We start from the raw sequence: 55,569 nt of genomic DNA on the forward strand, positions 1-55,569 counted from the left end.
GCACATCCTTCACCTCGGTCAGCGCCATGACCCTCCGCTGGCCCGGTGCCGACAGGACGGAAAAGCCGATCGTCGCCCCTTCGGGAATTGCGAAAACCGGTATCGAATAGCTGTCCGGATTATGCGGGAGCCTGAATTCCTCCTCAAAGCCGAGCACGTCGCGGTAAAAGGTCAGCGACCGGTCGATATCCGCCACGACGAAATTCGCGCGCTGGAAGCGCACATGCGGTTTCTGGCTCATTCCCATCCCTCCGGTTCACCCCTCACACTGCAGCACTGCACCCCGACATTGGCGCCGAAGTAGAGGTTGGCGAGCGCGCGGGGCATGGCGCCGAACCCGTCCTCGATATCCTGCACCGGCTTCAGCCTTCCATCGACTATCCAGCCAGCCATCTCCTCCATAACTTCGTCCCAGCGCGCGAGGTGATTGTAGACGAAGAAGCCACGCATGGTGCTGTCCGTGGCGCGCAGGCGGGTGTAATTCGGCAGCCGGAAGGGTTCGTCGCGCGTATATTCGCTGATCGATCCGCACAGCACGATACGTGCGTGCATTCGCAGCCGGTCGAGGCAGGCCTCGAGCGTTTCGCCGCCGACGTTGTCGAAATAGAGATCGATCCCTTCGGGGCGCAATTCGTCGAGCCGGTCCGCGATATCTTCGCTCTTGTAGTCGATCGCCGCCGAACAGCCTTGTTGGCGGATGAAGGCGCATTTCTCCGCGCCGCCCGCCGTGCCCACGACATCGCAACCCGCCACGTTGGCGGCCATCTGGCTTACCATCGATCCGACCCCGCCTGCGGCCCCCGAAAGCACCATCCGGTCGCCTTCGCGGGGGTTTCCACATGCGAACAGGCCCGCATGTGCGGACAGACCGGTCATGCCGAGCACTCCCGCGCCCAGCGCAGCCGGCAGGCCGTTCCTCGGCATGCGGAAGAACTTCTCCTGCCGCATCATCCGGCTGACTTTCCAGGTCTGCCAGCCGATCTGACCCTGGACCACCTCGCCTTCCTGCCAATCGGGATGCCTGCTCTTGACGATCTGGGCCACGCCCCGCCCATGGATGAGATCGCCCGGCTTCAGGATCGCATCGCCCGTATTCGCCGTCCCCTGCATGTAGAACCGCATGACCGGGGCGAGACCGAGGTAATGCGTACGCAGAAGCACCTCGCCTTCCGCCGGTTCGGGTATCGGTTCACGGTGCCAGGCGAAATCTCCCGGGCGAACATTCCCGACGGGGCGCGAAGCGATCCGCCATTGATAGTTCGCGTCTTCGTCGATTTCCCTCTCGGCGAGCGGCGCAAATTCCGCAATTGCGCCTTCACCGTGCATCAGTCGCGGACCCGGACAGTCTGGTTCACCTCGAAGAAATACCCGTCGAGATCCCAGAAGCTCGCGCCGACCATGTCTTTGATCTTGCCGTCGGCTCCCGTCACGGACCAGTCCTGGGGTTCACCATGAATGCGCGATCCGGCCTTTCGTGCCCGCTCGACAGTCGCGCGCGCATCTTCGGCAGCGACAACGAAAATCGGCGCTCCGAAAGCGATCTCGGTAGGTAGCTGTGCAGGAGCATCCTCGCGAACGGGATCGACCCATTGCAGGAGGCCGATCATACCGATCGTGTCATGCTCGGCCTGCATGATGACCAGCCGCGTCTTGTCGCCCTTCTTTCCGGCGGCAAGCTGGGTCCCGGACAGTGTGAAGGGCACATCCATCCAACGGGTCATCCCCAGGACGGTCTCATACCATTGCGCCGCCTTGTCCGCATCGCGGACCATCAGTGTCGTGCGCTTGACGATATCAACCACGCAGCGCCTCGGCGATGCCGGGTGCCTCGATCACCAGTACCTGGCAGTCGGCAATGCCTTCGCGCAGCTTCTTCGCTTCGGCATACTCCGCGCTGTTCCAGAACGCATGGACCGCGTCCTTGTCCGGCCATTCCGAAATGACCATCGATGCGCCATCGCCGAACTCGCCCTCGAGCAGCTCGGCTCCCGGCGCGCGAATGAGGTAGCGCCCACCATATCTGGCGACCAGCTCGGCGGCCTTGGCTCCGTAACCGGTGATGAAGGCATCCCGGTCGGCAATTTTCGCCGTTACGATCATATAGGCAGGCATAGGTCTCTCCAGTCGGTGCGCAGCGATCACCAGCGCGACTTCTCGCGCAGGAAGCGACCTGCATCGATCGTGTTGGTGGGCTGGTATCCATCCAGCAGGTTCGGCCCGTATGGGCTCCGATATCTTTCGAACACGGGCATTACGAGCTCGCTGTGCACCGTCGGCTGGCGATGCCGCGCGCGAAATTCGGCGATGGCAATGCGCCCGTATACCAGGGTTTCGAAATCGGTCTCGGATTGCTCGATAAATTCGCCGTCAGGACCGACGATGCCGGCGTGGCCCGGGTTGGAATCGGCGAGGTAATAGCGGTTTTCGGGCGATGCGCTGTTGTTTGCGATCGTGGAATAGACCCGGTTGTACATGGAGACGGCGCGGATATCGAGTTCGTTGTAATTGCCCGTCGCGGTCCGCAGCATGATCTCCGCGCCCTTCATCGCGGCCGCCCGGAACAGCTCGGGCTCCAGTTGGGAGGAACTGGTGTAGAGATTGCCTAGCGGTGTGCGGATCACCGGGATGACGTGATCCTGGCCATAGCGCTCGATATACTCGTCGAGCACGTCATAGATCGTGGTGGTAAAAAGCTCGCGGCCGCCAGGGAAGAACCCCTTGAGATTGCGCGCCTTCCAGTCCTTAGCCACGATCTCGCCCCGATCGTTCATGACGGTGGTTATCGAGAGCAGCCGCGTCGGCCAGTCAGGGTCCCGGACATAGGATCCGAAAACCAGCCAGGTGCCGTATTCGCGCGCCTTGGAGGCCAGCATCTCGGTCTCGGGACCGGGTATCTCGATGGCAACCTTGCGGGCATCCTCCAGATCCCATGTGTGACTATAGCCAGTGATGGGAAACTCGTGGAACAGGATCATGTCCTTCGCCCCCGAGAAACCGTTCGCCGTGTCGATCACGTCGAGCATATGCTGCACATTGGCCTTGCGCGAGGCGGCGATCGAGCCAAGCTCGACGGGAACAACACGTGTCTGCGCCACCGCTATCGAAATGGTATCCTTCTTCAGCGGGACGGTCGAATAGCTGCCGTCGCTGCGCATCTCCAGCGTATCGCCCGCTGCTGCTGCGGCAGGAGACGCGAATGCGGTCCAGTCGAACGCACCGGCGGCCGCAACGCCTAGTCCAGCGCCCAGCAATCCGCGGCGGTTGATCGCAGCTGCCATCAGAAGGGCTTTACCGCACCGAGGAAGCAGACCCCGGCAATGGTGATCCAGTAGATATAGGCAGAAATTCGGGCCTGACCGATTTCGCGTGCGAGTGCCGCCTCCTGCTCTGCGTCAGGCCCCAAGGCGAGAACCCGGAACCGCTCGGTCCAGCGGCGCATGACCAGCCGGAGGAACAGGCCGATGCAAAGGGCAAACGCATAGAGCGCGATCTTGGCCGGATACCAGTCGTTCCCCTCGCCCGAAGTGATCGGCCCACTGCCGCTGAACGCCATGAAGGCGATTACAAAAAGAGCGGCAATCAACGGATAGCGGAGCAACTCCTCGATCCGGGTAATGCGGATGCCGATGTCGGTCTCGCGCTTGAGGAAGGCAGCCCAGGTCATCGCCAGCCAGGCGGCGAAGAACAGCCACATCCACCAGATGCCCGCCCCATCGAGCATGGGGACGAAGCCGTAAAGCTTGCCCATGTGCAGGCCGAGCGGCAACAGCAGCACGATCCCGGTGCGCGCCAGGATATCGATCCGGTATGCAGTTTCCATATGCCGCTTGCGCTCTTCTAGCGAGAGCGTGTGATTGGTGACGTTGTAGCTGGTCTGGAAGACGCCCCATTCGCCGCCCAGCCAGTACACCATCGCGAGAATGTGGATCCATCGCAGGATCGACAGCTCGTGCGTTGCAAGAAATTCCATGTCCCCTCCCCTTGCGCGTGCGCGCTACTCCTCCGAGAGCTTCTTGACCCAATCCATCACGGGCGGCTCGTCGGCCTCCATCGCTTCGACCTGCTGTTGGAAACCCCGCATGATCCGCGCGACATAGGCGCGTGTCGCGAGCCCGCGTTCCTCACCCGCCTCCCGGTCGGGCTCATAGCTTTCGATGTCGGCGCGGCTGAGCGTTCCCTTCGCGTCGAGCAGCCGCTCCACCGTATCCTGTCGCTCGCGCAGGGCCGATACCTCTGCTGCGAGCGCGAAGACGACCGAATACAGTCGATCGAGTGCCGGGTCGTCGAAATATTCGGGCCGCTTGCCCTTGGCCTTGCGTCCCGAAAGAGCGACCCAGTCAAACTCCTCGCTCATGCCGCTTCCGCCTCACATGCGGGCTTCCATGCGCCGTACGCGTTCCAAATTGCGGCGCGACCGAAATCCTCTTCCTCGCCATCGGCAGCCGGTGGAAAGATTTCGGGATCGACAACTGCACGCACCCCGGCGACGAACTGGCTGTCTGCCGGGAAGCCCGCATCGGCCATGACCTGCTTCAGGTCCTGACCGTGCATCGCCGACCAGAATGGCTCGTTGTTGTTGAACGCATCCCAGTCGCGCATGAATTGCTCGAACAGCGGCATTTCCTCGGAATATTGCGGCTGCTCGATTTGAAAGATCAGCCCGCCAGGCGCGAGCACCCGGTGCGCCTCCGCAAGCACGCGAGGCATGGATTTGGCGGACAGTTCGTGCAGGAACATCGTCGTCTGCACCCAGTCGAAATAGCCGTCCTCAAAGCGCGACAGGTCCTCGCCGCTAGCCTGGACGAACCTGATGTTCTTCACGCCAAGCGCGGCGGCGCGCGCCGCTCCGTAGCGCAGGCTGGCGGCAGCCGTGTCGATCGCGATCACTTCGGCATCGGGATAGGCCTGAGCGATCGGAACGGCATTGTGTCCGACCGTCGCGCCGATATCGAGGATACGCCTGGGCGACCAATCGGGCCGCTGCTTCTTCGCCCATTCCACGACTGCCTGCCCACCGCCATCATTGAGCCCGCCCAGCGCGCCTCCGGTCGTGGCGAACAGGCCGACATCGTAATTGGCACCGACGGTGACATCTCCTGTGCGTTCTTCACCGTGGTAGCCGCCCGGCTGACAGTGGATATCCACGGCCGTCTGGTAATAGGGCTGCTCGATCGAAGGATCGAGCTCGAGCATTCCCGAATGCTCATTGTACTGGCGTGCCATCGCATCGAGTTCGTCGAGCTGCCGGAGCACGACCTGCCGGCCAAAGTGCTGGCGCATTTCCATCGAGTTGCGCTTGAGGGCAGACCACATTCGGTGCCAGCTGTCCTCGTTCATCGCGTCGCGGATCTCATACCTGTGCTCCGGATCGCGGCCATGCTCGGCACGGAACTTCGGCAACACCCGCTTTTCGTAAGCGAGCTTGTTTCCCGACCCTATCGAGCCGGACAGATAGCGGTTGAAAGCAGTGAGGAAATTGAATCGCGCTGCTTCGTCATGATTGGTGCGCGGCATCATCTCGTGCCGCGTAAGCGCTGTGTATGGCGGGGGTAGATCGGCAGCCATATCAAGACCCTCCTAAATTTGTCCGGACAAATTTGACTGAAGCTTTTCATTGTGTCAACGCTGCAACGCCAACTCGGTGAATTTTCTGGAGGGCAAAGCGTGTCAACAATCGATTCGCGCAAGATCGGCATCGTGGCCAGCTGCACCGCATTCCTCATCCTTAGTGGCTGCGGCTCGCAGGAAGAAACATCGGTCGCAGATAGCACGGTTGCGACAGTGCCTACTGCGGAGGCTTCGTTGGACCCGCAAGCTGCGGTGGCGCAATGCAGGACATGCCACACGTTCGGCGAAGGCGAACCGCACAGGGTCGGGCCCAACCTATGGGACGTTCACGGCAAGACCGCGGCAAGCCAGCCGGGCTACCAGTATTCGAGCGCTCTTGCTGGCTCCGAACTGGTGTGGAACGACTTTACGCTCCACGCATATCTCGAAAGCCCGCGCAAGACTGTTCCCGGTGGGAAGATGTCGTTTGCAGGACTGCGCGACGAAACGAAGCGCCAGGCGATCATCGATTACATGAAAAGCACGGCAAGCGCGCCTGAGAAATCTGCGCCATCAGACTGAATTGCGATTGGTAGCGGAGGAGGGAAATATAGAGAGCATATAACGTGCTGATTTACCTAATAAACTTTTTGAGTCGTCTTGCAAATACCCCCATCAATACCCCCAAAATCGGACAGATGAGATAAAGCGCCTTTGGCAAACGACGACTTGTTATTCGTAGTGACTGGTAAAACGAGCGTCGGCCGTTTTTGGGCCGATCAGAAGGCGAAACGCCAGGTCACGATCCATGCGCCTGATCGGACATCGAGGGCATGTCATGGTCGGGCATGGATGGCATATAGTGGCCCGCATGAGGATCGGGTGTGTTGCTAGGCTGGGCATTCACCGGCGGGGGAGTGGCCGCAGGGGACGACGCTACTACCGGAGTGCTCGCCGGTCGGTCTGGTTGCCTACCGGCAGTCGCAGCTTCACCCGAGCGGTTCGTGTTGGCCTCTCCAGCGGGAAAGGCAGCGTTGTCTCTTTCGCCTTCGCCAGCACCTGTACTCTCGGTCGGCGGGGCCGTATACAGTGGCAAGGCTTCAGCTTCTGATGAAGTGTCCTGCGTCTGATCACAGGCAGCGAGCCCTAGCCCCAATGCCGCCGCAGCAAGGGGGGCAACAAACGCGTTCCGATTTGATCTGCGCATCATTCTATCCTTCAAAGCCAGGAGATACCAAGATGATTGGCACCGTGCGCAAGCTCGCCGCCCAGAAATCCCTGCACCAGCACTAGAGCGGCCATGGCAAAGATTGCGGCGCGAAACGCGGTCCGGCTCGCGGAAGCACGGCTCGCCAGATAGGCCATCGCCAGACCGAGAACCGCGATCAGCATTCCGTTCCAGCGATGAACCTGCATCGCAGTATCTCCGCCGAACCAGAGACCGGTATGGATCCAACCGAATATGGCCGCCACGACCGCCCCGGCGGCACCGCCATAAACAAGTACGCGCACTGCCGACTCTAGGCCTGTGCCCTTCCGTGCGATGACGAATAGCTCGGTGAGAGCGGCCATAAAGAACAAGGCGATCGGAAAGTGTACGGTGGCGGGATGCAGCGACTTGAGCACACCGACCACGCCCTTGTCGCCTTCGTCTGCATCTTGTCCCTTCGCCCCGTCATGATCAGCAGCCGTGTCGCCGTGCCCCTGCGCAGCCTGGATATCTTTTGACGCCGCATCGGAGACGACAGCACTGGCCGCTTCGCCATGTTCCTCGTCGCCATGGGCCTGGGCCGGACTTATCCAGAGCAGACTGGCGGCCACAATAGCCATGAATTGTATTCGTTTCATTCTCTACGGGCTCCGGTCTTGGCGATGGTCGTGCAACCTATTGTGTCTGTAATGCTCTGCGAACCTTCATCTCTTGCGGTGATAGAGCGCGGCGATCGTCGACGCGTGAGGGTTCAAATTTTACTCACGAGATGGTCGGACCTCCTGCCTTGCACCGCGCCCTGGTAAGAGTGTGGCCAGGCTCAGGCACAAAGCGAGAGCCCGGCCACCGCCTCCTAATCGTCTTGCGCCATGTTCTCGTGAGCCGCCATCTGCTCCATCATGTCATGCATCATCATCATGTGCTGGTGACAGGCCGCCATCATATCGGCGTTGTCCCCCTGCATCATGCCCGCCATGTGTTCCTGCATTTTTGCACGATGTTCGGCCATAAGCCTTTGGCGTTCGGCAGGATCGCTCGCCGCGTGGGCCTGCTGCATCAGCGCGCGCATTTCAGCCATCTTCTCGCGGTGGGCCGTCATGGCCGCCGAATCCTGCATCATATGGCCAGCGTGTGACTGCTGCTGCGCCGCCGCTTGATCCCCGTGGTCATGCTGTTGCCGGGCCATTGCCGGGGTGGTTGCCAGGCCGGTGGCGAGCGCGAAAGCTAGAACTGTCAGTTTCATGGTCGATTTCCTTTCGTCGGTCTTGCGGTGGATGCTGTGTGCAGTCATCCTCTTTACGCAGCCGCCATCTCTTCCCCTCAAACAATCCGCAGCAGCGGTGGGGCTGGTGGGCCGAAGCACGGCCGGTTGCAGCGGTGCGGTTTTTCGGCCACCTTTTTGAGAGAAGCCGATAACGACGAATGGGGAGTATCATGGTGCCAGCAGAGCCGTCGGAGAAGCAGTCGTGAGCACGGTCAATGAGAACGGCAGCTGGGATATCCCGGAGCCCGATCATGCCGATCTGGTGCAAATGCGCATTCGCCTCATTACTCTCGAGAACATAGTTCTTGGCCTTTTGTCCGGGGCGAGCGATGAACAGATCGAACAGATTAGGAAACGTGCGGACATGATCGAACCGCGCCCCGATGCGAGCCGGCACCCGCTTACCGAACTGGCAGCAGGTGACATGCGGAAATTTCTCAAACGCGCTGCTCGCATGGCCGAGTCGGAGGGCCGCGAAAATCATGACTGATCCGGGCTTTGGGGCAGCGAAGGCGCTATGCAGGAAGTGGAAATCCGGCCGCTTGCTATTTGCTGGCGCAGATTTTTCGGGCGTACCTGCAACATGACCAGAACCCATTGGCTGATCCTTATTTGCGGGAGCCTGATCGCGTTCGTCTGGGAGATTTTCCAGATGCCATTCTTCGAACCGGGTGATCTCGAACCCTTCGAGCGGACCATTCGCTGCGGCATTGCAAGCCTGGGCGATGGCGTGATCCTGCTGACAGCTTATAGCCTTGCAGGATTACGTGGCGGGCACGCGTGGCTCTGGCAAGCCGCCAAAATGCCCTATGCGATCTATTTCGGCTTCGGGCTTGTCGTCGCGATCGCCGTCGAAATGATCGCCACATCGCTTCCGGCAAACAGTTTCCTGAGCTGGCGCTACAGCGAGTTGATGCCGCAAGAGCCAGTGACGGGACTGGCGCTGATCCCGATCGCGATGTGGACGATCGTGCCCGCGCTAACGATCCTTCTGGTCCGCTTTGCCCGAGCCGAACCTGATTAAACTGGGAGCGGCTTCAGGGGGCATTCGGCACATGTTTCGCCCGCCGCCTGATCCTGGGAAACCGGTTGGCAAGCAGGACAAAGCCCGAAACCGCGATGATTGTCCCGCCGATCCCGAACAGTAGCAGCCACCAGCTGTTGATGCGGTCGCGCTGCGTCCAGTCCATGATATGCAGCCCCCAGATAAAATCGAACAGACGCCAGGTGTCGCTGCGGGCAGCGAGCACCGAGCCGCTCGATGCATCGATGTAGACGCGGGTATTGTCCTCATCGCCATAGGTAATCTGCCACGCGGGGAACGGACCCCGGAATTCGGTCCCGACAGCACCTTCGATGAGGCGCGTGGTCGCTATGGTGGTTGGTGGCCCCGTCCAAGCATGGCGAGCGATGGCCTGTGCGCTCGCGCTCGAAAGAGGCGAAAGGAGAGCGCCGCTGTTCGGGTCGCGGAGCGTGACGCTTCCATCGTCCCGACGGATCTCGGTTACTGTCCTGCCGCCGACCGCGCGCGTCGCAAGGGAAACCACCCCCTCCCTGCTATCGAGCCACTCGGGCATGGCAGCATTAGCGGGCAGAACCTCCGGTGCGCGCGAAACGACATGTTCGGACCGGACCTCTTCGATGTCGAGGAACGACATCAGCGCCCCGGTGGCCATCCATAGAAGCACCTGGACGCCGACAAAGACTGCCAGCCATTTGTGAAGCTTGCTGCCCAGCACATGCAGACGCAGCTTGAAAGAGCGTGTCGCCAATCGGTGTTCCCCCGATCAAATCAGTTGTTACGCGGCGCTCGTGACGACGAATGGTACTGAACGATCTTCCAGCCATCCGCATCATGGGCAAGCACCGAGGTCGCAACGCCTTCGCGGTCGATCACGCGGCCGTCGGCCAGTTCGATCCGATAGGTGTACGATTCGCGGCCATACGCCATATGTCCCATCCGGGTGACTGCGAGCGTCGGTTCGCCGAAGGTGAAGCTGGTTATTGCATCGAGTTCCGGTCCCAGGTGATGCTCCATGTAATACGTGAAGCTGCCTTCCGCCTTGCCGTTTTCGTAAACGAAGGATTCCTCGGCAAACAGCGCGGCCATGGCCTCTGCATCGCGCGACGTCAGGGCATCCCGATATGATGTCAGAACCGCCTCGGCTTCCGCAACGTCATCATTCATCGCATCCATATGCTCGGCGTGGTTCATGCCCTGCTCCGTATGGTCCATCTGCGTCGAAGCCGTAGGGTCCGAGTGCGCGGAATGATCCATGGATTGTGCCAGGGCGGGAGTGCCGCCTGCAGCCAAGGCCAGGGCGACCGCGCTTAGAGATAGTCTTATCCTCATTGTATATTTCCTTCTCTTAAAACCAGAATCGCATGCCCACGACGTAATTCGTCACGCTAGGGTCTTCCCCTGCGGCGCGTGCAAAATCGGCACTCTGACCGATCCGCCACTCCTGGGAGACGCCGACATAGGGCGCGAATTCGCGTGCGAACTCGTAGCGAAGACGCAGACCTGCCTCGATCCGGTCGAGGCCAGCGCCAATGCCGAGTTCGGGAATATCCTGAGCCGAAAGAGCGATTTCGGCTCGCGGCTGGAGGATCAGCCGCTGCGTGATGCGCTGATCAAGCTCGCCCTCGAAGCGCGCGGTTACATCACCCTTGTTCGATACGAACGCTGCAACGTCGACCTCGAACTGGTAGGGAGCAATGCCCTGTATGCCAATGACAGCATGGGTGCGCTCGGGTCCTGTTAAATCCTGGCGCACACCTGTCTGTAGGTCGAAAAAGGGAGCGATCGCCCGGCTCCAGAGTGCCTGGACTTCGGCTCCCTCGACAGGCTCACCGAAGCTGCCTTCGCCCTCGGATTTGAACCAGAACTTGTCGATATCACCACCATAATAGCCCTGGATGTCCCAAAGATATCCATCCACTCCCTCGCGGGCGCGGTATTCGAGCCGGTCGCCCTGAAACCAGAAGCGCATCCCGCCGTCGGTCTCGCGGACAAGTTCGCGCCGCGCTTCGTTCATGGCTTCCTCGCCCCAGATCGCGACCGCCGCGCGCGCGGGACCGCTCCCGGCTTCGGGAGGAGGCGGCAGCAGCGGGATATCGTCGTTCGAGCCCATCTGCATCGCCGAATGGTCCATGCCCTGCATATCCTGCGATCCCGTCTGCCCATGGTTCATCTGGCTGTGATCCATCTGCCCATGGTCCATCGACGAGTTGCTGGCTTCCGCCTGACCCATGTCGCCTTGGTTCATCTGCGAATGATCCATCGCGCCTTCGGCAGGCGTGCCATGCGGCATCGAGCCATGATCCATTCCTTCATGACTCCCGGGTGTAGTCTCCGGACGGGCAGCGTCCATCGGCATTGCCATGCCCGAATGACCATCCTGAGCGGTCGTCGAACCATGAGACATAGTCGAATGGTCCATCGTCGAATGATCCATGGCAACTTCAGGCTGGGCCACTGGTTCGCAAGCTCCTTCGGCTACCGGGTGCCCCATCGCGCGATGGCGCTGGGCTTCTTCTTCGCACTTTGTCTTGGCGTCAGCCTGCGCCTCGGCGCTCTGCTGCGGCTCCGCCGGCGAATGACCGGCATGCTGCGCCGCAGCGGGGGAGGCGAGAACTGAGCCGACTGCGATCGATGCGAGCAGGCTGGTAATACGAATCTTCATGCTTCGCTCCCATCGGGATTGGCGACAGTGACGATCTGAAACATCCCGGCATGCATGTGGTAGAGAAGGTGGCAGTGGAAGGCCCAGTCGCCCGGCTCGTCCGCCGTCAGGTCGAACTGCGCGCTGCCGCCCGGCTGCACGTTAACCGTGTGCTTGAGCGGCTGACGATCGGCAGGTGCGCCGTTAACCAGTTCGAAGAAGTGCCCATGCAAGTGGATCGGGTGCGCCATCATCGTGTTGTTTATCAATTTGACACGCACGCGTTCGTTATAGGCAAAGCGGATCGGCTCGTCGGAGACGGCGGAGAACTTCTTGCCGTCGAACGACCACATATAGCGTTCCATGTTCCCGGTGAGATGGATTTCCATCCGCCGCGAGGGAGTCCGCCCCTCCTGATGAGGTGTCAGCGAGCGGAGCTTGCGATAGTCGAGGGTGCGGTGGGGGACATCGGCAAGGCCGATGCCGGGGTCGCCCATACGGTCGACCGGGTTCATCGAGACCATGTCGAGACCGGGCCCGACCTTCACGTCGGGAGGCAGGAGCGATGTATCGCGCATCTGCATACCTCCCGCCATGCCAGCCATTCCGGCCATCTCCGCCGAACCGCCATCCATACCGGACATCCCATCCGCGCCAGCCGCTCCGCTCGATCCGTGGTCCATTCCGGCCATACCGCCGGCGCCATGATCCATGCCGGTCATACCGGCATCGTTGCTGCCAGCCCCGTGGTCCATACCGCTCATGCCCATATCAGCCATGGTCAGAAGCGGGGGATCGCGCAGCGGCGGAATGGCCGCGCGCGCGCCAGGCGCGCTCGCAAGCGTTGCGATCCCCATTCCGGACCTATCCACCGACTCGGCCACCAATGTGTACGCCTGCTGCTCACCCGGCGTCACGACGACGTCGTAGGTCTCCGCGACGCCGATCTGGAACTCGTCCACTTCGACCGGCTCGACGTTCTGCCCGTCGGCTTGAACGACGGTCATCGGCAGGCCTGGAATGCGGATATTGAAGAAGGTCATGGCCCCGGCATTGATGAAGCGCAGCCGCACGCGCTCGCCCGGACGGAAGAGATATTCCAGATTGTCGAGCGGGCCATGACCGTTCAGCAGGTAAGTGTAGGCTGGGGCCGACACATCGCTAAGGTCGGTCGGCATCATACGCATTCTCGCCCACATCCGGCGATCCTCGCCCGAAAGCGGATAGTCGTCGGTCCAGGTATTCATGTTGTAGTTGAAGTAGCCTTCGCCCTTCTTGAGCTTGTCGAAAATCGTGTGGGGCGACATTTCGCTGAATTCGCTGAGCACCACGATATATTCGCGGTCCGCCTGGACCGGATCGGGTCCAGCCGGATCCACCACAATGGCGCCGTAATGCCCGGCCTGTTCCTGCAGGCCGCTATGCGAGTGCCACCAGTAGGTGCCCGACTGGCGCACCGGGAATTCAGCGGTGAAGGTCTCTCCGGGCTTGACGCCGGGGAAGCTTACACCTGGCACCCCGTCGAGTTCGAATGGCACGAGCAGCCCGTGCCAGTGGATCGAGGTGTCTTCCTCGAGCTGGTTATGGACGTTCAATCGGACGGTCGTGCCTTCCTTCAAACGCAACAACGGGCCGGGGATCGTGCCGTTGACGGCGATGGCGCCGCCGCGTCTGTTGCCGGTTGCAAAGGCAGACCGCGCGACAGTGAGGTCGATATTCGGCCCGGATACTTCATCCAGCCCTTTGCGGGCGTTTCCTGCAAGGATGTCCGCGCCGCGCGCCCAGGCCGGCATGGCACCGGAGAGACCAAGCAGGCCCAGCCCGCTAGCACTTGTTCCAAGGAATCTTCGGCGATTGAGGGCAGGCATAGGGGGCTCCTGAAAATGCGTATACCGTCACATACGCGGTCAGCTGCCCTACCCCTCAAACTTTTCGAACCGCTCCTTCAGCCGGTTGCGCGCACGATAGATGCGCGTCTCGACGGCTTTCTCGGTGGTGCCGAGCAGCTCGGCAGCCTCGGCCTGGCTGTACCCCTCGACAGTGACCAGCACGAGCGCCTCTTGTAGGCGCACCGGCAAGCGCCCGATTTCGGCCTGGACCAGCCGCAGCTGTTCGCGGGCTCCGGCAACATTTTCGGGATTAGGGGCATCGTCGGCAACGGCGTCGGCTTCCCGGCCGCTCGGCAAGCCAAGGAAGCCCGCAACTTTCCTCCGGCGAAGCTTGTCGCGGCACTTGTTGAGAACGATTGTCGTCAAATAGGGACCGATGGGCTTGCTCGGGTCGAGGCGATGCCGTGTCAGCCAGACCGAAGCGAGACCGTCCTGGACGACATCTTCGGCCAGCGATGGTGAACCCAGCATACGCGTGGCAAACGCGATCAACCGGGCGATCTCGCTCTCGACGAGAGCTGTGAACGCTGGCTTGTCACCCGCTATCGCCCGCCCGATCAGCGCTTCGTTCGAAGTGTCATCCACCGCTGCCAAGGCTGGTCAGTCACGCGGATCGCGCGTGAGGGCCGCGGACACTTTCCGGTCGAACTGGAGCTGCTGATCGGGATCGAGAATTTCCCGCATATCGAAGACGTGCCGCACGGTCGCTTTCTGCAATTCGCCCATGCGCGCATGCACCTCGTCGATCGCGGCACTGACTTCGGGCCCGTATTCGTGCTCGGTTTCCATTGCCTGGGCGAGCTGTGCGTTGGCTGCGCGCGCAGAGGCTTCGAGCCTTGCCTGTTCTACCGCGAAACGCGCTTCGAGCGCATCGAGCCGCTCCTCCTGGTCAGCCGTGAGCGAGAGTTCATCGTGCACGAACTGGTGCAGGCTGTCCTCGGCATCGTCGTTGGACCAGCGATCGGCGGCAAGCGCTCCGAGGCATCCGGCGAGCGCCGCCAGCAGAACCGCGAGGACAAGGTGAAACTTCTTCAACGCCTATGATCCCACATGAAGCAAAGCAGCGGGTGACAGGGATTCTCCGCCAACGAGGCTCTCGCCAACAATTTCTGTAGGAGCGCCATATTCGGAAGGCCATCCGCTGGTCCCTGCGCCAGCTGCCAGCCCGACGACAAACAGACCGGCGAACAAGGCCATTCTGCGTCGCTGATCGACAATTTCGCCAAGCTGTCCCGCGCGCTGCCAGACGCCGTTCATGAAGTCGGGCGGCACGTCGCCAGCCTTCTGCGAGGCCATGGTGCCGAGCATCGCATCGAGTGTCTGATTTTCACGCATCCCTTGCTCCTGTCGGTTGCACGGTTCCTATACGCGACACTTCGCGCAAACCCTCAAGTTTCTTTTTTGAGGGCTGCGGGTTGGCGACGCGTAAGAGGAGATATCTGTAGCAACAGCGGCAAGTACCAGCGTCGAATGGGAGCCATGGCATGAAAGATGCGGCAGTTCCGCCAAAAGAGCGCGAGTTCACTCCGCCCTTGGGCAAAAACTGGCTCACGCCGCTCTATGATCGCGCGATCGCAATCTTTACGCGCGAGAGCCGGTGGCGCCGCGCAATCGTCGAAGAGGCCGCATTGGTGCCCGGCGACAAGGTCATTGATGTCGGGTGCGGCACCGGGACCTTGCTCAAGGCGCTGATGGCCAGTTGTCCCGAAGCCGGCTTCATCGGCGTTGAGCCAGACCCCGCAGCGCTGGTTATCGCGCAGCGCAAATTCGGGGCCGGAGTCGATCTGGTCCGTTGGCACAACGGCTTTCTCGACAGTCTCGAGCTTTCCGGCGGCTGGCAACCAGATAAGATCGTCAGCAGCCTCGTCCTTCACCAGGTGCCCGTATCGCAAAAGCGCGCGATCCTCGAGCAGATCGAGAACCTGCTGGCCCCCGGGGGCATGGCGCTGATTGCCGACTATATGCGGCAAGATGCTCCACTCATGCGCGCGCTGTTCCGTTCGAGCGTTCAGCTTCTCGACGGCGTGAAGGACACCCAGCCGAGCGCCGACGGAGCCGTCGAGAAATTGCTCGCCGAGATTTTCGCGGACACCGAATTGCTCGATCGTATCCATACCGCGACCGGAACCATTTCTCTCTGGCGCGGCATCAAGAAAGGCAATGTTCAATGAACCTCATGAAAGACTCGAGACCGCTGCGCCGTTCGCTGGCGGCCTCGCTCCTCCTCGCCCTTGCAGCCTGCTCGAATGCAGCCCAGGCCGCGACCTACACCATGTACCGCGACGCAGGATGCGGCTGCTGTCTCAACTGGGCCGGTCACGTCGAACATGGGCTCGAAGCAGAGGTCGCCTCGGTCGACACCGACGACATGGCTGCGCTCAAGACAGCCAGGGGTGTGCCGCAGGATCTGTGGTCGTGTCACACGATGGAAGTCGATGGCTATATCATCGAAGGCCACGTGCCCGCCGGTGCGGTCGCGAAGCTATTGCGCGAACGGCCTGAGGGCGTTGCCGGTCTGGCCGTGCCCGGAATGCCGCTTGGCTCGCCCGGAATGGAAGTCGGGGACCAGGTGCAGCCTTATGACGTCATCGCCTTCGGTCCAGGCGGGCGGAGCGTGTTCGCATCCTACCCGTGACTATGGACGAGCCAGTTTCGTGCCAACTCTAAAGGAGGACCATCATGTCAGACTATTCGGTCAAAACTTCAATACTGATATGGGGCTGGACGCTCAGTCTCTTCCTGCTTTTCAGCTACCTAATCTGCATCGGTTTCGGCCTGCTCGCGCCCGAACAGGCGCACATGCACGATGCGTGGGCGCCGCTGCTTCCCGGTTTCGAATGGCTGACCCTCTCGGGCTTTTTGGCAGGCGCTCTCGGCAGCTTTCTGTACGGTTGGTACATCGCGGTCATTGGGGTGCCACTGCTGCGATTTTTCCGTAACCGGTTCAGGACGTAGTAAATCGGCGGCGATGGACGCGTGCCTTGATACTCGCCGAGCATTTTCAGCTGCGCAAGCAGTCCGCTTTGGGCCGCAATTTGCTCGAGCGCCCCGAGCAAAACGCAACCCTCCGGATTTGTCCTGAAATATTTTTGAGGGATGAGCCCCGGCTGAACGTACTGTCCGGCATGATCTTTCTTGAACGGGAGACCATCGACAGGGGAAAGTCTTGCAAGACCATGAGCACGAGAATCAAAGCGAGACAGCTGGCTCGATAACCCTGCTGGGCGGCGTGGCGATGGGAACCGGCGTCATGATCGGTGCCGGCATATTCGCGCTGACCGGGCAGATCGCCGAGCTTGCCGGTCCGCTCTTCCCCTTATCCTTCATCGCTGGCGCGCTGGTAACCTCGCTGGCGGCCTACAGCTATATCAAGATGTCGAACAAATGGCCGTCTTCGGGCGGCATCGCGATGATCTTGCAAAAAGCATACGGACCCGGCGTGATCGCCGCCTCTGCCTCGCTCCTGATGGCGCTCTCGATGGTCATCAATGAAAGCCTCGTGGCCCGCACCTTCGCGACTTATGCGCTGCGCCCGTTCGGCCTCGAAAGCAGCGGGTGGCTCGTTTCTCTCGCAGCGCTTGCCCTCATCATCTTCGCCTATCTCGTCAATGCAGCGGGCAACAAGTCGGTAAGCGGCTTCTCGCTCATCATGTCCGCCATCAAGATCGGCGGCATCGCGCTGTTCGCAGTCGCGGCGATCTGGGCCAGCGGTTTTTCATCAGGCGCGTTTTCGCAGCCCGTTTCGCTGACGAATGCAGAAGCCATGCTCGCCTCTGTTGCTTTCTCGATCCTCGCCTTCAAGGGCTTCACCACGATTACCAATAGCGGCGGCGAAATCATCGACCCGCACAAGAATGTCGGTCGGACCATCATGATCTCGATCGCGGTCTGCATCGTGATCTATCTGCTCGTCGCATTGGCGGTGGGTTCGAGCCTGAGCATATCCGAGATCGTCGAGGCGCGCGATTATTCGCTCGCGGCAGCGGCGCGTCCGGCGCTGGGTGAGCTGGGCTTCTATTTCACCGTCGCGATCGCGATCGCCGCCACGACTTCGGGCGTGATCGCGAGCGTATTTGCTGTGTCGCGCATGCTTGCGATGCTGACCGACATGAAGATGATCCCGCACAGCCATTTCGGCATGAGCGGCGGAATTCGCAGCCACATGCTGGTCTATACGGTGGTCATTGCCGGGACGCTTGCCGTCCTGTTCGATCTGTCGCGGATCGCCTCGCTGGGCGCCTTCTTCTACCTCGTCATGGATATGCTGGTGCATTGGGGCGTCCTGCGTCACCTGCGCAAGGAAGTCGGCGCGCGCGCAACAATACTTCTTACAGCACTCGCGGCAGATGGCGTGGTCCTTGCAGCCTTTGCCGCGGCCAAATTGCGCAGCGATCCTGCCGTTGTCGCCTATGCGGCGATCGGCATCGTCGCAGTCTTCATGGGAGAATGGATTTACCTTTCGGACAATTCCGAAGCGCCCGCTTCTCACAAAGATGATCGGTCAGAAGAGAAGAGTTGATGGCAACTTTTCGCTGGGCCTTGAGGCTCTTGCAGCGGGGTTTTTCGAAACCGTTCACCGAAAACCGGCGTTGAGCACGAGACACGTCAGGCAAAACAGATGGAGCGATTCATGACGACCCGAACAGCGGCGGTCTACCGCATGGTAATGGAGGACCATGTCTGTCCCTATGGCATCAAGACGGTCGATCTTCTCAAGCGGCAAGGTTTCGAGGTCGACGATCATCACCTGACCAGCAGGGAGGAAACCGACGCATTCAAGGACAAGCACAACGTCGAGACCACCCCGCAGACCTTTATCGAAGACAAGCGCATTGGCGGCTATGACGATGTCCGCGAGTTCTTCGGCAAGAGCCGTTCGCAGCCAGAGGAAGGCGAGACCAGCTATCAGCCGGTCTTTGCGATTTTCGCGGTCGCGCTTCTGCTCGCGCTCGGACTGAGCTGGGCTTTTTTTGATAACCTCTTCACTGTCCGGGCCGCCGAATGGTTCGTGAGCCTATCGATGACCCTGCTCGCCGTTCAGAAGCTTCAGGACGTGCGCAGTTTCTCGACGATGTTCCTCAACTACGACCTACTCGCACGGCGCTGGGTGCCCTATGGCTTCGTCTACCCGTTCGGCGAAGCCGCTGCCGGCATTCTCATGACCGCGGGCGCGCTGACTTGGCTTTCTGCTCCGTTGGCATTGTTCATCGGCACCGTCGGCGCTGTCAGCGTCTTCAAAGCGGTCTACATCGACAAGCGTGAGCTCAAATGCGCCTGCGTGGGCGGCAGCAGCAATGTGCCGCTCGGCTTCGTCTCGCTGACCGAAAATCTGTTCATGATCGGAATGGGTCTGTGGATGGGCGCGAAGCTTCTCGCATGATCACCGCGCTCCTTCTCGCCGTCCTTCTGTTCCTCTCGGCTGTCGCTTCGCACCTTGCCATTCTGGGTGTCGGTCACCGGCTTCTCGACCGGCGCCGCGATACGCTGGCAAAGCTTGCCGTTTCGCTGCTCGTGCTCGCGTCGCATTTTCTGGTCGCGATCCTTTTTGCAGCAGGTTTCTGGCTGGGCGCGCAATGGGGCCTGGGAGGTTTCGACAAGGCGCCTTCCATGGACTGGATGGACTACTTCTATTTCTCGCTCATCAACGTGACCACACTGGGCCTGGGCGACATTTATCCGACCGAGCACCTGAGAGTTCTGGCCGGCGTCGAGGCCCTCACCGGCTTCGCTCTCATCAGCTGCTCGGCGCAGCTATTCTGGACCATGATGCAAAAAGGAGAAAAAGCATGACTGAAAAGACGACCCACTCGGACAAGGGAGGGGGCGGCAGCTACTGGCGATTCATGGCCATGGTGTCGACCTCGACCGTGATCATGTTCTTCCTGATGTATGCCAACACCTTTACCGTCGATGATCTTTTCTGGAGCGAAACGCGCTTCTGGATGATGTTTGTCATGGGCGCGATGATGATGGTTGTCATGCTGCTCTTCATGTGGGGCATGTACAAGGACCGGACCAAGAACTTCATTATTCTGGGCGTCGGCGCCTTCGTGTTCGCCCTCGCGCTGTGGCTGGTGCGCAGCCAGACCACCGTCGACGATACCGAATATATGGCAGCGATGATCCCGCACCACTCGATCGCGATCATGACCAGCGAACGCGCGAGCCTGAAGGATCCTCGCGTGCGCGAACTCGCTCAGGCCATCATCGTCGCCCAGCGCCGCGAAATCGCCGAGATGAAATATCTCATCGACGATATCGAACAGAACGGTCCTCGGACCGAAGAACGCCTGCCCGAGGAGATGCAGCCATGAACAAGATAGCTTTCACGGCGCTCATCGCGCTACCGCTTGCCGCCTGCAATTCGAACACCGCTCCGGGCAACGACCGCGAAGCCCAGCTCGACCCGCCTGCCACTGCCGCGCCGATCGAGGATGCGGCCAGTGCACTGGCAAATGTTGACCCGGGCCTCATGCTTCCCGGGACCATGAATGACGCGGACCTTGCTGCTCTGGGCGCAGGACAGGCCTGCCAGTTCCGCCTGACCGAAGTGGCCTTTCCCTCATTTGTCTATGACGGTGACGGGAGCGGAGCGATCAAGATCAATGGCAAATTGATCCCCGTCGCTTCTGATGGTCCCGGTAGCTATTCGAATGGCGAGCTTCGGATCAAAACCCGTATGTTGGATGGTGAAGGCGATGCGGGCTTGCAAATGCAGGAGATGATCGTCGCAGCGCCAAGAGCCAAGGATGAATTCGGCTTTTGGGGCTATACCACCTGTCCGGCTGAAGGAGCCTGAAACTGGCAGGGCGCACGGGCGGGCCACCGGCTACCCCATGCGCCCGCGCCTCCTCCGTTCGTCGCCCCCGCCAGTTTTAACAGGAACAAGCAGATGACTGATACGAGGCCCATCGCTGTCTTCGGGGCGGGCGGGAAGACCGGCACCGAGCTATTGAGGCGTGCCCTTGCCTCGGACATACCGATCCGCGCCTTCGAACACACAGTGCCTGGATCAGACGAGCGGGTGGGCGACTTCGAATATATCGAATGCGATGTGCTGTCGGACGATTTCGCGGGCGATCTCGATGGCTGCCGCGCGGTTATCTCGACGCTCGGTGTCGCTTTCGGTCCGGGCAATGCGATGGATCCACCGCCGCTCTATACCGATGGCACGCGCAACCTGCTCGAGGCGATGGCACAGACGAAGATCGACCGCATTGCCGTGATCTCCGCTGCCTTCGTCGAACATCAGTCGAGCGTCCCGGCGTGGTTTGAACTCACCGCCAAGCCTGCATTGTTCAATATACTCGAGCAGATGCGCGCCATGGAAGCGATGCTCAGCGACGCCCAAGGCATCAAATGGACGGCCGCACGACCGGGCTGGCTGCTGGATGAGCCTTACACCGGCGATGCCGTCATTACGGACGAACGCTTGGCAGAAGGCTGTTTCCGCTGCCGTCATGCTGATCTCGCGGCGAGCCTGCTCGATTTCGTGTGCGAAGATACCTGGATCAACGCAAAGCCTGCCATCGGCAGGCCCGAAGCCGAACATTTCGAAAGTCCCGCCGCCATCAAGGCCGAACTCGGGATCGATTGAGCGCCGTATAATTTTGCGATTTGTGACAGGCCCGCACGTTGCAAGTTGTGAGCAACAGACAAGGAAATCGTATGTTTCTGGAGAAAATCAAAACCCCTGGCCTCTCGCACCTTTCCTATATCATCGGCTCGGGCGGACAGGCAGCGGTCATCGATCCGCGCCGGGACTGCGAGATCTATGTCGGAAAGGCGCGGGCCGAAGGACTGGAGATAACGCACATCTTCGAAACCCATCGCAATGAGGATCTGATCAGCGGCTCGCCGATCTTGGCCGATTTGACAGGAGCCAAGGTCTATCACGGGCCCAACGCGGCAGGCGAGATCGTTTTTGCCAATACCGCACGCGAGGGCGATTGTTTCGAGCTGGGTCAATTGCGGATCGAGGTGCTGGAAACACCTGGACACACCGACGATCATCTCGCTTTCATCATCCATGACGGCGAATATTCCGAGGGACCGGTCGGCGTCTTTACCGGCGATGCCCTGTTTGTCGGCGATGTCGGGCGCACCGATTTCTATCCCGAGCGCAAGGAAGAGGTCGCAGGCCTTCTGTTCGACTCACTGCAGAAACTTTGCGGCCTCGGCGATCAGGCGATTATCTACCCGGCGCATGGTGCGGGCTCGGTCTGCGGGTCGGGAATGGCGGATCGGGAATTCTCGACAATCGGCCACGAGCGACGCAACAACCCTCGCCTGCGCATCTCCGACCGCGACGAGTTCATCAAGGCGAAGGTGGCAGAACACCACCACCAACCTCCCTATTTCCGGCTGATGGAACGGCTTAACCTCGAAGGGGCCGATGCCGCGCCGCGGGTCATACGACCAAGGCGCTTAGGGCTGGGAGAGCTTGACGAGATCGAAGCCGATCACTTGGTCGATGTGCGCGAGCCGCTCGCCTACGCTGCCGGCCATCTGCCGGGTGCCATGTGCCTTCCGGTGGGAATGATACCGGCCTTTGCCGGATGGTTTCTCAGTGAAGGCGACAGGATCGCCCTCATCGCTTCCGAGGAAGACCAGCTAGCCCAGGCCATGGCCCATCTGGTGCGTATCGGTCTCGATAATGTTGTCGGCGGCTATGTCGGCGTGGTTCCAGCTGCCGCACAGGGCAAAGCGATGCGCAGCATTCCCATGATCGGCACAAAAGAAATCGCGCGCAGGCTCGATCAAGACAGCGGCGAGTGGACCTTGCTCGACGTGCGCGACGCGGACGAACGGCAAGTAGCAAGGATCGACGGGTCAGCACATATCTATGTCGGTGAGCTCAACACGCGGTGGGAAGATCTCGACCGCGACCGCCATTACACGCTGATGTGCGCGAGCGGTATGCGGGCGAGCGTTGCTGCGGGCTGGCTGGCAAGCCAGGGCTTCAAGCGCCTCGACATCTATCTCGGCTCCATGGGCGCTTGGAAAAAACGCGTATAGCTGAAGTTTGGCCTCTCAGACTTCGAGGCGCAGACCCCGCAGCCGCAGCGCATTGCCTATCACCGATACGGAAGAGAGGCTCATGGCTGCGGCCGCAATCATCGGGCTGAGCAGCACTCCGAAGAAGGGATACAGCACGCCTGCCGCGACCGGGATGCCGAGTGTGTTGTAAGCGAAGGCGAAAAACAGGTTCTGCCGGATGTTGCGCATCGTCCCACGCGACAGCACGATGGCCTGCACCACTCCTGTCAGGTCGCCGCGAACCAGCGTCACGCCGGCGCTTTCGATTGCGACATCGGTGCCGGTGCCCATGGCAATGCCGACATCGGCGGCGGCCAGTGCAGGCGCATCGTTGATCCCGTCCCCTGCCATGCCGACGCGGCGACCTTGCGCTTTCAGCTCTTCGATCTTGCGGTGCTTGTCTTCGGGCGAGACATTCGCATGCACTTCATCGATTTTCATTTCGCGCGCGACCGCTTCGGCAGTGCTGCGGCTGTCGCCCGTCAGCATAACGACCCGGATGTCGCGCTTGTGCAGCGCCGCAATAGCCGCTGCGCTGGTAGGCTTGATCGGATCGGCCACCGCGATAAGGCCTGCCGGCCGGCCATCGAACGCAACGAACATCACCGTCTGACCCTGCTTGCGACCATTTTCGGCCGAGCCCAGCCAGGCCTCGTCATTGATCCCGACGCGCCGCATCATCTTCTCATTTCCGATCGCAACACGGCGGTCCTGGACGTTGGCTTCAACGCCTTCCCCAGTCGTCGAAGCGAGATCCGTGGCATTGGCAGGAGAAACGCCGCGCGTCCGCGCGCCCTCGACAATGGCATAGGCCAGCGGATGTTCGCTCCCCATTTCGACACCTGCCACCGCAGCCAGAAAATCGCTTTCCTTGATGTCATCTGCCGGCGTCACCGCCACCAAATCGGGTTTGCCCATCGTCAGCGTGCCGGTCTTGTCGACCACCAGCGTATCGATTTTCTCGAGTGTCTCCAGCGCCTCGGCATTGCGGATCAGAATCCCGTGCTGGGCACCCTTGCCTGTGCCCGTCATGATCGACATCGGCGTAGCGAGACCGAGCGCACAGGGACAGGCGATGATCAGGACTGCAATGGCATTGACCAGCGCATAGGCAAGCGCTGGTGCGGGCCCCCAGATTCCCCATACCACGAAGGTGGCGATGGCTATCACCACCACCGCAGGCACGAACCAGCCCGCCACCTGATCTGCCAGTCGCTGGATCGGTGCGCGGCTGCGCTGCGCCTCGGCCACCATCTGGACGATCTTGGACAGCATCGTGTCTTTGCCCACACCGGTCGCGCGCATGACGAACCCGCCAGTCTGGTTGACCGTGCCGCCAATGACTGTGTCGCCAGCCTGTTTGGCGACCGGCAGCGGTTCGCCGCTGATCATGGATTCGTCGATGGCGCTCGATCCCTCTTCGATCTCGCCATCGACCGGAACCTTATCGCCCGGTCGAACGCGCAGACGATCGCCTGTGGCCAGCTGGTCGAGCGGCACCTCGCGCTCATCGCCGGAGCCGAAGATCTTGACCGCGCTGGGCGGCGCCAATTCGAGCAATGCGCGCAAAGCGCTCGAGGTCGAGCCTCTTGCCTTGAGCTCGAGGACCTGTCCGAGCAAAACGAGTGTGGTTATGACCGCTGCCGCCTCGAAATAGATCCCGACCCGTCCCGAATGGTCGCGGAACGCCGCAGGGAACAGATCGGGCGCGACCGTCGCCACCACGCTGAACAGATAGGCGATGGCAACGCCAAACCCGATCAGCGTGAACATGTTGAGATTGCGCGTCTTGAGCGACTGGACGGCCCGAACGAAGAACGGCCAGGCTCCCCAAAGAACAACCGGTGTGGCAAGGGCAAACTGCGCCCATTGCGCCCAGGCAGGTTCGATCAGCCGGTCGAAACTGAGCCCCGGTGCCATGTCGCTCATCGCGTAGACGAACAAAGGCAGCGTGAGCAGCGCGCTCCACCCGAACCTACGCCGCATGTCGACCAGTTCGGGATCGGGGCCATCGTCTAGCGAAACCGTTTCCGGTTCGAGCGCCATGCCGCAAATCGGGCATGAACCCGGCCCGGGCTGGCGGATTTCAGGGTGCATCGGGCAGGTGTAGATCGTGCCTTCGGGCACATCCTCGACCGCGTCGAGATGCGCGCCCGAGAGATAGAGCTCGGGATCGGTGACGAACTTGTCGTGACATCGCGGCGAACAAAAATAGTGCTCGGCCCCCGCATGCTTCGCGATATGCTCTGCTCCGTCGATCGCTACGCTCATGCCGCAGACGGGATCGATGGCGGTGCCTTCGAGCAAGCTTGCGTCCGTGCTCATCGCTCTTCCTTTCTCACTCTACAGCAGACCTCTTACAGCCTTGTGCCGAATACCTTCGAATTGCCGTCACGATACCAGATTCCGGTCGCCCCGCATCTCATTGGGCGGCACCAGGTTTGCCAGGCACCACCCAACCGACTCACTGCTTCGTGATCGACGTGATCACATTGCCTTCAGAACCAGTACGAAATTCAAAGGCAATTCCCTCACCGACGCTTACTTCGCTGCGCAGTTGTTCATCGGCTTCAAACGCCATGGTCATTGCAGGCCATTCGATCGCCGGGACCGGACCGTGGTCGACGGTTATCGTGCCCGCTTCGGCATCGATTGCAGTAACCGTGCCCTCTGCGCTGGCGGTTTGCATCTCGCTGCCAGGTTCCATCATCGGCATATCTTCGCCGTCCATCATCATTTCATTCTCTGCCATCGGCATGTCGTTCATCTCGGCAGTGTCTTGGCCAGAATCGCAGGCCGCCAGCGCCAGCGGGGCGGCCAATAGGCTCATGAGGGTTGTGGTACGCATTCTTCTTCTCCTTGGGGTTGGGTTGGCCGTTCGGGCCGGGGGCGCCGCATCAACAAATATGCGGCGGGGATAACGAACATCGAAAGCAGCGGCGCGGTGATCATGCCGCCCACCATCGGCGCGGCGATGCGGCTCATGACCTCCGAACCTGCGCCGGTTCCAATGAGGATAGGGAAGAGACCGGCAAGAATGACGGCCACGGTCATCGCCTTGGGACGCACGCGCAGAAGAGCACCCTCCCTGATGGCTTCGCCCACGCCGTCCGCATCGAGGGCACCGCTGCGCCGGGCCAGCGCAGACTTGAGGTAGATCAGCATGATGACGCCGAACTCGGCAGACACACCGGCAAGCGCAATAAAACCCACCGATGTCGCAACAGACTGGTTGTAGCCCATCAGATAGAGCAGCCAGAAGCCGCCGGTGAGGGCAAAGGGGAGTGTGCCCATAACAAGTAGCGCTTCGTCGAAGCGGCGGAAGATCAGGTACAGCAAAACGAAGATGATGCCGAGCGTCGCGGGAACGACGACCTGCAACCGCTCATTGGCGCGGGTGAGATATTCAAACTGGCCCGCGTAAGAGATGCTCACACCGGCAGGCAGATCGACGCCCTCTGACACCGCCTCCTGAAGATCGCTTACGACCGAAGTAAGATCGCGCCCGCGCGTGTCGACATAGACCACGCTGATAAGACGGCCCTGCTCATTCTTGAGCATGGGGGGGCCATCGCTGACGCTCACCTGCGCTACGGTGCCGAGCGTAATTTGCTGGCCAGAGGGGGTTAGCAAAGGCAGCGCGCGCAGTTCTCCGAGACTGTCGCGGATCTCGCGCGGATAGCGGACATTGATAGGATATCGCGCCAATCCTTCGACTGTCCGTCCGATATTCGCGCCGCCGATCGCGCCTGACACAATTTGCTGAACATCGGCGATATTCAGCCCGAAACGCGCCGCAGCGACCCGGTCGATGTCCACATCGACATAGCGGCCTCCCGAAAGACGCTCTGCCAATGCGGAGCTGACGCCAGGAACCTGTTTTGCGACATTCTCGACCTGCAAAGCTACGCGCTCGATTTCGGCAAGGTCCTCGCCGGACACTTTCACGCCGATCGGGCTTTTGATACCGGTCGCGAGCATATCGATGCGGTTGCGGATCGGGGGCACCCAGACATTGGCGAGTCCCGGCACCTGCACAGCACGATCGAGCTCGTCGACGAGCTTCTCTGGCGTCATGCCCGGCCGCCAGTCTTCGCGCGGCTTGAACCGGATGGTTGTCTCGAACATCGTGAGCGGCGCGGGGTCGGTCGCTGTATCGGCCCGCCCCGCTTTTCCGAAAACGGTGTCGACTTCCGGTACGGATTTGATCAGTCGGTCCGTCCGCTGAAGCAATGCGGACGCTTCACCAGGAGACAGGCCAGGCAGAGCGCTCGGCATGTAGAGGAGATCGCCTTCATCGAGCGGGGGAAGAAATTCTCCTCCAAGACGGGTGAACGGGATCAGCGCTGTAAGGAATACCAGTCCGGCCACAACCAAAGTGGTTTTCGGTCGGCGCAGTACCCAATCAAGACCGGGCCGGTAGGCGTTGGTCAGCAAGCGATTGAGGACGTTGGTGTCCTCCTTGGGTATCTTCCCGCGGATCAGCCAGCCCATCAGAACGGGAACCAGCGTCACCGACAGAATGGCGGCCGCCGCCATGGCATAGGTCTTGGTAAAGGCCAGTGGGGAGAAGAGCCGCCCTTCCTGCGCCTGCAGAGTAAACACCGGCAGGAACGATAGGGTTATGATCAGGAGGCTGAAAAACAGCGCTGGCCCCACCTCTTTCGATGCGTCCGCAATCAGTTTCCAGCGCTCATCGTTGGACATCTTCTCGTCGGGATGGTCCTCTTCCCAATGCTCGATATGCTTGTGCGCGTTCTCGATCATGACGATGGCAGCGTCGACCATCGCGCCGATTGCGATGGCGATGCCGCCCAAGGACATGATGTTCGCATCGACCCCCTGGAACCGCATCACGATAAAGGCCGCCAGCACCCCCAATGGAAGCGTGACGATCGCCACCAATGCTGATCGCACATGCCACAGGAACAGTGCGCAAACGATCGCGACGATGATAAATTCGGCGATGAGTTTTCCGGTCAGGTTTTCGATCGAGGCGTCGATCAGCTTCGAACGATCATAGGTCGTGACAATCTCGACCCCTTCAGGAAGACTGGCCTGGAGCACGTCGAGCTTCTCTTCGACAGCCGCGATCGTTGCCCGCGCATCCTCGCCTTGTCTAAGCACAACAATACCGCCTGCGACTTCGCCTTCGCCATTGAGTTCGGCGATTCCTCGCCGCATTTCGGGGCCAAGCTGGATCGTGGCGATATCGGATAGAGTAACCGGTATACCGTTCCCGACTGATTTGAGAGGGATCTGCCGGAAGTCGTCGAGAGACGTGAGATAGCCTGAAGCGCGGACCATAAACTCGGCCTCGCCCATTTCGACCACCGATCCGCCAGCCTCTTGATTGGAAGCTTGTATGGCGCGCACGACATCGCTGTAAGTGACGCCAAGCGAAGCCATGCGATAAGGCTCCAGGACGACCTGGTATTGCTTGACCATGCCGCCGACGCTGGCGACCTCTGCGATGCCCGGAATGGTCTGCAGCTCATAGCGCAAGAACCAGTCCTGAAGGCTCCGAAGGCCAGCAAGGTCGCTGTTCCCCGTTCGGTCAACCAGCGCATATTCGTAAATCCAGCCCACGCCCGTCGCGTCCGGCCCGAGCGAGCTGGTCACTCCGTCGGGCAATTCGTTTTGCACCTGGTTGAGATATTCGAGCACGCGCGAACGCGCCCAGTAGAGGTCCGTCCCATCCTCGAAGATCACGTAGACGAAGCTGTCGCCGAACATCGAATAGCCGCGCACTGTTTCCGCGCCCGGCACCGAGAGCATCGTCGTTGCGAGCGGATAGGTGACCTGGTCCTCGACGATGCGCGGAGCTTGCCCCGGATAATTCGACCGCACCACGACCTGCACATCAGACAGATCTGGGATCGCATCGACAGGCGTTGCGCGCACCGCCCAGAAGCCGGCGAGCGTGACCGCGAAGGCCGCCAGAACGATGAAAAACCGATTGGCGATCGAGGCATCGATTATGCGCGCGATCATTGGTCGGTCTTCCGAATGGATTCGATGCGCGGACCGGTGTCGTGCTGCGAGAAGGTAAACTCGACCTTGTCGCCCGGTTCAATACCGTCAACTAGAGCGGCGTCGGCGAGGGCGAAGGGCATGACCATGCTTGGCCATTCGAGGGCGGGAACCGGCGCGTGGTTGAGAGTGATCGAAGCACCAGCGATTTTCGTCACTCTTCCCGTAGCGGTGTATGCCCTCATCTTTGGCGAGCCGTCCGACGCCATGCTCATGGTCCCATCGATCGACCTGACGTCGATCCCGCCAAGACTTGCTTCGGAGTCGATCAGGAACTGACCTGAAGTGACGACCTGCTCGCCCTCCGCAACGCCTGCGAGTATCTCTGTCTTGCCATTCGCTTCGCGCCCGATTTCGACCTCGGCAGGCAGGAACGCGCCTTCATCCTGCTTGAGCATCACGAGATTTCGGCGTCCGGTTCGAATGACCGCCTCCGACGGTACCAGCAAGGCTCGCCGTGTGTCGGGTGAAAGCGACACCTGCGCGAACATCCCTGGTTTCAACCTGCCGCGCGGATTGGGTAGCTCAGCCCGGACGGTGATGGTTCGGCTCGCGGCATCGGCGCTTGGAAGGATGGCAACAATCCGTCCCGCAAATCGCTGATCCGGATACGCTGCCAGGGTCGCACTGATGGGCTGGCCCTGCCGGATATTTGCGGCCTGGGCTTCAGGAACCGAAGCTTCAAGCCATATCGGCGAAAAGCCCGTAATCTCGGCCAAAGTCTGACCTTCCATTACAGTCATGCCGGAGCGCACCCCAAGCATTGTTACGGCACCGCCCACCGGAGCCGTGACGGTGATCGTGTTTTGGGCTCTGCGTGTGCGTTCGACCGATGCGATCATTGCGTCGTTCATTCCAAGCAATCGCATGCGCTGCCGCATCGCATCTGCCAGCGCCCGATCGCCAGTATTGAGCACAGCAATGTACTCGCGCTGCGCGCCGCCCCAATCAGGGACCAAAATATCGACGATCGGAGCGCCGCGACTGACGACATCGTCCTGCGTAAGGCCATAGGTGCGTTGAACGTAGCCCCCCGCGCGTGGCTGGACGATAGCTATATCCCTGCTGTTGTATGCGAGGACACCCGTAACGGTGATCTCCGGTTCGAGAACGCCGAACTCGGCTGCTGCGGTGCGAATTCCGAAATTCTGCACAAGGCCCGGATCAATCCGGACGCCCGCTTCCGCAGCTTCTCCCGCGCACTTGGGAACCAGCATCATGTCCATGAAGGGCGACTTACCGGGCTCGTCAAAACGTTGTCCGGGCACCATCGGATCGTACCAATAGAGCACGTCCTCACAGTCAGTATCCGTCGGCGAGCCAGCTCCGCTGCTCTCGCCGCCGAGCATGTGAAGACCGTAGCCAGCAGCCAGGCTGACAAGGGCAATACCTAGCCCAGCCGCAAACATGCGTTGGCGCTGCGTAAATCGTTCGAGCACGGAGTTCATGGCCTGCCCTCCCCGTATGTGAGTTGTAGTTTGACCGCCGCCTGCACGGCCGCCTGTTCGCGTTCGAGAATTTCCAGCTCGAGCAGGGCAAGTGCTGATTTCGCCGCAATCACATCGACTAGATCGGCACGCCCGGCCGCAAAGCTGGCTGTCTCGAGGTCAACGCGGTCACGCGCGAGCGGAAGAAGTTCATCACGCGCGCGGCGCCATTGGCGCATAGTGCTGCGCCAAGTGGCGAGATCGGCTTCGAAATCCGCGACCAGCGCGCGTCTGCGATCCTCGCGTTCGGCCAAAGCGGCAGCGGCATCGGCTTCGGCGGCGGCGATGCGCGGATTCTGCCGCCGGTCGGTGAAGATCGGAAGAGTAATCGACCCCATGACCGACACCGCATCGCCAAACGCCTGGTCGCGACGACCATAGTTGACGCTCACCCCAAAATCCGGCCTCTTTTCAGCGCGAGCGAGCGCGACACCGGCTTCGGCCCGGTCTCGTTCCGCATCGGCCAGAATGAGTTCGGGATTCCCTTCCAGTTCGAAGCGAAGCTGGTTTTCATCCAGAGCCGCCGTGGGAGCCTCACCCAAGGCAACCGGGTCAGGGAACGGTATGTATCGGGAAAGCTGCGCTTGCGCCGTCTCGCGCTCGGCCTCGATCGACGTCGCTGCATCCTCGATCCCAAGCAATTCGCGCCGTATCACGAGGCTTTCGGCCGGGCGGGCCGAGCCCGACGCAACTGCGCTATTGGCAACAGGGATGAAGGCTCGCAGCTCATCGAGCGCTGTGCTGGCGAGATCGAGGCGTTCTTGCGCGTAGAACAAGCTGACCCAAGCGGTTCCAGCGCTTGCGAGAAGATTGCGCTCCGCCATACCGAGCCGTGCTTCCGCCACCCGAACTTCGGAACTGGCAACGCCATACCTCGCCCGTCGCCGCGCAAGATTGGGTATCTCCTGCTCGATACCGATGGCGACTTGCGTAGGAAGTTGCCGGTCAAGCTCGAACGCCGCGGGTCCGCTTACCGGAAGGTTCATAACCCCTGCGCGTAAACGCGGGTCGGGAAGCTCGTCCGCCGCTTCCGCAGCCTCGCGCCGTGATTGTACACGCAGCGCGCCAGCTTCCAAAACGGGTTGCTCGCCCCGCACCGCTGCAAGTGCTTCCTCGTATCCGACAGACTGCGCTTGCGCAGCTTGCGCGGCGAGCAGTGCCGAAAACGCCACCCAGCCAATTCGCCAATCCATAATTCTCACTCTTTCAAAGCGAACTGGCCGGGAACGACTTCGGCGTACGCGTCAATCGACACGGCGCAAGTCAAGTAATCCGTCAAGCTCGCAAACGGCGCAGAGCACCGCCCGGGAAATGCTAGATGGTGAGTTCAGTTTGTGGAGGCGGAGATTCCGGCGGTCGAGGCTGGCTGTCGAGCCTGTTGGCGCTAGCGGCCAGATACGTAGGCGCAACAGGAAACGGTCCTGCATGCGCCAGTCCCGGACCCGCAAGCGCCAGCGGTGGCAGGCAATTCATGGCTACGAGACAATCGAGGCTCATCTCGCAGCATGAGCCATGCTGTTCGGCCGGGTCCGTTTCGGAAACCATCTGTTCGGGCATCGCGTGTTCAGACATGCCGTGCTCGGCCATGCCTTGCGCCATTTCAGCACAATCAGCCGACCCAGCCATTTCGCTCTGCGGAACGGCCGCCTGCGCAGCAACCTGCACAAGCAGTCCAAAGCTGAAGCAAATCAGGGTCAAGGCGCGAACAAATTTCACGAAGCTGCGATAGTCTGAATAGGGAGCCGAGGCAATCCAGCGGCCAAAATGCAAAATTCGAGCATCATCTTCGGAATTCGTCGCCTTTGATATGTTGGGTGCCCGCTTCCTCATGCTTATCCCTGTGCGCATCGCGAAGGATATCGATCCCGCCATACAGGGCGATGCCAGCAACCGCGATCCCAACCACGAGATCCGGCCAATTTGCGCCTGTAAGCATAACGATGATCCCGGCGACGATGATACCGCCGTTCGATATGAAATCGTTGAAGCTAAACGTGGTCGCTGCGCGCAGATTGACATCCTTTTGCTGAAGCTTCTGGAGCATGCGCAGGCATATGAGGTTCACCACCGCCGCGATGCCCGCCATGGCGATCATCATCAGGCCGCCCGGCTCGGAGCCTTCGATGAAACGCCTGACGGCATCGGCGATAACGCCTCCGGCGAAGACTAGGAGCATAATGCCTGAGAAACGCGCGGCCCCTCGTTTCCAGGATTGCGAACGGGTGAGAGCCAGAAGACTGAGCGCGTAGACAAATGCATCGGATGAATTGTCGAGCCCGTTGGCCAAGAGCGCGTTCGAGTCCGCAAAATAGGCAACGACAAAGAAACCAACCGCGATTGCGACGTTGAGCCATAATACGATCCACAATGTGCGTCGCTTGTCCGCCGAATCCAGATCGAAGTCATCGTTGCAGCTCATACTGGCTTCCCCGTTCTCTCTTTTGTGCCGCCCTTCTCCTTATACGCCAGCAGCCGGAGTGCGTTGGCGACCACGATCAGTGTCGATCCTTCGTGAACCGCGACAGCGGGGCCTATCCCGAGACCGAAAATGGTTGCCGGGATGAGCACGACGACAATTCCGAGACTGACGATCATATTCTGCCGGATGATCGACCGGGTCTGTCGGCTCAGATCGACGGCGAAAGGCAGTCGGGCGAGATCATCGGCCATCAGCGCGACATCGGCTGTCTCCAATGCAACGTCCGATCCGGCAGCCCCCATTGCTATTCCGACCGTTGCGTTCGCCATGGCCGGAGCGTCATTGACCCCGTCTCCGACCATCGCAACCTTGTCCTGGCCGGCAAGCTTGCGGATGGCCTTGACCTTGTCGTCGGGCATGAGATTGCCCCAGGCCTCGTCGAGGCCGACTTCCTTTCCAACCGCATCGGCCACTCTTTGGTCGTCGCCCGAGATCATGATCATTCGGGTGATCCCGAGGCCGCGCAACGCTTCGAGCGTCGCCTTTGCCGCCGCACGCGGCGTGTCGAGCAAGCCGATCGCTCCGAGATCGCGCGTTTCCGAGCGAACGCCCATCGTCGTCCGCCCGCGCTCGCGCATGGACTCTATAGCATCCGACAGTTCGGCACTGAGCGGAGGGACCCCATCTTGCCCGAACATTTCGAGCTTTCCGATCCACACCCGCTCACCGCCGACAAGCGCGGTGATGCCCTTGCCTGTGAAGCTTTCGAGATCGGTTGCTTCGGGCAGAGTCTCATCGCCAAGCCGCTGCTTGCCGTCCCTGACAATCGCCTGTGCCAGGGGATGATCGCTCAGATTTTCAGCCGCCGAAGCAATCGCAAGCAGTTCGTTTTCAGATACACCCTGCGCGGGTTCGACATCGGTAATGCGGGGTTCGCCTTCGGTAAGAGTACCGGTCTTGTCGAACGCGATGGCCTTGAGCGCACCGAGATCCTCGAGCGGCGCGCCGCCCTTTACCAGAATGCCGCTGCGCGCTGCTCTGGCCACTCCGGACAAGACCGCGCTCGGGGTCGCGATCGCCAAAGCGCAGGGGCTGGCAGCCACAAGCACCGCCATCGCCCGGTAGAAACTGTCGCGGAAGGGTTCGTCGATGACGACCCATGCGAAAAGGAGCAGGCCGGCCAGAGCGAGCACGGCAGGCACGAAAATTCGCTCGAAGCGCTGCGTGAAGCGCTGGGTAGGAGATTGCTGAGCCTCGGCTTCGCTCACCATTTGGACGACCTTGGCTAGGGTCGTATCGCTCGATCGCCGGGTCACTTCCACTTCGAGCGCGCCCGATCCGTTGATCGTCCCCGCGAAGACGCGATTGTCATCCGCAAGATTGTCAGGATTGGCGCGCGCAGAAGCGACATCCGAAACCGCGCTCTTGTCGACGGGCACGCTTTCGCCGGTCACCGGAGCCTGATTGATGGCACTGACGCCGTCCAGGATGAAGCCATCAGCCGGAAGGCGTTCGTTCGGACGCACGATTACCACGTCGCCTAGCGCAAGCTCCTCGACCGGGATCTCAACTACGTCAGTTCCGCGCTTTACCCGTGCGGTGTCCGGGGCAAGCCCGGCGAGCGCTTCGATAGCTTTCTTCGCGCGCCCCATCGCGTAGTGTTCGAGCGCGTGGCCGAAACTGAACAGGAACAGCAGTAGCGCGCCTTCGGCCCATTCCCCGAGAAAGGCGGCGCCCGCAGCGGCGACAAGCATGAGGCTGTCGATTTCGAACCGGCGGAGGCGCAAATTGTCCCACGCCTCTCGGAGAGTGAAGAAGCCTCCGAAGAAATATGCCGCTATATAACAAGCGAACGGCAGCCAGACCGGATGCCCGTCCCATAGCTTCTCGATCCCGAAGCCGATGGCGAGAAATGCGCCCGAAGCGAGCGAGAAAAAGAGTTCAGTATTAGCGCCGAAGATGCCGCCGTGACTGTGCCCGGAATGATCTTTATCGTCATGGCGGTGTTCTTCAGCATCTCTGGCATTTGCGGCGATTTTGTCGGCCTTGATTGAAACCCCCAGTTCTTGCAGCGCATTGGCAATCGCGGTCTCATCGGTACGCCGGCGGTCGAACTCGGCGACCAGCTTTCCGCTCGCATCGGCATTTGCTTCAAGTACGCCGGATGCGCGGGCTACCAGATCTGCGACCGTCTGCGCCCGGCGCACCGAATTAATGCCCTCGGTTTGCCACACAACATGCCCGTAGCGCCCGGAAATTTCCGCTCCTGCTACGTGCGCAAGTTCTCTAATCCGCGCGATCGTGAGACGATCGGGATCGTAAGATATTGCAAGCTGGGCAGGTGCACTGTTCGATCCTTCAACGACCTCAACCGCATGCACACCTGCCCGCGAACTGAGCAACGACTGCAGCCGAGCGATACATCTGTCGGTGTCGCTCGGAATGTCCGGGAGAAGCGACGATAGTTCGAGTTCGATATTCCGTGTCACTAGCTGTCGCTCCTCGCTGCTGCTGATGTCTCAACCTGGGTCGCGCGCGGTTTTCTCGCGAAGATCAGGCTTACAATGGCTGGCAATACGAACAGGGTGAGCGCCGTGGCGGTGATCAACCCACCAATGACAACCGTAGCCAATGGACGTTGCACTTCGGCCCCGGTTCCCGTCGCAAGCGCCATCGGAACAAAGCCGAGCGATGCAACTAGCGCTGTCATCAACACCGGCCGCAGCCGCGCGATCGCGCCCTCGATGATCGCGTCGCCCAGTTCCAAGCCTTGCTCGAGACGCTGCTTGATCGCTGTGATCATGACGAGGCCGTTCAGCGTCGCAACCCCGGAGAGAGCAATGAACCCCACCGCTGCCGAGATGGAAAAAGGCATGCCGCGCAGAGCCAGGAAAAAGACCCCGCCAGCCAGTGCCATGGGGATTGCGCTGAACACCGCCAGCGCAGGGACCCAACCGCCGACCGCCATATAAAGCAACAGTAGGATAACCGCGAAGGCAAGCGGGACCACGATGAGCAGACGCTGCTGAGCTTGTTGCAGGTTCTGATATTGGCCACCCCATTCGATGAATGATGCGGACGGCAAATCAACATTCGCGGCAACCTCGGACTGTGCCTGCTCGACGAATGACCCAAGATCACGTTCACGGACGTTGGCGGACACAATCACCAGCCGGCGACCCTGCTCGCGCCGGACTTCGGCCAACCCATCTATCACCTGAAATTCTGCCACAGCACGAAGCGGGACGCTTCCGCCATTGGGCAGGACAATGGGTAATGTTCCAAGCTGGTCAAAGTCGTTGCGGTTCGCATCGGACAGCCTGACCACGACATCGAACCGCCGGTCACCTTCGAACACTAGACCCGCTTTGCGACCGCCAAGGGCAATGGCAACCGACTGTGTCACGTCTTCGACCGTCAGGCCGTAACGCGCGATTGTGGGTCTATCGAAGGCAATATCGAGCGTTGGAAAGCCCGACACTTGCTGAACTTTCACGTCGGCCGCACCATCAACGCCGCGGAGAACTGTGGCAACTTCATTGGCTGCTGCCGTCATGGCCGTGAGATCATCGCCGTAGAGTTTGACCGCGACATCGCCGCGAACGCCTGCGATGAGCTCGTTGAAGCGCAGCTCGATGGGCTGGCTGAATTCATAGAGATTGCCAACGAGATTGCCGAGCGCCTCTTCCATCTCGCTTACAAGTTGATCCTTAGACAGCGAGGGGTCAGGCCATTCTTCGCGCGGTTTGAGGATAACATAGGCATCCGAGATGTTCGGCGGCATAGGGTCGGTCGCGACCTCTGCCGTGCCGGTGCGCGAAAATACCAGCTCAACCTGCGGGAATTGCTTCAATCGCGCTTCAACCTGGCGCTGCATTGTAAGCGACTGCTCCAGTGGGGTGGAAGGAATACGCAATGACTGGACAGCCAGATCACGCTCGTCGAGCTGCGGTGTAAATTCGCTGCCGATGAAGCTGAAGACAAGCGCCGCGAGCGCGAACACGCCGACTCCGGTACCGATGACAGGCCATGGACGGGCAAGCGCTCTGCGCAGCAGCGGACCATAGCGCTCCTTTGTCATTCGGATGGGCTTTGCTTCCTGCTCGTCGATTTTCTTGTTCAGCAAGAGAGCGATCATCGCGGGGACGAACGTGAGCGAGAGGATGAATGCCGAGGCAAGTGCCAGCATCACCGTGATGGCCATGGGCGAAAATGTCTTGCCCTCAACCCCGGTGAAGGTGAGGAGCGGCGCAAAAACCAGAAAGATGATCGCCTGGCCATACACCGTTGGCTTGATCATCTCATGCGCCGCTGCCCGCGTCTCGGCAAGGCGTTCGCGCAGTGTGAGCAAACGTCCCTTGTGCTCCTGCCTTGCGGCGAGGCGCGCGATGCTGTTTTCGACGATGATGACAGCGCCATCGACAATCAGGCCGAAATCAAGCGCACCAAGACTCATCAGATTGCCCGATACGCCAAGCCGGTTCATGCCAATAGCTGCCATCAGCATCGACAATGGGATGACCAGAGCTGCAATGATCGCGGCGCGGATGTTTCCAAGCAGCAGGAACAAAATGACGATGACGAGCAGCGCGCCCTCGACCAGGTTGTTGCGTACCGTCACGATGGTCGCATCGACGAGTGTCGAACGGTTGTAGACGATCTCCGCTTCAACTCCTGCCGGAAGCGACGATCGTATCTCGTCGAGCCTGTCGGCAGCACCCGCAGCTACGGTGCGGCTGTTTTCGCCTGCGCGCATCAGCACAGTACCGACGACGGCTTCCTCGCCATTCAGCGAGGCTGCACCAGTGCGGAGATCGCCGCCAATTTCGACCGTTGCCACGTCGCCGACGCGGATCGGCACACCTTCGCGCGTTGCCACCACTGCCTGCGCAATGTCTTCTACGGAATTCAGCCGGGAATCGACCCGTGCAAGAAGAGCTTCGCCAGCCCTTTCGACAAAGTTGGCACCTTCGGCCTGGTTCGCCGCTTCGAGCGCGGTAATCAGCTGGTCGAGCGAAACGCCGTAGCCGTTGAGGCGGTCGGGGTCTGGCTGCACCAGGTACTGCTTCTCAAAGCCACCGATCGAGTCCACGCCCGCCACGCCGTCGGCCGTACGCATCAGCGGCGCGACAACCCAATCCTGTACCGTGCGCAGATAGGCGGCTCTTGCCACCGGCGTGTCCAATCGCTCGCCCCGGTCCGTGAGAAAGCTGCCGTCCTTCTGCCAGCCAACAGCACCACCCTTGGGCGCATCGGTTCCACCCGGATGCTCGAATTCGATGGTATACATCAACACCTCGCCGAGACCGGTTGCAATCGGACCCATTGACGGCTCCGCACCTGCAGGAAGCGAAGAGGCCAGGTTGGCGATCCTCTCTTCGACCTGCGACCGGGCAAAGTAGATGTCGGTGCCTTCTTCGAAGATCGCGGTGACCTGGCTGAAGCCGTTACGCGAGATCGAGCGGGTCATCTCAAGTCCCTCGATACCGGCTAGTCCGGTTTCGACAGGGAAGGTTACCTGCGTTTCGATCTGCGAGGGCGAGAGGGCCGGTGCCTCGGTGTTTATCTGCACCTGAACATTGGTGATGTCCGGCACCGCATCAATCGGCAGTTTTGCAAGATTGAACGCGCCCCAAATGGCAACACCTAGGGCAAGGGCTACGACCGCCCAGCGATTGCGCACCGACCAGTCAAGCACGCCGCCAATCAAGCCGCCATTGCTGTCTGCCTCTTTTTCGAAGCCGCTTTCAGAACTATCAATGTCCATGTTCGGCTTCCTCTTTTCCGAGTTCGGCCTTGAGCAGGAAGGCGTTTTCGGTCGCAATCCGTTGGCCATCTTGCAGGCCGGACTCGATCACGATGCGCCCTCCTGAGCGCGATCCCGTCACGACAGGCGTCGCCCGGAAGCCGGTACGCGTGCGAAGGAACACGACTTCCCGGCCTTCGACCATCTGAACTGCGGATTCAGGCACCGAGATCGAGGTCGCATCGGTTTCACCTGAGAGTCGGATGCGCGCCTGCAAGAATGCGCCTGGCTGCAATCCGGGGACCGCTCCAGCGAGCGAAATAACTGCGGTTGCGCTGCGGCTTTCCGGATCGAGTGCCGGGGTCACCGAGCGCACACGTCCGCCGATCTCCCGCTCTTCTCCAATTTCCAGCGTTGCCTCGTCGCCGGGTCTAATTCTCGCAGCATCACTGGCGGGCAGAGCCACCTGCACTTGCAAGCCGCTCGCGTTCACGATCTGGAACATCTCTTCACCGGCGGAGACGTAGGAGCCGAGCACGATCGGCGCGCTGGTGATCTGCCCTGAAATCGGGCTCGTCACAGCAAGCGACCGTCCATCCCCGCTGACACCGGCAGCTGCAGATGCGGCTTGCGCACGGGAAAGTTCAGACCTTGCCACCTGCAGATTGGCCTGTGCAGCTTCGAGATCCTGCCGAGCCGTCACATTGGCCTCGAACAGCCGCCTTTCCCGGTCATAGAGTGCGGAAAGTTCGTTGACGCGGGCACGCGCAGCAGCGACCTGCGCAGCCAGTCCGGCAGCGTCAGCGCTTTCGATCCGGGCAATTGGCTCACCTCGCCTGACATAGTCGCCAAGCGTCTTGTTCACGCTCCTCACCACACCGGAAGCACGTGCATCGATCCGCGCGCTGGCATTCGGCGCTGCGGCGACGGTCGCTGGGAATACAAGCTCCGTTGCTGCGCCGAATTGGACAGCTTCGATTTCTATCGACGAAGCTGCGATCTGCTTCTCGTCGATCAGCAGAACGCCTTCGGGGACTTCGCTCTTTTCACCTTGTTCCGCTTGCTGGTCGGGTCCGTTTGAGTCAGCGGGCCAGAAGACCCAGGCCAAGGCGGCCAGCAAGATCAGGACGCCGCTTACGGCGATCAAATGGCTACGTTCCATGGAAATGGGCCTCACTGTGTGTTGAGCCAGATGAGCCGCGCCGCGAGCAGGGCGCGGGTCTCTTCTGCCTGAATCAGATTTTCACGAATGGCGTCGCGCGCTTCGGCAGCTGCCAGAACTTCGATCAGCGGAAATCTGCCATTGCGGTAGCCGATTTCGACGAGCCTGAGCGCTTCCTCAGCCTGCGGCAGGGATGCGCTGGAGAGGGTCTCCACACGCGTTTCGGCGGCCAGATAAAGCGTTCGCGTCCGCTCGAACTCCACGCGGTAGTCCGCCTCGGCTATCGCCTCGCTCGCGCTTGCCGCGCGGTATTGCGCCTCGGCGGCTGCGATGTTGCCCTGGTTGCGGTTGCGAAAGGGAAGCGGAATGGAAATCCCGACGATGAACGCTTGATCGTTGCTTTCCTCAAAACGGCGCACGCCTGCCGACAGCGTTGGGTCGGGAACGCCAAGCGAGCGCTCACGCGCAATTTCGGCTTCAGCAAAGCTGGTTCGAGCGCCCGCAATGCGCAGTTGCAACGGATTTTCGGAAACCGGCGGTGCAAGGGGCGGCGATAAGTCAGGAAAGACGTTCGATACTGCGGGATTGGGCTGTCCGGATACCCAGAGAGCCGCGAGCGCCTGACGTGCTGCTAAATCGTCTGCTTGTGCAGCCTGCAATTCGGCCTCCGCCTCGGCAAGCGTAGCTTGTGCACGCATAGCTCGAAGCGGCGGCTCCCGCCCGACCTCTACAAGCACGTAGGCGATCCGCGTCAGTTCACGGTTTCGCTCGACGATTTGCCGCGCGAGAACGAGGCGTTGGCCTGCGGCTACAGCCTCCACATAACGCTCGCGCACCCCCAAAGCGAGTTGCGACAAGGCAAATTTGCTCTGCAAGCCGGCGAAATCGGATGATGCGCGTGCGCTCGCGATGCGTGCGCTTCGCTTGCCGCCGAGTTCGAGCTGCTGGCCGATCGCCAGGGTATATTCGGTCGATCGCAGCCCGGAGAAAGCGCCGGAGCCCGCGATGTTCTCGGCCTCGAGCGATAACTCGGGATTGGGTCGGAGGCGTGCTTGGTCGATAGCCGCACGCGCGGCTTCGGCCTCCGCCTGAGGGCCGTAAACCCGTGGATTGCTGGAAGGGTCATCTTCCCCTTCAACGCCGACGCCCGCTCGAGCGAGCGCTTGCTCGAGTGTAACTGTTTCCTGTGCCAATACTGGCGAACCCGTGGACACGGCAATCAAGGCCGCGGCCAGTGCAAAGCACCGCATTATTGTATCTCCTGACTGAAACCAATCGAGCGCACGCGCAGGCGCACTCGCACATGATTTGCTGTCAGGCTTTGGGAGGTTGGATCAGAACTGGCGGCGCGCGCGAGGTGAGCATCGAAGTCGCAAGCGGACCCTTCAGGCTATTCGTGCGCGCAAAGGGCGACCCCAGGAACACTCCACTATCGGCGAGGCTGAAGCTGCAATTGTGATGATGCGTTGCCGAATGGTCCTGACCATCATGGTCCGGCTCGGGATCATTGCTATCGAAGTGGTCCGCCCCATGCGCATAAACGTGATCGGCCGCATGAACGAAGCTTTCGCCTTCTGAAGCATGCGCGTCAGGTAACGATAGGACACTACCGAAAAGAATGGCGATGATCGCAAGGAAGGGGAACACAAGACGCGGCATGTTACTCAACCCTTTAGGAGCCTTGCAAAGCTTGCGCAACCACGGCTGTCTGAGCGCTTGTCTTTTTCATGATCACGATTTGGCACCGACGAATTCATACGCACAACCGGCCAGAAACTCGCGGAAATGAACTTCGCGCAAAACTTTGCGTGCTGGTAGCCAAGGGCGGAACTCTTCATATTCCCGCGCCACACCAAATGGTTTGGTCAGCACTATGCCGATTTCAATCAGCCATCGCGGCCAGCGCTCGGGGTGCTTCAGGCCAAGCAGGGCCATCCGGGCACCCGTCGGGAGAGCAGCTGAGGCGCGCTCGATGATCGCGGCGTAGTCAGGTGGCATTTCCAGTCCAAAGGTGCTGATGACTGCGCTGGTCTCGCTCGGAAAGCGGAAGGCGGCTACGTCTGACTGCACAAATTCGACATTGCTAGCTCGCAGGCGCTTCGCTCGTCGACGGGCTTGGTCGAGCATGCCTTGCGAAAGGTCGACCAGCGTCACCTTGCCGCTTGGTCCTACTCTCTCAAGCAGAAACGCGAGGTTTGCGCCGGTGCCAGCACATAGATCGATCACATGGTCACCGGCGTTGAGTTCAAGCCGGTTAACCAGATCGCGTCGCCAGCGACCAAGACCGGCCCACCGAAACCCCGACACCAATCGGTCATAGATTCCCGCGTTCTTGTCGTAGAGACGTTCAACCTGTTCGTTGGATAGAATTGCCATGGCGCGTGCTAGCGAACCTCGTCCGAAGAGATGGTGAAAACCTCCGCGAGGTCGTCCGGGTATGGCATTGGCGCGAATGCGCTCACGTTTGCGCGTCCGGTATTGCCCCAGGGGAGCCGTCCGGTGAGATTACCAAGGGGAGCGAGCGCAAGACGTATGACCTGCCCCAGAACTTCGCGGCCATCGCGGGTTTCAACTGCATAGCCCAGCATCGTCATATGTGAACGAAGGTGCGGCCCGAAGAAGCCCTGGCCCAGAATATGTTCCCGCTCGAGCGCGGTCCAAGCCAAAGCCCGGTCACCAGACTGCCTGGCGGCACGGAAAACGCGCCGCTCAGCTTCGATAAGTTCAATAATGTCCTTCTTTGCCACAGGATTTTACCGTTCTGCTTGCATCTTCGAATCGTCTTATGCACCTTGTAGTGGCTACAAGGTCAAGCATTGCGAGAAACCCATGAAGATTGGTGCCTTGGCGCGGAAGACCGGCACGACCGCCGAAACGATCCGCTACTACGAACGGACCGGATTGCTGGAGGAACCACCACGCACCGCCGGAAACTACCGGGACTATGGCCCGACCGAATTGGCCAGATTGCGGTTTATCCGCCGCGCACGCGACCTTGGCTTCACCATGGCGGAGGTGCGCCAATTGCTTTCTTTGTCGGATGATCCATCGCAATCGTGCGAAGCCGTGGACTCTATTGCCAGCCTCCACCTACGCGAAGTGGATCGGAAGCTTGGTGACTTGCGAAAACTGCGAACCGAACTGCGCCATATGGTCGACGACTGCCAGCACGGAGCGGTTGGCGAATGCCGGATAATCGAAGTGCTTTCCGGCTAGCGGGACAGCGCGCGTTTATTCGAGCGGTGACGGGACGCAAACCATGATCATCTCGAAATTCGGGGCGTGTTCTGACATATCTCGTCGGTGCGTTCGACAACAGAACCGATCCAGTCATCGATCTCGGCTTCGACCCAAACCGTGCAACGGGGACCGAGCGAACGCGACTTTGGAAAACGGCCTTCGCGCATCCGCTGATAGATTGCCGTTCGGCGCAGGCCCACGCGCGCCATGACCTCGGGAAGACGAATGAGCCGGTCTGGCGTTGGCTCGACAGGAACGGCTCCCGCGTCCGTTTCGAGACCAGTCGTCATTTCAGAGAGCGAAGCTTTGTTCATCCTGCCGCTCCAGTAGCGCGAGGTGATCCGACAGGAGACCGGCGGTGCGGTGCGCGGTCCCCTTTGCCCAGCGCGGTCTCACATCGAGCAGCCTCTGGCCCAGCGCTTGATCCAAAGCAGACGGCAACTCGCTTATGAAGGTTTCAAGAAATTCCAGCACGCCGCTATTCTGCCAATCCTTGCTACGCTGCGAGTACCCCGCGAGTGCCAGCATCAGGGAGGTGCGCGGCGCGTGTCCGCTCGCGTCAAGGATAGCCAGCGCCTCTGGCAGTGTGGCTGACCTTGTCCCGGCGAGGATGCGTCGGAGCGCGTCCTTGTTGATATTCGTCTGTGCGGCAATCGTCCGCCGGGACTTGCCACTTTCGTCCACGGCATGGTCGAGGAAAGCGGCGACTCCTCGCGATAGTTCTTCCCATTTGTCGTTTGTGTTTCGCGCCATTGTTCCTGCTTCCGGTGATCTTCAGCGAATCCCCAACAGGCTAGGCGACGCGTCAAACTGTAGGAAAGGAAAAAGAACAAATAAGGAACACGTAGGAAACTGGCTCATCGTCACACGATTTGATTCGCGCAGATTCCGGTCCCTCGATCTCAGACTTCGGTATGGGTGGCGCAATGATCGGTATTCTTGGCCGCAATGTCTGCACCGGTCGCGCAAAGCCTGGTCAGATTGCCCAGAATCGACGATTTCTCTTGGTCGGAATGCCGCGTGCGGCAGTTTCCGTTTTCCTACACCCTGCCTTCCAATCGAGGAAAGAACATACAGCGAACGCATCGCTGCCAATGTTCGAAACGGAGTTCCTCGATGAACAATGCAATCACCCTTCCCCGCCCATCCGTTAAAGGCATTCGTGCCCGCGACTATATTCTTCCGGCCGCGATTGCGCTCGCCTGCGCCGGTGCCGCCTATGCCGGTGCCGACACAACCTTTGATCCGGCGCTGCAGAAGTTCACTGACTTCCTCGAAGGTTCGGGCGGCAAGATCATCACCGTCCTCAGCCTTGCCGGCGGTTTGATCGCGCTCGCCTCGGGCCGCTTCGCCCTTGGGCAGGTCGCGGTCCCGGTCGGTGTCGGAATTGGCGTCGGCACAGGCGTGCCGATCGTCACCTCGGTCGTGACCGCAACCATTTGATCGCGGTCTAACGACGGGAGGGCGGCATGGCCGACAGATACCTCGTTCCACGGCGGCTCGACGACCCGGAGCTTATCGGCTTCTGGACCATCGACGAGTTTGCGGGACTGCTCGTCCCCTTCGCGTGGGGCATCCTTTCGCAGCACATCATCATCGGCACCGGCCTATCGGTCATGACCTGGTTCGCCCTTCGAAAGGCGAAGGCATCAGGCGCAGGGTCGAAACTGGTCCATGCTGCCTACTGGTATCTGCCGGGGAGCTTCCTCGGGCTGAAAGCCACGCCGCCCTCCCACTGCCGCCTGCTCGCAGGCTGAGGGAGGATCCAAGTGAAACACGAATTCGCCTATGAGGAAGCGCAGCGTCACCTCAAACAGCGCAACCGCTTCGCCGCGCTGTCAGCCGTGCTGGGCCTTACCAGCCTGCTGGCGGTCGGCGCGGCGGCGACGCGCGAGGAAAGCGTCATTTTGGTGCCTGTCACGACCGAGCGCCTGACGCTCGGGAGCGGCGGTACCGATGCGCACTACCTCGAACTCGTAACCCGCGACACCGCGCTTATGCTGCTCAATCGCGCACCCGAGAGCCTCGACTACTGGATGGAACAGGTCCTCAAGGTGGCAGATCCGTCAGCGCACGGGAGCCTCAAAGCCGAGCTCGTCAAGATCGTCGACGAGCAGCGCGGTTCGGACATCAGCCAGGCCTTCGTCATCTCGCGGATGGAGGTCGACGCGCAGGCGCTCACCGCTGTCGTCACCGGCACGCTCAAGACCTTCGTCGGTGCGCAGGTGATCGCAAGCCAAGAGCGCAGCTTCGAATTCAGCTGGAACCGCCGCGGCCTCAGTCTCGGCCTCACCGGCTTCCGCCAGCTCCCAACCGAAAACGAGGAGGAGAACCCATGACACTCCTATCCCGCCCCTTCCCCGCCGCGCTGACCAGCGTTGCGCTGGCAATCGCCACGGCCGCCTACGCTTCACCGGCACATGCCGACCAGTTCGTCGAGGCCGCTGATGGCGCCGCGATCGACTGCGTGCTCGCACGCGGCGCGCTGACCCGTATCGCCCTCATCGAGGACGGTTTCGCCAATGTCTCGAAGATGGCGAGCGGTTTTCCCTACAACGATTTCGAGGTGACCCACGAGCCGGTGCGCGGCGACATCTATGTCTCGGTGCCGCTGCAATATGCGAGCGCAAGGGTCAGCTTCTTCGCGACGAGCAGCGCGGGCTATGTCTACAAGTTCACCTGCCGCGTCGAAGGCGAGGAAGCGAGCCAGCTCTTCGTCACCAATCCCGCGCTCGCCAAATCCCAGGCGAGTGAATGGGAAGGCGCAGCAGTGACGCGCGACGAGGCCGCGATCCGGCTGATCGAAGCGATGGCCAGCGATGGGGTCCTGCCGGGCTTCCGCGCCCGTGCCGAACTTTCGCGACCACGCCACACCGACAGCCTCGAAGTGCAGCAGGTCGCGGAATACGAAGGCGCCGAACTGATCGGCCAAGCCTTTACTCTACGCAATCTTGGCTCGGCGCCCGTCGACCTTGCCGGTGAGCGCGAGGCGCCGGCCGGGGCGCTGGCCTTTGCCTATGGCCGCGACAGCCTTCAGCCTGGCGAGAGCACTCAGGCCTTCCTTGTCTTTACCAAGGGAGGGCTCGAATAATGGCCGATCCCGACACACGCGATACGCCCGCGGCAGCGCCAAAGGACGAGACGCGCGGCGAAGCCCGGCGCGATCTCAACCGCACGGTCGCGCAGCGCCAGAAGCTGCTGCTTGCCGGGATCGGCGGCGTGGCGCTCATCGCCGGTTCGATGTTCATCTTCGGCGGCGAGGATGAAGCGAGCGCCGACGGCGTGGGCGCAACCACGATCGAGACCGGCGCGCTGGTCAATCGCAATCTCTCGCAGCGCGAATTCGTCGCCACTTACGGCAACCGCCTCGATGCGCAGGGCAAGGCGATCAAGGACCTTCAGGAGACCCAGCTTCCGAAGGCTTCGATCGAGCAGGAGCTCGAAACGCTGCGGGGCGAGAACGCGCGGATGCTGAGCGACGGGCAAGCTGCGATCGATGCGATCTCGGCGGAGAACGCTGCCTTGCGCTCGGAACTCGAAACAGTGCGCACCAATCCCCCAGTTGCGCCGGTGGCCGCAGTCGATCCGCGGGCTCCGGGCTTCGCTCCCGGACCGCTCGAGCCACCGAGCGAACCCAAGGCAAGCCTGCTGAGCTTCTCAAACGACAAGCCGGGCACCGCCAAGGCCAAGGCAACCGAAAGCCCGTCGCCGCTGCTGCTCGAGGCAAGCCGCGATTACCTGCCGCCCAACAGCTATGCACCTGCCACCGTAATCGTCGGGGTCGACGCCTCGACCGGGGTCACCAGCCAGAGCGATCCGCTGCCCGTGGTGCTGCGGATCACCGGTCCGGCGCGCTCGGTGCTGCAGGGCAAGAAGCTCCTCACCACCGATCTCACCGGCTGCCTCGTCAACGGCGCGGCGCGAGGCGATCTCTCGGCCGAGAAGGTTTACGTCAAGCTCGTGCGCATGACCTGTGCGCAGCCCGGCGGACGCTTCGCGGTGAGCGAAGTGAAGGGATTCATCGCCTTCGCCGGCAAGTCGGGCGTGCGCGGCAATGTCGTCAGCCGCGAAGGCAGCCTCGTCAGCCAGGCGCTGCTCGCCGGAATCGTCGGCGGCTTCGGGCGCGGCTTCTCGGCCAATGCCAACGGCATCTTTGCGCAGCCTGTCGGCAGCGACGGCAAGCGCGACGCGCTCTCGCCGACCGACATCCTCGCAGGCGGCCTCGGCCAGGGCGCGGGCGAAGCCGCCGACACCGTCAGCAAATACCTCATCGAACGCGCAGAACAGTACCAACCCGTCGTCGAGATGCCGACCGGCATCGCAGTCGAGATCGTCTTTCTTGACGGCGTCCATGTCAGGAGCACACCCCAATGAACTACTCGAACCAGCGGCCCGGCCTCAAGGCGCGCGCCGCGCACATATCGCTCGCCGCCGCCAGCGCAGCAGCCCTCCTTACAAGCGGCGTCGCGATCGTAACCGCCATGCCCGCGCAGGCCGCGATCACGCGAGATGTGGTTGAAGCGCTCAAGCTTCGTCTGCCCAGAACGCCGATCGACGCGCTCGATTGCAAGACATTCGCGCCGTGGTGCGAGGTCGTCTCGGGAGAGACGCTGTTCTACATCGACGAAGCGGCACGCTACCTCTTCGTCGGGCGGCTCTACGACATGGAGGAGCGGCGCGACGTGACTGCCGCGCGCCTGCTCGAACTCAACCCCGACCTGCTCGCCGCCGGCGCAGCCCGCCACGCCGGCGCGGACACTGGAGGGCGCGATGACGTTGCCGAAACCCGCGACAGGCGGGCAGCGACCCATGTCGATCTCAAAGCCCTTCCCAAGGAAGGCGCGATCCTGTGGGGCAATCCCAAGGGGCTGAAGCTGGTTGTCTTCTCGGATTTCCAGTGCGGCTACTGTAAGCGGCTCACCGGCGAACTCGAAAAGGCAGGCGTTCTTGTCGAGGAACGGCCGATCTCGATCTTCGGCGCGTCGAGCCGCCGCTTGTCCGAGGCGGTGCTGTGCGCCGCCGACCCGGTCGAGGCGCTCCATGCCGCATACACCGGCAAGCACCTCGAACCGCGCGCAACCTGCAAAAAGTCAGCTGCGCTCGATGCCAACGAAGCCTTTGCACAGGCCAACGGCTTTGCCGGAACCCCGGTAATCGTCCGGGCGCGCGACGGTGCGGTGCTGCACGGCTACCGCGATGCAAAGACACTGCGCGCCTTTGCCAATGCCAAGACCGGATCGAAGCAATGAGCGGCGGTGCGACCCGTGTCGGAGCAACGGCAATTCTCGCGTTGATGATCGCCGGCTGTGCGACGCTTGGCGGCAACGTCAAGGGCGACTTTTCCTGCCGGGCACCGGAGGGAAGCTGCGCGCCGACCTCGATGATCGACGATACCGCGACCCGCGTTTCACAGGCAGAACGGTCCGGTCATGCCTCTGCGGGAGCGCACAGAGCCGGTGATCGCGGATTGCGGATCGTTGTTGCGGGCTACCGCGACGGGGCGGGCCGCATCCACGAGGCCCGGGTTGTTCATGTCGTGCTGCCCGATCGCGCTGCCGAGCGCTGGCGCGCGCCGCGTTCGACCGGCGACGTGCTTCGCGCACTGGCGCGTCCGGCTGAAGCAGAAGTCGCCCCGCCCGCCGCCGCAGAAGCAATTCCTTTTCAGCTTTCCAATCCGTCCCCCCAGCAGCCTCCCGATGTCCTGGTCATCCCCTCGCAGGATCTGACGGAGCTGCCCGGCGCCAAAGCGCCGGACCCCGGGGCACCTGGTCGTCCCCCCTCCCCCGGCCAGGTGCCCCACCCCGTTCTGCCCGAAGGAGAGCCCAAGTGAACCTCTCGCTATCCTCTGCGCGCGACGCGCTTCTCGCTGGCCTGTTCGGCGATGCGAAAAGGGGCGACCATGCGCAGCCGCGTTTCGCGCTCGACATGCTGTCGGACTGGCTTCCGTACCGAGTCTATGACGAGGGCCCGGGGCTCTACCGCAACGCGCACTCGAAGGGCTTCATTCTCGAAGTCACCCCGCTCATCGGCGCCGACGAGCGGACAGGTGAGATCCTCGGCCAGTTCTTTTCCGAGAGCCTGCCGCAAGGCGCCTGCCTCCAAGTGCTGAACTTCGCGTCCCCGCGCATCGGCGCCATCGTCGGCCCGTGGTTCGCACCGCGCTACGAGCAGGGCGGGATCTACGAAGCGATTGCGAAAGCCCGCACCAACCGGCTCTACGATCTCGTCTGGAAGTCGGGCTCGGCACACGCGCCGTTTCATGCACGCCATGTGCGTCTGGTGCTCTCGCTCGGCGTTCCTGTGCCCGGAAGCGTCACCGATGCAGAACTCGCCGAATGCCGCGACGGGATGTCGGGGATGCTGAACTCGCTCGGCCTTGCATCGAACAGGCTCGAGCCCGCAGGCCTCCTCGCACTGGTCGACGAGCTCACCTCGCCGACCACCGCGCGCGAACCCGATCTCACCCACTGGAACCGCGAGGACACGCTCGACGCGCAAGCGATCCGCCGCGACCTCGAACTCGAAGTCGAGGACGACCGGCTGATCTTGCGCACCGAGCGCTTCCGCGAGACCGGGCGCTCGCGAGATGGCGTGCCGCAGGTAGGTGAATGCTATCCCGACCGCTTCGATGTGCGCCATTACGGCGTGCGCTCTGCCCCTGAGCGCTGGGCACCGTGGGAATGCGCGCGGCTCATCGGCGACATGTTCACCGACAAGCTGCGCTTTCCCTGTCCGGCTGCGACCATGCTGTGCCTGCATTATCCCGACCAGGAAGCCGCCTCGGCGCGCGCAGGCTACAAGTTCATGCGCACCACCAGCCTGTCGGAGACCAAAAGCGCGCGCTTCCTGCCCAAACTGTCGGAGCAGTCGGCAGAATGGAAACACGTCCAGGCCGAGCTCCAGGCGGGCAAGAAGCTGGTCAAGCTGTTCTACGGTCTCACCACGATCTCGCCGCTCGGCGAAGGCGATGCGCATGAGCGCACGGTCAAGGCTATCTACAAGGCGGCCGGCTGGGACCTCGCCGACGAGCGCTTTCTCCAGCTCCAGGGTCTCGTAGCGGCGTTCCCGCTGAGCCTCGCCGATGGCCTGGTCCACGACCTTGCACGGCTCAAGCGCTTCCGGACCATGCTCTCGACCACCGCAGCCAATATCGCCCCGCTGCAGGGCGAGTATCTCGGCGGCACTATCCCGCACCTGCTGCTTCTCGGCCGGCGCGGCCAGCCCTTCTTCTGGTCACCCTTCGAGAACGCGGCGGGCAACCACAACATCGCGATCTGCGGGAAGTCGGGCTCGGGCAAGTCGGTGCTGCTGCAGGAGCTGTGCGCCGCGCTGCGCGGCGCGGGCGCCAAGGTCGTGGTGATCGATGACGGACGCAGTTTCGAGCATTCGGTAAAGCTGCAGGGCGGGCGCTTCGTCGAGTTCACCCTCGCCTCGGGCTTCTCATTGAACCCGTTCTCTATGGTCGACGATGCCCGCGCGCATGAAGACGAAGATTACAGGCTCGACTGCTTTGCGATGATCAAGGCGATCGTCGGCCAGATGGCGCGGCCAAGCGCCGCGCCCACGGACACCGAACGCGGCCTCATCGATCGTGCAGTAACACAGGTCTGGAATGCGCTCGGCAGCGGCGGGGCGATCGACGATGTCGCGCATGCGTTGCATCAAAGCGAGAACGAGGCGGGCAAGGACCTTGCCACCGCGATCGCGCCCTTCTGCCGCGGTGGCAGCTATGCCGGGTTCTTCTCGGGGAAAGCGAGCTTCGCGCTCGAAGACGATTTCACCGTCTTCGAGATGAGCGACCTTGCAAGTCGCGAGGAACTGAGAAGCGTCGTCCTCTCGGCGATCATGTTCATGACCGGCCAGGCGATGACGCGCTCGTCGCGCGCGACCAAGAAGCTGCTGCTGATCGACGAGGCCTGGGCGATGCTCAAGGGCGGTTCGATGGGCGAGTTCGTCGAGACCTACGCCCGCACCGCGCGCAAGTACGGGGGTGCGCTTGCGACCGCGACCCAGTCCTTGAACGACTACTACAAGTCCGACGGTGCACGCGCCGCGCTTGAGAACAGCGACTGGATGCTGGTGCTCCAGCAGAAGCCCGAGACCATCGCCGACTTCCGCAAGGAAGCCCGGCTCGACATGGACGACCGGACCGAGACGCTGATCCGCAGCCTCAAGCGCTCGGGCACCGAGTACAGCGAGATCTACCTGAAAGGTCCCGAGACGGAAGCCGTTGGACGCCTGGTGCTCGACCCACTCTCGGCAACCATCTTCTCCTCCGATCCTGACACCTATGCCGCGATCCACCGCCATGTCGAAAACGGCATGCCGCTGGAGCGCGCGGTCGCGCTGGTCGCAGGTGTGGAAGGAGGCATGTGATGGTGCTCGAGACCACCACGGTCGTAGATCGTGTGCCGCTTCCGTCAGTCAGACAAGCCCGCGACAAGCACCGTGTGATCGACTGGCTGGCGCTGTTCCAGGGCACCTGCCTGGTGCTGATCGAAACGGCAAGCTTCGCGGCGAGCACGCTGCTGCTGGTCCTCGGCCTGCCGCTGTTCGTGTTTCTGGCTGTAGCAGGCTGGGACCTCACGGCGCTGTTCGCGCAGCTCGGCAATCTTGCCGACCACTACCGCAGCGCTGAACCGGTCGCGCGCCGCTTCTTTGCCCAGGACCTCCAGATCGCATTCCTCATCGCAGCCGGCGGCCTCGCCCTGCTGCGATTGCCGGCTTTCCTGCGCCGCCTCGATCGCCGCCTCGCCGAAGGATCTCCCTGCCATGGATAGACTGAACCTCCCGCTTAGCCAGCTGGGCCCGAAACTCCTCGCCGTAGCCTTGCTCGTTGCCGCGCTCCTGTGGGGTGCGTGGATCACGCAGCAGGTCACCAGCTCCCCGGAGCAGCGGATCGTCACGGTCCGGCTCGCCGAGACCATCGGGACATTCGTCGAGGAAGCCGCGCGCGCCGATGCCGATCCGGCGGTCGTCCAGGCGGCGAGCCTTGCATACCTCAAAGCCGCCGAAAGCGCCGTCGCCGATATGGGCCATGACGGCCGCGTGGTGCTGGTTGCCGAGGCCGTGCTCGCGGGCGCTGCCGAAGACGCAACCTCCGAACTCGAGCAGCGCATTGCGGACAAGCTCGCCGGGGAGAAGCAGCCATGAGCCTGACCCGCTCGATCCGCCGTCCGCTGCTGCTCTCGGGGCTGGTCCTGCTACCGCTTGCCTGGGCGCCCCTCGATGCCTTCAGCAAGGACCACGCGTTCCTCATCAATGCGAGCCCGAGCCTGCCCAACTGGGCGTTCTGGCTCGACAAGCACGCGCCGATCGAACGCGGCAGCCTGATCTTCTTCGAGCCGCCGCAAAGCGAGCTGGTCGAAAGGCATTTCGGAAAAGGACCGCAGATGTTCGGCAAGCGCGTGCTTGGCATGCCGGGTGATGTCGTGCGCCACGAGGGCGATGCGGTCTTCATCAACGGGAAGCAGGTCGCGAGCCTGCTCGAGGTCACCCGCCTTGGCGTGCCGCTCACGCGCGGTCCCGAAGGCGCAATACCGGAAGGTTGCTACTACGCCGGAACCGACCATCCCCGCGGGCTCGACAGCCGCTACGGCGCCATCGGTTTCATTTGCCGCGAGCAGATCCTCGGCAGCGGGAGGGCAATCCTGTGATGCGCTCCCTCCTCCCGTTCGGCGCACTTCTCCTCGCTGCACTTCCGGCCAGCCTGCAGGCACGCGACTACGGCCAGCGTGGTGCGGTCTTCCCGGTCATCGAGCGCGATCTTCTGGAACAGATCCATTCGCGCCTTACGGCCATGGAAAGGTCGGGCGAGACCGCGCGGCTCAATCAGGAATTGAAGCGACGCACGATCGCGCGGGTCAATCGGCCTGACCCAGTCGCCGGCCTGATCCGCGCAAGCGCAAGCCGCAGCTGGGCGTTCGACCCGACGATCACGCTCGCCGCCGATATCCGCGGGGCCAAAGGCGAGATCATCCATGCTGCCGGAACGCGGGTCAACCCGCTCGACAGCGTCAAGCTGCGCAGCGACCTTCTTTTTCTCGACGGCGACGATCCCGCGCAAATCGCCTGGGCGCTCAAGCAAGATGCCAATGCCAAGCTGATCCTCGTGAAAGGCGCACCGCTCGAGCTGATGAAAGCCCGCCAGCGCCGCTTCTATTTCGACCAGGGCGGCAAGCTCACGGAGAAATTCGGCATCAAGGCCGTCCCCGCGCGGGTGCGCCATAAGGGGCGCGTCCTCGAAGTGAGCGAGATCGCGTTGCCGCCCCGAAAGGCCCAGCCATGAGCAGCATCCGCGCCTTCTTGATCCTTGTCACAGCGACGTTGTCGCTCGCTCTTGCCTCGCCCGCCTCGGCCGATGCCGGGCCGGGCAAATGCACCGGGCAGTTCGTCAACCCGATCACCGACATCTGCTGGTCGTGCCTGTTCCCGATATCGGTTGGCGGGCTCGAAATCTGGCCGAGCAATCGTCCTGATCCCGACAATCCTGACTTGCCGGTCTGCCTGTGCGGTCTTCGCCCCGGCATTGCCATGGGGTTCTGGGAGCCGGTGCGGCTCGCCGATGTCAGCATGAAGCCGTGGTGCTTCGTGAACCTCGGCGGGATGAAGCTCGATCCCGGCTTCGATATCGGCTTCCGCTCCATCTCGGGGCCCTCGGCGGTGGGCGGCGCGAGCCAGTATTATTCGAGCTGGCACGTCCACTGGTATGCCTATCCGCTGATCTACTGGATGGAGATCGTTGCCGATTTCCTGTGCCTCGAGCCGGGATCAATCGACATCCTCTACATATCCGAGATCGATCCGCTGTGGCAGGACAGCGAGCTCACCGCGATCATCAATCCCGAGGCCGTGCTGTTTGCCAACCCGCTGGCGCTTGCCGCCTGCGCGGCGGATTGTGCTGCAGCGACCGCGAACCTGCCGCTCGACGAGATGTTCTGGTGCGCAGGCTGCCAGGGATCGATGTACCCGATGAACGGCAACGTCTCGGCCTCGATCGGGCACGTCCAGGCCTCACGGCTCGTGCTTTCACGCTTCGCCTACAAGCTGCACCGCGAACTTGTCTCGTGGGGCACGATGGGATCGAAGGGCCTGTGCGGCAAATACCTGATGCCGGTGATGCGCAAGCAGCAATACCGCTTCCAGGCCACCAACCCCAATCCGGCAACCAAGGGCCGCTTCGCCTGCCCGCCCATCGGTGCCTCCACCACCTTCCAGTCCCCCGGACAGGTTATCCCCGCCATCGGCGAAGACATGGGATACCTCGTCTGGCGCAAGAGGAATTGCTGCGCATTATGAGAAACGCCTTCCCCCTGTTCGTCGTTATCAGCCTTGCGACTGCCGCCGCCATTGCTGCCGCCTCTGCGCAGGAGAGTTCGCCCGAGCTCGATCTTGCCGAGATTCGTGCACGCGCCAGTGAGCATAGTGCCGATGCCGAAGCGCTCGCCACGTCGGTGAGGACCAAGGCCGATGCGCTGGCAGAAGACGCGCGCACAGCTCAACATACGGCTCACGAAAATCGCGCAGCCTATGCTGCGTCCGCAGAAGCGACAGCCGATACTGGTCCGCTCGATCTGGATGGCATGATCCGCGCCCAGGCCGACGCCGAAGTGGCGGCGATGGGCGAGACGCCCCGGTTCATTGCTTTTGCCTCGCTGGGAATGCCCGAGCCCTCATTGAAGGCGCTGGTTCGCGATGTCTCGAGAGCCGGCGGCGTCACCGTCCTGCGCGGATTTCCGCAAGGCGACAGCGCCCGCTTCAAGAAACGCATTGCCGCGATCTGGCGCGATGACAACGAAACAGGCGCGCTCGGGATCGACCCGCGCCTGTTCCGCGCCTTCGATATCGAGGTCGCTCCGAGCTTCGTGATGATCGCGAGCGACTTTGCCCCCTGCGACGGGTTCAACTGCAACGACATCCTTCCGCCGCACGACCGCATTGCAGGCAATATCAGCGTTGCCGAAGTGCTCGGCACCTTCGCTTCAGGAGGCGGCCCGGGCGCGCAGCTCGCACGCATGCATCTCCGTCGCCTCGAAGGAGAGCGGCGATGAGGCTCACACAATCGCTTCGCCTGGGATTGCTCGCCATTCTCGCCGTCGCTGCGCCGCTCTCCGCGCAGCAACAGGACGCGCGGGCCGACGGCAAGGCCTTTGGCGAAAGCCTGCGCGGCGAAGCACAAGACGCTGCCAGATCGCAGCCCGACGCAACCACCCTCCCCAATTATGATCGCAATGCCGTCCGCGACCTCGAAACGCTCGCCGATGATCCCGACCGGATCGAGAGCAATGCGGCAGCGGCAGCCACCGGACACCAAGGCTATCGCGCCATGCGCGACAGCATCGCCAACCGTGCGCGTTTCGACAGCCAAGACATTGAAGACGTGATCGCGCGAAGCCTCGCGATCAACGAGACGCCGCTCGACTACACCAGCGGCATGGACATCTCTGGCGGCCAGGGCAATTGCGTTCCGTTGCCGCCCGGCTCGGGCTCGGCGGGAACCTACACCGCCACCTGCAACACCGGCACGCGGATCGATCAGTCGGCGGGCCAATGCGCGGTGCCGCTTGTCGCCAATGTGACCCAGCGCCAGCAATGGCACTACCTCTGCAACGACACCGGCATCTACCAAGGCCTACCATGGTGCGCGGCATTCGATGGCGGCTCGTGCCGCATATCCGGCTATCGCCCCGGCCCGTGTCTCCAGTGGTGGGACAACGGGTTCAACCGGTTTTGCTCCGAGCCGGGCGATCCGATTGCAGAGATTTCCTGCGATGCGCCCGATACGCGCTACACGCACTATGCGGTGACCACCGACAGCACGGTTGATACCGTCCCCAACGAGAGCCAGTGCACGGGCTTTGCCGACAAT

At 61.7% G+C, this 55,569-nt stretch carries 62 protein-coding genes (2 of these 62 only partly in view); 29 read left to right on the plus strand and 33 right to left on the minus strand.

Annotation, left to right across the window (positions count from 1 at the left end; genetic code table 11):
• The 8 genes in view from WFP06_RS08385 to WFP06_RS08420 are tightly spaced (at most 26 nt apart) and all read right to left on the minus strand, a layout consistent with a single transcriptional unit that may run on beyond the window.
• Positions 1-241, minus strand: the 5' portion of a protein-coding gene (locus WFP06_RS08385) for a VOC family protein (RefSeq protein ID WP_336986765.1). It extends 215 nt beyond the left edge of the window; 241 of the gene's 456 nt are visible here — the first part of the coding sequence; the start codon lies at positions 239-241; its stop codon lies off the left edge, out of view.
• Positions 238-1,326: an NADP-dependent oxidoreductase gene (locus tag WFP06_RS08390; protein WP_336986766.1), complete on the minus strand. Its 1,089-nt coding sequence runs from the start codon at positions 1,324-1,326 to the stop codon at positions 238-240. Before WFP06_RS08390 ends, WFP06_RS08385 begins: the two co-directional genes overlap by 4 nt.
• On the minus strand, positions 1,326-1,802 hold the full coding sequence (locus WFP06_RS08395) for a VOC family protein (protein ID WP_336986767.1): 477 nt from the start codon (positions 1,800-1,802) through the stop codon (positions 1,326-1,328). The genes WFP06_RS08390 and WFP06_RS08395 overlap by 1 nt, the downstream gene beginning before the upstream one ends.
• A complete protein-coding gene (locus tag WFP06_RS08400; protein WP_336986768.1) occupies positions 1,795-2,112 on the minus strand; it encodes a DUF1330 domain-containing protein in 318 nt (105 codons plus the stop codon). Before WFP06_RS08400 ends, WFP06_RS08395 begins: the two co-directional genes overlap by 8 nt.
• 26 nt (positions 2,113-2,138) lie before the next feature.
• A complete protein-coding gene (locus tag WFP06_RS08405) occupies positions 2,139-3,278 on the minus strand; it encodes a nitrilase-related carbon-nitrogen hydrolase (protein ID WP_336986769.1) in 1,140 nt (379 codons plus the stop codon).
• Positions 3,278-3,970, minus strand: coding sequence for a hypothetical protein (locus WFP06_RS08410; RefSeq protein ID WP_336986770.1), 693 nt, complete (start codon positions 3,968-3,970; stop codon positions 3,278-3,280). The genes WFP06_RS08405 and WFP06_RS08410 overlap by 1 nt, the downstream gene beginning before the upstream one ends.
• 24 nt (positions 3,971-3,994) lie before the next feature.
• Positions 3,995-4,354 carry a hypothetical protein gene (locus tag WFP06_RS08415; protein ID WP_336986771.1) on the minus strand — a complete coding sequence of 120 codons (360 nt, stop codon included), beginning with the start codon at positions 4,352-4,354 and terminating at the stop codon, positions 3,995-3,997.
• Positions 4,351-5,565: a class I SAM-dependent methyltransferase gene (locus WFP06_RS08420; protein WP_336986772.1), complete on the minus strand. Its 1,215-nt coding sequence runs from the start codon at positions 5,563-5,565 to the stop codon at positions 4,351-4,353. The genes WFP06_RS08415 and WFP06_RS08420 overlap by 4 nt, the downstream gene beginning before the upstream one ends.
• A 99-nt stretch (positions 5,566-5,664) precedes the next feature.
• On the opposite strand from WFP06_RS08420, the gene WFP06_RS08425 reads away from it, so the two are divergent.
• Positions 5,665-6,129, plus strand: coding sequence for a c-type cytochrome (locus tag WFP06_RS08425; protein ID WP_336986773.1), 465 nt, complete (start codon positions 5,665-5,667; stop codon positions 6,127-6,129).
• A 636-nt stretch (positions 6,130-6,765) separates the two neighbouring features.
• Here WFP06_RS08425 and WFP06_RS08430 read toward each other — a convergent pair.
• Positions 6,766-7,395 (minus strand): DUF2231 domain-containing protein, encoded by a 630-nt coding sequence (locus tag WFP06_RS08430; RefSeq protein WP_040464221.1) that lies wholly within the window; start codon positions 7,393-7,395, stop codon positions 6,766-6,768.
• A gap of 215 nt (positions 7,396-7,610) precedes the next feature.
• Entirely contained in the window at positions 7,611-8,048 is a 438-nt protein-coding gene (locus tag WFP06_RS08435) for a hypothetical protein (RefSeq protein ID WP_086438296.1), read from the minus strand.
• A gap of 175 nt (positions 8,049-8,223) precedes the next feature.
• On the opposite strand from WFP06_RS08435, the gene WFP06_RS08440 reads away from it, so the two are divergent.
• Both WFP06_RS08440 and WFP06_RS08445 read left to right on the plus strand, forming a co-directional pair.
• The gene (locus WFP06_RS08440) at positions 8,224-8,511 is read left to right on the plus strand and encodes a hypothetical protein (protein ID WP_007163866.1); all 288 of its coding nucleotides are present in this window, start codon (positions 8,224-8,226) and stop codon (positions 8,509-8,511) included.
• 93 nt (positions 8,512-8,604) lie between these two features.
• Positions 8,605-9,045 carry a hypothetical protein gene (locus WFP06_RS08445; protein WP_100261321.1) on the plus strand — a complete coding sequence of 147 codons (441 nt, stop codon included), beginning with the start codon at positions 8,605-8,607 and terminating at the stop codon, positions 9,043-9,045.
• 13 nt (positions 9,046-9,058) lie between these two features.
• Here the strand turns inward: WFP06_RS08445 and WFP06_RS08450 are convergent, their stop codons facing one another.
• From WFP06_RS08450 to WFP06_RS08480, 7 genes are all read right to left on the minus strand, one after another.
• A complete protein-coding gene (locus WFP06_RS08450; protein ID WP_205763508.1) occupies positions 9,059-9,793 on the minus strand; it encodes a PepSY domain-containing protein in 735 nt (244 codons plus the stop codon).
• Between the two features lie 20 nt (positions 9,794-9,813).
• Complete coding sequence (locus WFP06_RS08455) at positions 9,814-10,299, minus strand: YybH family protein (protein WP_086438295.1); 486 nt, start codon at positions 10,297-10,299, stop codon at positions 9,814-9,816.
• Positions 10,300-10,390: 91 nt separating this feature from the next.
• Positions 10,391-11,707 carry a copper resistance protein B gene (locus WFP06_RS08460; protein ID WP_007163862.1) on the minus strand — a complete coding sequence of 439 codons (1,317 nt, stop codon included), beginning with the start codon at positions 11,705-11,707 and terminating at the stop codon, positions 10,391-10,393.
• A complete protein-coding gene (locus WFP06_RS08465; protein ID WP_138615247.1) occupies positions 11,704-13,554 on the minus strand; it encodes a copper resistance system multicopper oxidase in 1,851 nt (616 codons plus the stop codon). The genes WFP06_RS08460 and WFP06_RS08465 overlap by 4 nt, the downstream gene beginning before the upstream one ends.
• Positions 13,555-13,602: 48 nt before the next feature.
• The gene (locus WFP06_RS08470; RefSeq protein WP_336987665.1) at positions 13,603-14,160 is read right to left on the minus strand and encodes an RNA polymerase sigma factor; all 558 of its coding nucleotides are present in this window, start codon (positions 14,158-14,160) and stop codon (positions 13,603-13,605) included.
• A gap of 15 nt (positions 14,161-14,175) precedes the next feature.
• Positions 14,176-14,610: a periplasmic heavy metal sensor gene (locus WFP06_RS08475; protein ID WP_173214117.1), complete on the minus strand. Its 435-nt coding sequence runs from the start codon at positions 14,608-14,610 to the stop codon at positions 14,176-14,178.
• Between the two features lie 3 nt (positions 14,611-14,613).
• On the minus strand, positions 14,614-14,910 hold the full coding sequence (locus WFP06_RS08480) for a hypothetical protein (protein WP_173214115.1): 297 nt from the start codon (positions 14,908-14,910) through the stop codon (positions 14,614-14,616).
• A gap of 149 nt (positions 14,911-15,059) precedes the next feature.
• Here WFP06_RS08480 and WFP06_RS08485 point away from each other — a divergent pair, with 149 nt between their 5' ends.
• The 10 genes from WFP06_RS08485 (at position 15,060) to WFP06_RS08530 (ending at position 22,593) form a co-directional block, all read left to right on the plus strand.
• A complete protein-coding gene (locus tag WFP06_RS08485; protein ID WP_336986774.1) occupies positions 15,060-15,746 on the plus strand; it encodes a class I SAM-dependent methyltransferase in 687 nt (228 codons plus the stop codon).
• A complete protein-coding gene (locus WFP06_RS08490) occupies positions 15,743-16,210 on the plus strand; it encodes a DUF411 domain-containing protein (RefSeq protein ID WP_336986775.1) in 468 nt (155 codons plus the stop codon). The genes WFP06_RS08485 and WFP06_RS08490 overlap by 4 nt, the downstream gene beginning before the upstream one ends.
• A gap of 44 nt (positions 16,211-16,254) precedes the next feature.
• The gene (locus WFP06_RS08495; RefSeq protein WP_336986776.1) at positions 16,255-16,530 is read left to right on the plus strand and encodes a hypothetical protein; all 276 of its coding nucleotides are present in this window, start codon (positions 16,255-16,257) and stop codon (positions 16,528-16,530) included.
• A 280-nt stretch (positions 16,531-16,810) separates the two neighbouring features.
• Positions 16,811-18,094: an APC family permease gene (locus WFP06_RS08500; protein WP_419716244.1), complete on the plus strand. Its 1,284-nt coding sequence runs from the start codon at positions 16,811-16,813 to the stop codon at positions 18,092-18,094.
• A 111-nt stretch (positions 18,095-18,205) separates the two neighbouring features.
• Entirely contained in the window at positions 18,206-18,955 is a 750-nt protein-coding gene (locus tag WFP06_RS08505) for a glutaredoxin family protein (protein ID WP_336986778.1), read from the plus strand.
• The gene (locus tag WFP06_RS08510) at positions 18,952-19,365 is read left to right on the plus strand and encodes a potassium channel family protein (RefSeq protein ID WP_173214107.1); all 414 of its coding nucleotides are present in this window, start codon (positions 18,952-18,954) and stop codon (positions 19,363-19,365) included. Before WFP06_RS08505 ends, WFP06_RS08510 begins: the two co-directional genes overlap by 4 nt.
• On the plus strand, positions 19,362-19,889 hold the full coding sequence (locus WFP06_RS08515) for a DUF305 domain-containing protein (protein ID WP_010412760.1): 528 nt from the start codon (positions 19,362-19,364) through the stop codon (positions 19,887-19,889). The genes WFP06_RS08510 and WFP06_RS08515 overlap by 4 nt, the downstream gene beginning before the upstream one ends.
• Entirely contained in the window at positions 19,886-20,374 is a 489-nt protein-coding gene (locus WFP06_RS08520; protein WP_173214105.1) for a DUF6692 family protein, read from the plus strand. Before WFP06_RS08515 ends, WFP06_RS08520 begins: the two co-directional genes overlap by 4 nt.
• A 93-nt stretch (positions 20,375-20,467) precedes the next feature.
• Positions 20,468-21,172, plus strand: coding sequence for an NAD(P)-dependent oxidoreductase (locus tag WFP06_RS08525; RefSeq protein WP_173214103.1), 705 nt, complete (start codon positions 20,468-20,470; stop codon positions 21,170-21,172).
• 71 nt (positions 21,173-21,243) lie between these two features.
• Positions 21,244-22,593 carry an MBL fold metallo-hydrolase gene (locus WFP06_RS08530; RefSeq protein ID WP_336986779.1) on the plus strand — a complete coding sequence of 450 codons (1,350 nt, stop codon included), beginning with the start codon at positions 21,244-21,246 and terminating at the stop codon, positions 22,591-22,593.
• A gap of 15 nt (positions 22,594-22,608) precedes the next feature.
• Here the strand turns inward: WFP06_RS08530 and WFP06_RS08535 are convergent, their stop codons facing one another.
• The 14 genes from WFP06_RS08535 to WFP06_RS08600 form a co-directional block, all read right to left on the minus strand.
• Positions 22,609-24,939: a heavy metal translocating P-type ATPase gene (locus WFP06_RS08535; protein ID WP_173214099.1), complete on the minus strand. Its 2,331-nt coding sequence runs from the start codon at positions 24,937-24,939 to the stop codon at positions 22,609-22,611.
• Between the two features lie 139 nt (positions 24,940-25,078).
• Complete coding sequence (locus WFP06_RS08540; protein WP_336986780.1) at positions 25,079-25,462, minus strand: copper-binding protein; 384 nt, start codon at positions 25,460-25,462, stop codon at positions 25,079-25,081.
• The gene (locus WFP06_RS08545; RefSeq protein WP_336986781.1) at positions 25,441-28,608 is read right to left on the minus strand and encodes an efflux RND transporter permease subunit; all 3,168 of its coding nucleotides are present in this window, start codon (positions 28,606-28,608) and stop codon (positions 25,441-25,443) included. Before WFP06_RS08545 ends, WFP06_RS08540 begins: the two co-directional genes overlap by 22 nt.
• Entirely contained in the window at positions 28,605-30,095 is a 1,491-nt protein-coding gene (locus WFP06_RS08550) for an efflux RND transporter periplasmic adaptor subunit (protein ID WP_336986782.1), read from the minus strand. The genes WFP06_RS08545 and WFP06_RS08550 overlap by 4 nt, the downstream gene beginning before the upstream one ends.
• Entirely contained in the window at positions 30,092-31,327 is a 1,236-nt protein-coding gene (locus WFP06_RS08555) for a TolC family protein (RefSeq protein ID WP_271438920.1), read from the minus strand. The genes WFP06_RS08550 and WFP06_RS08555 overlap by 4 nt, the downstream gene beginning before the upstream one ends.
• Before the next feature lie 121 nt (positions 31,328-31,448).
• Entirely contained in the window at positions 31,449-31,850 is a 402-nt protein-coding gene (locus tag WFP06_RS08560) for a hypothetical protein (RefSeq protein ID WP_271438921.1), read from the minus strand.
• Between the two features lie 64 nt (positions 31,851-31,914).
• Positions 31,915-32,553 carry a cation diffusion facilitator family transporter gene (locus WFP06_RS08565; RefSeq protein WP_152434343.1) on the minus strand — a complete coding sequence of 213 codons (639 nt, stop codon included), beginning with the start codon at positions 32,551-32,553 and terminating at the stop codon, positions 31,915-31,917.
• Positions 32,550-35,042 carry a heavy metal translocating P-type ATPase gene (locus WFP06_RS08570; protein ID WP_336986783.1) on the minus strand — a complete coding sequence of 831 codons (2,493 nt, stop codon included), beginning with the start codon at positions 35,040-35,042 and terminating at the stop codon, positions 32,550-32,552. Before WFP06_RS08570 ends, WFP06_RS08565 begins: the two co-directional genes overlap by 4 nt.
• Positions 35,042-38,263 carry an efflux RND transporter permease subunit gene (locus WFP06_RS08575; RefSeq protein ID WP_336987666.1) on the minus strand — a complete coding sequence of 1,074 codons (3,222 nt, stop codon included), beginning with the start codon at positions 38,261-38,263 and terminating at the stop codon, positions 35,042-35,044. The genes WFP06_RS08570 and WFP06_RS08575 overlap by 1 nt, the downstream gene beginning before the upstream one ends.
• Before the next feature lie 46 nt (positions 38,264-38,309).
• The gene (locus WFP06_RS08580; protein WP_336986784.1) at positions 38,310-39,461 is read right to left on the minus strand and encodes an efflux RND transporter periplasmic adaptor subunit; all 1,152 of its coding nucleotides are present in this window, start codon (positions 39,459-39,461) and stop codon (positions 38,310-38,312) included.
• An 11-nt stretch (positions 39,462-39,472) separates the two neighbouring features.
• Positions 39,473-40,711 (minus strand): TolC family protein, encoded by a 1,239-nt coding sequence (locus WFP06_RS08585; RefSeq protein ID WP_336986785.1) that lies wholly within the window; start codon positions 40,709-40,711, stop codon positions 39,473-39,475.
• Between the two features lie 64 nt (positions 40,712-40,775).
• Entirely contained in the window at positions 40,776-41,120 is a 345-nt protein-coding gene (locus tag WFP06_RS08590; RefSeq protein ID WP_221572383.1) for a hypothetical protein, read from the minus strand.
• A 72-nt stretch (positions 41,121-41,192) separates the two neighbouring features.
• Complete coding sequence (locus WFP06_RS08595; RefSeq protein ID WP_221572382.1) at positions 41,193-41,837, minus strand: class I SAM-dependent methyltransferase; 645 nt, start codon at positions 41,835-41,837, stop codon at positions 41,193-41,195.
• An 8-nt stretch (positions 41,838-41,845) separates the two neighbouring features.
• On the minus strand, positions 41,846-42,208 hold the full coding sequence (locus WFP06_RS08600; protein WP_010412645.1) for a DUF3703 domain-containing protein: 363 nt from the start codon (positions 42,206-42,208) through the stop codon (positions 41,846-41,848).
• Positions 42,209-42,290: 82 nt separating this feature from the next.
• On the opposite strand from WFP06_RS08600, the gene WFP06_RS08605 reads away from it, so the two are divergent.
• A complete protein-coding gene (locus WFP06_RS08605; RefSeq protein ID WP_010412642.1) occupies positions 42,291-42,677 on the plus strand; it encodes a MerR family transcriptional regulator in 387 nt (128 codons plus the stop codon).
• A 47-nt stretch (positions 42,678-42,724) separates the two neighbouring features.
• On the opposite strand, the gene WFP06_RS08610 is transcribed toward WFP06_RS08605, so the two are convergent.
• Together WFP06_RS08610 and WFP06_RS08615 are read right to left on the minus strand one after the other, a co-directional pair.
• On the minus strand, positions 42,725-42,991 hold the full coding sequence (locus tag WFP06_RS08610) for an AlpA family transcriptional regulator (protein WP_336986786.1): 267 nt from the start codon (positions 42,989-42,991) through the stop codon (positions 42,725-42,727).
• A 1-nt stretch (position 42,992) separates the two neighbouring features.
• Complete coding sequence (locus WFP06_RS08615) at positions 42,993-43,454, minus strand: hypothetical protein (protein ID WP_336986787.1); 462 nt, start codon at positions 43,452-43,454, stop codon at positions 42,993-42,995.
• A 363-nt stretch (positions 43,455-43,817) separates the two neighbouring features.
• Here WFP06_RS08615 and WFP06_RS08620 point away from each other — a divergent pair, with 363 nt between their 5' ends.
• The 15 genes in view from WFP06_RS08620 to WFP06_RS08690 are tightly spaced (at most 44 nt apart) and all read left to right on the plus strand, a layout consistent with a single transcriptional unit that may run on beyond the window.
• Positions 43,818-44,144, plus strand: a complete 327-nt coding sequence (locus tag WFP06_RS08620; RefSeq protein ID WP_173214078.1) for a hypothetical protein — start codon at positions 43,818-43,820, stop codon at positions 44,142-44,144.
• 26 nt (positions 44,145-44,170) lie between these two features.
• Complete coding sequence (gene traL, locus WFP06_RS08625; protein WP_010412623.1) at positions 44,171-44,458, plus strand: type IV conjugative transfer system protein TraL; 288 nt, start codon at positions 44,171-44,173, stop codon at positions 44,456-44,458.
• Positions 44,459-44,470: 12 nt separating this feature from the next.
• Positions 44,471-45,040, plus strand: a complete 570-nt coding sequence (locus WFP06_RS08630) for a type IV conjugative transfer system protein TraE (protein ID WP_010412621.1) — start codon at positions 44,471-44,473, stop codon at positions 45,038-45,040.
• Positions 45,037-45,792 carry a type-F conjugative transfer system secretin TraK gene (locus WFP06_RS08635; protein ID WP_137678730.1) on the plus strand — a complete coding sequence of 252 codons (756 nt, stop codon included), beginning with the start codon at positions 45,037-45,039 and terminating at the stop codon, positions 45,790-45,792. The genes WFP06_RS08630 and WFP06_RS08635 overlap by 4 nt, the downstream gene beginning before the upstream one ends.
• Positions 45,792-47,075 carry a TraB/VirB10 family protein gene (locus WFP06_RS08640; protein ID WP_336986788.1) on the plus strand — a complete coding sequence of 428 codons (1,284 nt, stop codon included), beginning with the start codon at positions 45,792-45,794 and terminating at the stop codon, positions 47,073-47,075. The genes WFP06_RS08635 and WFP06_RS08640 overlap by 1 nt, the downstream gene beginning before the upstream one ends.
• The gene (locus tag WFP06_RS08645) at positions 47,072-47,950 is read left to right on the plus strand and encodes a DsbC family protein (protein ID WP_336986789.1); all 879 of its coding nucleotides are present in this window, start codon (positions 47,072-47,074) and stop codon (positions 47,948-47,950) included. The genes WFP06_RS08640 and WFP06_RS08645 overlap by 4 nt, the downstream gene beginning before the upstream one ends.
• Before the next feature lie 44 nt (positions 47,951-47,994).
• On the plus strand, positions 47,995-48,531 hold the full coding sequence (locus WFP06_RS08650; RefSeq protein WP_173216235.1) for a hypothetical protein: 537 nt from the start codon (positions 47,995-47,997) through the stop codon (positions 48,529-48,531).
• A complete protein-coding gene (traC, locus tag WFP06_RS08655; RefSeq protein ID WP_336986790.1) occupies positions 48,528-51,077 on the plus strand; it encodes a type IV secretion system protein TraC in 2,550 nt (849 codons plus the stop codon). Before WFP06_RS08650 ends, traC begins: the two co-directional genes overlap by 4 nt.
• Entirely contained in the window at positions 51,077-51,481 is a 405-nt protein-coding gene (locus WFP06_RS08660; protein ID WP_336986791.1) for a hypothetical protein, read from the plus strand. The genes traC and WFP06_RS08660 overlap by 1 nt, the downstream gene beginning before the upstream one ends.
• A complete protein-coding gene (locus tag WFP06_RS08665) occupies positions 51,474-51,854 on the plus strand; it encodes a TrbI F-type domain-containing protein (protein ID WP_209196983.1) in 381 nt (126 codons plus the stop codon). The genes WFP06_RS08660 and WFP06_RS08665 overlap by 8 nt, the downstream gene beginning before the upstream one ends.
• Complete coding sequence (locus WFP06_RS08670) at positions 51,851-52,357, plus strand: S26 family signal peptidase (protein ID WP_336986792.1); 507 nt, start codon at positions 51,851-51,853, stop codon at positions 52,355-52,357. Before WFP06_RS08665 ends, WFP06_RS08670 begins: the two co-directional genes overlap by 4 nt.
• Positions 52,357-52,989 carry a type-F conjugative transfer system protein TraW gene (traW, locus tag WFP06_RS08675; RefSeq protein ID WP_336987667.1) on the plus strand — a complete coding sequence of 211 codons (633 nt, stop codon included), beginning with the start codon at positions 52,357-52,359 and terminating at the stop codon, positions 52,987-52,989. The genes WFP06_RS08670 and traW overlap by 1 nt, the downstream gene beginning before the upstream one ends.
• The gene (gene traU, locus WFP06_RS08680) at positions 52,986-53,999 is read left to right on the plus strand and encodes a conjugal transfer pilus assembly protein TraU (protein WP_336986793.1); all 1,014 of its coding nucleotides are present in this window, start codon (positions 52,986-52,988) and stop codon (positions 53,997-53,999) included. The genes traW and traU overlap by 4 nt, the downstream gene beginning before the upstream one ends.
• On the plus strand, positions 53,996-54,751 hold the full coding sequence (trbC, locus tag WFP06_RS08685; RefSeq protein ID WP_336986794.1) for a type-F conjugative transfer system pilin assembly protein TrbC: 756 nt from the start codon (positions 53,996-53,998) through the stop codon (positions 54,749-54,751). Before traU ends, trbC begins: the two co-directional genes overlap by 4 nt.
• Positions 54,748-55,569, plus strand: partial view of a conjugal transfer protein TraN gene (locus tag WFP06_RS08690; RefSeq protein WP_336986795.1) — the start only. 900 nt of this gene lie beyond the right edge of the window; the window shows 822 of its 1,722 coding nt (coding positions 1-822); it begins with the start codon at positions 54,748-54,750; its stop codon lies off the right edge, out of view. Before trbC ends, WFP06_RS08690 begins: the two co-directional genes overlap by 4 nt.

The sequence above is a fragment of the Altererythrobacter aquiaggeris genome (assembly GCF_037154015.1).
Taxonomy (GTDB): Bacteria; Pseudomonadota; Alphaproteobacteria; order Sphingomonadales; family Sphingomonadaceae; genus Aestuarierythrobacter; species Aestuarierythrobacter aquiaggeris.

Coding starts and splice junctions, on each gene's coding strand:
- WFP06_RS08420 (WP_336986772.1), bottom strand. CDS start 5,565: ATGGCTGCCGATCTACCCCCGCCATACACAGCGCTTACGCGGCACGAG.
- WFP06_RS08595 (WP_221572382.1), bottom strand. CDS start 41,837: ATGGCAATTCTATCCAACGAACAGGTTGAACGTCTCTACGACAAGAAC.
- WFP06_RS08660 (WP_336986791.1), top strand. CDS start 51,077: ATGGTGCTCGAGACCACCACGGTCGTAGATCGTGTGCCGCTTCCGTCA.
- WFP06_RS08535 (WP_173214099.1), bottom strand. CDS start 24,939: ATGAGCACGGACGCAAGCTTGCTCGAAGGCACCGCCATCGATCCCGTC.
- WFP06_RS08640 (WP_336986788.1), top strand. CDS start 45,792: ATGGCCGATCCCGACACACGCGATACGCCCGCGGCAGCGCCAAAGGAC.
- WFP06_RS08610 (WP_336986786.1), bottom strand. CDS start 42,991: ATGACGACTGGTCTCGAAACGGACGCGGGAGCCGTTCCTGTCGAGCCA.
- WFP06_RS08465 (WP_138615247.1), bottom strand. CDS start 13,554: ATGCCTGCCCTCAATCGCCGAAGATTCCTTGGAACAAGTGCTAGCGGG.
- WFP06_RS08525 (WP_173214103.1), top strand. CDS start 20,468: ATGACTGATACGAGGCCCATCGCTGTCTTCGGGGCGGGCGGGAAGACC.
- WFP06_RS08620 (WP_173214078.1), top strand. CDS start 43,818: ATGAACAATGCAATCACCCTTCCCCGCCCATCCGTTAAAGGCATTCGT.
- WFP06_RS08435 (WP_086438296.1), bottom strand. CDS start 8,048: ATGACTGCACACAGCATCCACCGCAAGACCGACGAAAGGAAATCGACC.
- WFP06_RS08540 (WP_336986780.1), bottom strand. CDS start 25,462: ATGCGTACCACAACCCTCATGAGCCTATTGGCCGCCCCGCTGGCGCTG.
- WFP06_RS08410 (WP_336986770.1), bottom strand. CDS start 3,970: ATGGAATTTCTTGCAACGCACGAGCTGTCGATCCTGCGATGGATCCAC.
- WFP06_RS08515 (WP_010412760.1), top strand. CDS start 19,362: ATGACTGAAAAGACGACCCACTCGGACAAGGGAGGGGGCGGCAGCTAC.
- WFP06_RS08580 (WP_336986784.1), bottom strand. CDS start 39,461: ATGGAACGTAGCCATTTGATCGCCGTAAGCGGCGTCCTGATCTTGCTG.
- WFP06_RS08605 (WP_010412642.1), top strand. CDS start 42,291: ATGAAGATTGGTGCCTTGGCGCGGAAGACCGGCACGACCGCCGAAACG.
- WFP06_RS08555 (WP_271438920.1), bottom strand. CDS start 31,327: ATGGATTGGCGAATTGGCTGGGTGGCGTTTTCGGCACTGCTCGCCGCG.
- WFP06_RS08415 (WP_336986771.1), bottom strand. CDS start 4,354: ATGAGCGAGGAGTTTGACTGGGTCGCTCTTTCGGGACGCAAGGCCAAG.
- WFP06_RS08455 (WP_086438295.1), bottom strand. CDS start 10,299: ATGGATCATTCCGCGCACTCGGACCCTACGGCTTCGACGCAGATGGAC.
- trbC (WP_336986794.1), top strand. CDS start 53,996: ATGAGAAACGCCTTCCCCCTGTTCGTCGTTATCAGCCTTGCGACTGCC.
- WFP06_RS08460 (WP_007163862.1), bottom strand. CDS start 11,707: ATGAAGATTCGTATTACCAGCCTGCTCGCATCGATCGCAGTCGGCTCA.
- traW (WP_336987667.1), top strand. CDS start 52,357: ATGCGCTCCCTCCTCCCGTTCGGCGCACTTCTCCTCGCTGCACTTCCG.
- WFP06_RS08615 (WP_336986787.1), bottom strand. CDS start 43,454: ATGGCGCGAAACACAAACGACAAATGGGAAGAACTATCGCGAGGAGTC.
- WFP06_RS08495 (WP_336986776.1), top strand. CDS start 16,255: ATGTCAGACTATTCGGTCAAAACTTCAATACTGATATGGGGCTGGACG.
- WFP06_RS08400 (WP_336986768.1), bottom strand. CDS start 2,112: ATGCCTGCCTATATGATCGTAACGGCGAAAATTGCCGACCGGGATGCC.
- WFP06_RS08430 (WP_040464221.1), bottom strand. CDS start 7,395: ATGAAACGAATACAATTCATGGCTATTGTGGCCGCCAGTCTGCTCTGG.
- WFP06_RS08445 (WP_100261321.1), top strand. CDS start 8,605: ATGACCAGAACCCATTGGCTGATCCTTATTTGCGGGAGCCTGATCGCG.
- WFP06_RS08650 (WP_173216235.1), top strand. CDS start 47,995: ATGATCGCCGGCTGTGCGACGCTTGGCGGCAACGTCAAGGGCGACTTT.
- WFP06_RS08500 (WP_419716244.1), top strand. CDS start 16,811: ATGGGAACCGGCGTCATGATCGGTGCCGGCATATTCGCGCTGACCGGG.
- WFP06_RS08405 (WP_336986769.1), bottom strand. CDS start 3,278: ATGGCAGCTGCGATCAACCGCCGCGGATTGCTGGGCGCTGGACTAGGC.
- WFP06_RS08510 (WP_173214107.1), top strand. CDS start 18,952: ATGATCACCGCGCTCCTTCTCGCCGTCCTTCTGTTCCTCTCGGCTGTC.
- WFP06_RS08480 (WP_173214115.1), bottom strand. CDS start 14,910: ATGCGTGAAAATCAGACACTCGATGCGATGCTCGGCACCATGGCCTCG.
- WFP06_RS08635 (WP_137678730.1), top strand. CDS start 45,037: ATGACACTCCTATCCCGCCCCTTCCCCGCCGCGCTGACCAGCGTTGCG.
- WFP06_RS08490 (WP_336986775.1), top strand. CDS start 15,743: ATGAACCTCATGAAAGACTCGAGACCGCTGCGCCGTTCGCTGGCGGCC.
- WFP06_RS08545 (WP_336986781.1), bottom strand. CDS start 28,608: ATGATCGCGCGCATAATCGATGCCTCGATCGCCAATCGGTTTTTCATC.
- WFP06_RS08565 (WP_152434343.1), bottom strand. CDS start 32,553: ATGAGCTGCAACGATGACTTCGATCTGGATTCGGCGGACAAGCGACGC.
- traU (WP_336986793.1), top strand. CDS start 52,986: ATGAGCAGCATCCGCGCCTTCTTGATCCTTGTCACAGCGACGTTGTCG.
- WFP06_RS08390 (WP_336986766.1), bottom strand. CDS start 1,326: ATGCACGGTGAAGGCGCAATTGCGGAATTTGCGCCGCTCGCCGAGAGG.
- WFP06_RS08590 (WP_221572383.1), bottom strand. CDS start 41,120: ATGCCGCGTCTTGTGTTCCCCTTCCTTGCGATCATCGCCATTCTTTTC.
- WFP06_RS08530 (WP_336986779.1), top strand. CDS start 21,244: ATGTTTCTGGAGAAAATCAAAACCCCTGGCCTCTCGCACCTTTCCTAT.
- WFP06_RS08505 (WP_336986778.1), top strand. CDS start 18,206: ATGACGACCCGAACAGCGGCGGTCTACCGCATGGTAATGGAGGACCAT.
- WFP06_RS08520 (WP_173214105.1), top strand. CDS start 19,886: ATGAACAAGATAGCTTTCACGGCGCTCATCGCGCTACCGCTTGCCGCC.
- WFP06_RS08485 (WP_336986774.1), top strand. CDS start 15,060: ATGAAAGATGCGGCAGTTCCGCCAAAAGAGCGCGAGTTCACTCCGCCC.
- WFP06_RS08665 (WP_209196983.1), top strand. CDS start 51,474: ATGGATAGACTGAACCTCCCGCTTAGCCAGCTGGGCCCGAAACTCCTC.
- traL (WP_010412623.1), top strand. CDS start 44,171: ATGGCCGACAGATACCTCGTTCCACGGCGGCTCGACGACCCGGAGCTT.
- WFP06_RS08585 (WP_336986785.1), bottom strand. CDS start 40,711: ATGCGGTGCTTTGCACTGGCCGCGGCCTTGATTGCCGTGTCCACGGGT.
- WFP06_RS08670 (WP_336986792.1), top strand. CDS start 51,851: ATGAGCCTGACCCGCTCGATCCGCCGTCCGCTGCTGCTCTCGGGGCTG.
- WFP06_RS08550 (WP_336986782.1), bottom strand. CDS start 30,095: ATGAACTCCGTGCTCGAACGATTTACGCAGCGCCAACGCATGTTTGCG.
- WFP06_RS08645 (WP_336986789.1), top strand. CDS start 47,072: ATGAACTACTCGAACCAGCGGCCCGGCCTCAAGGCGCGCGCCGCGCAC.